The sequence below is a fragment of the Stenotrophomonas genospecies 5 genome (assembly GCF_054473825.1).
In genome coordinates this window covers 1,779,661-1,836,350 of sequence record NZ_JBTMUW010000001.1, presented here as the reverse complement: position 1 = coordinate 1,836,350, position 56,690 = coordinate 1,779,661, and the positions used below count along the sequence as shown (strand labels likewise).

General features: G+C 66.7%; 51 protein-coding genes (2 of these 51 only partly in view). 20 read left to right on the top strand and 31 right to left on the bottom strand.

Annotated features, from left to right (window positions below):
* The 4 genes from ACX9OW_RS08520 to ACX9OW_RS08505 form a co-directional block, all read left to right on the top strand.
* Positions 1-670, top strand: partial view of a TonB-dependent receptor family protein gene (locus ACX9OW_RS08520; protein ID WP_459062177.1) — the end only. The gene continues 1,574 nt to the left of window position 1, outside the view; only the last 670 of its 2,244 coding nucleotides appear in the window; its start codon lies beyond the left edge, outside the window; it ends in the stop codon at positions 668-670.
* Positions 670-2,259, top strand: a complete 1,590-nt coding sequence (locus tag ACX9OW_RS08515) for an alkaline phosphatase D family protein (RefSeq protein WP_459062176.1) — start codon at positions 670-672, stop codon at positions 2,257-2,259. The genes ACX9OW_RS08520 and ACX9OW_RS08515 overlap by 1 nt, the downstream gene beginning before the upstream one ends.
* 118 nt (positions 2,260-2,377) lie before the next feature.
* Complete coding sequence (locus ACX9OW_RS08510; protein WP_053515365.1) at positions 2,378-2,596, top strand: hypothetical protein; 219 nt, start codon at positions 2,378-2,380, stop codon at positions 2,594-2,596.
* Positions 2,596-2,853 (top strand): hypothetical protein, encoded by a 258-nt coding sequence (locus tag ACX9OW_RS08505; RefSeq protein WP_065175461.1) that lies wholly within the window; start codon positions 2,596-2,598, stop codon positions 2,851-2,853. The genes ACX9OW_RS08510 and ACX9OW_RS08505 overlap by 1 nt, the downstream gene beginning before the upstream one ends.
* A gap of 87 nt (positions 2,854-2,940) precedes the next feature.
* Here ACX9OW_RS08505 and lpdA read toward each other — a convergent pair whose 3' ends face one another.
* The 6 genes from lpdA to purB all read right to left on the bottom strand — a co-directional run bounded on the left by lpdA (position 2,941) and on the right by purB (position 13,051).
* Positions 2,941-4,377 (bottom strand): dihydrolipoyl dehydrogenase, encoded by a 1,437-nt coding sequence (gene lpdA / locus ACX9OW_RS08500; RefSeq protein ID WP_053515369.1) that lies wholly within the window; start codon positions 4,375-4,377, stop codon positions 2,941-2,943.
* Positions 4,378-4,442: 65 nt separating this feature from the next.
* On the bottom strand, positions 4,443-5,648 hold the full coding sequence (gene sucB, locus ACX9OW_RS08495) for a dihydrolipoyllysine-residue succinyltransferase (protein ID WP_065175459.1): 1,206 nt from the start codon (positions 5,646-5,648) through the stop codon (positions 4,443-4,445).
* A gap of 43 nt (positions 5,649-5,691) precedes the next feature.
* Positions 5,692-8,523, bottom strand: coding sequence for a 2-oxoglutarate dehydrogenase E1 component (locus ACX9OW_RS08490; RefSeq protein ID WP_053515372.1), 2,832 nt, complete (start codon positions 8,521-8,523; stop codon positions 5,692-5,694).
* 186 nt (positions 8,524-8,709) lie between these two features.
* Positions 8,710-9,612, bottom strand: a complete 903-nt coding sequence (locus ACX9OW_RS08485; protein WP_459062175.1) for a GNAT family N-acetyltransferase — start codon at positions 9,610-9,612, stop codon at positions 8,710-8,712.
* Between the two features lie 3 nt (positions 9,613-9,615).
* A complete protein-coding gene (locus ACX9OW_RS08480; RefSeq protein WP_180875574.1) occupies positions 9,616-11,025 on the bottom strand; it encodes a ribosomal protein uL16 3-hydroxylase in 1,410 nt (469 codons plus the stop codon).
* 658 nt (positions 11,026-11,683) lie between these two features.
* The gene (purB, locus tag ACX9OW_RS08475) at positions 11,684-13,051 is read right to left on the bottom strand and encodes an adenylosuccinate lyase (protein ID WP_459062174.1); all 1,368 of its coding nucleotides are present in this window, start codon (positions 13,049-13,051) and stop codon (positions 11,684-11,686) included.
* Positions 13,052-13,341: 290 nt separating this feature from the next.
* On the opposite strand from purB, the gene ACX9OW_RS08470 reads away from it, so the two are divergent.
* Positions 13,342-14,778: a class II fumarate hydratase gene (locus tag ACX9OW_RS08470; RefSeq protein ID WP_065182914.1), complete on the top strand. Its 1,437-nt coding sequence runs from the start codon at positions 13,342-13,344 to the stop codon at positions 14,776-14,778.
* A gap of 58 nt (positions 14,779-14,836) precedes the next feature.
* Here the strand turns inward: ACX9OW_RS08470 and ACX9OW_RS08465 are convergent, their stop codons facing one another.
* From ACX9OW_RS08465 to ACX9OW_RS08435, 7 genes are all read right to left on the bottom strand, one after another.
* Complete coding sequence (locus tag ACX9OW_RS08465) at positions 14,837-15,262, bottom strand: hypothetical protein (RefSeq protein WP_053515382.1); 426 nt, start codon at positions 15,260-15,262, stop codon at positions 14,837-14,839.
* Between the two features lie 89 nt (positions 15,263-15,351).
* The gene (locus ACX9OW_RS08460) at positions 15,352-15,963 is read right to left on the bottom strand and encodes a YggN family protein (RefSeq protein ID WP_053515384.1); all 612 of its coding nucleotides are present in this window, start codon (positions 15,961-15,963) and stop codon (positions 15,352-15,354) included.
* A 30-nt stretch (positions 15,964-15,993) separates the two neighbouring features.
* Positions 15,994-16,878 (bottom strand): DUF4097 family beta strand repeat-containing protein, encoded by an 885-nt coding sequence (locus ACX9OW_RS08455; RefSeq protein WP_193396647.1) that lies wholly within the window; start codon positions 16,876-16,878, stop codon positions 15,994-15,996.
* A 22-nt stretch (positions 16,879-16,900) separates the two neighbouring features.
* Positions 16,901-17,926 carry a hypothetical protein gene (locus ACX9OW_RS08450; protein WP_193396648.1) on the bottom strand — a complete coding sequence of 342 codons (1,026 nt, stop codon included), beginning with the start codon at positions 17,924-17,926 and terminating at the stop codon, positions 16,901-16,903.
* Complete coding sequence (locus ACX9OW_RS08445) at positions 17,923-18,813, bottom strand: ABC transporter ATP-binding protein (protein ID WP_065176059.1); 891 nt, start codon at positions 18,811-18,813, stop codon at positions 17,923-17,925. Before ACX9OW_RS08445 ends, ACX9OW_RS08450 begins: the two co-directional genes overlap by 4 nt.
* Entirely contained in the window at positions 18,813-19,172 is a 360-nt protein-coding gene (locus ACX9OW_RS08440) for a GntR family transcriptional regulator (protein WP_053515392.1), read from the bottom strand. The genes ACX9OW_RS08445 and ACX9OW_RS08440 overlap by 1 nt, the downstream gene beginning before the upstream one ends.
* Before the next feature lie 2 nt (positions 19,173-19,174).
* The gene (locus ACX9OW_RS08435) at positions 19,175-19,420 is read right to left on the bottom strand and encodes a hypothetical protein (RefSeq protein WP_065176058.1); all 246 of its coding nucleotides are present in this window, start codon (positions 19,418-19,420) and stop codon (positions 19,175-19,177) included.
* A gap of 365 nt (positions 19,421-19,785) precedes the next feature.
* On the opposite strand from ACX9OW_RS08435, the gene ACX9OW_RS08430 reads away from it, so the two are divergent.
* The 5 genes from ACX9OW_RS08430 to ACX9OW_RS08410 all read left to right on the top strand — a co-directional run bounded on the left by ACX9OW_RS08430 (position 19,786) and on the right by ACX9OW_RS08410 (position 23,736).
* Positions 19,786-20,373, top strand: coding sequence for a glutathione peroxidase (locus ACX9OW_RS08430; protein WP_053515396.1), 588 nt, complete (start codon positions 19,786-19,788; stop codon positions 20,371-20,373).
* Positions 20,374-20,469: 96 nt separating this feature from the next.
* On the top strand, positions 20,470-21,447 hold the full coding sequence (locus tag ACX9OW_RS08425) for an FKBP-type peptidyl-prolyl cis-trans isomerase N-terminal domain-containing protein (RefSeq protein WP_065176057.1): 978 nt from the start codon (positions 20,470-20,472) through the stop codon (positions 21,445-21,447).
* Between the two features lie 23 nt (positions 21,448-21,470).
* Positions 21,471-22,820 carry a UDP-glucose dehydrogenase family protein gene (locus tag ACX9OW_RS08420; RefSeq protein ID WP_053515400.1) on the top strand — a complete coding sequence of 450 codons (1,350 nt, stop codon included), beginning with the start codon at positions 21,471-21,473 and terminating at the stop codon, positions 22,818-22,820.
* Positions 22,813-23,052 carry a SlyX family protein gene (locus ACX9OW_RS08415; RefSeq protein WP_053515402.1) on the top strand — a complete coding sequence of 80 codons (240 nt, stop codon included), beginning with the start codon at positions 22,813-22,815 and terminating at the stop codon, positions 23,050-23,052. The genes ACX9OW_RS08420 and ACX9OW_RS08415 overlap by 8 nt, the downstream gene beginning before the upstream one ends.
* 15 nt (positions 23,053-23,067) lie before the next feature.
* Positions 23,068-23,736 carry a DUF2058 domain-containing protein gene (locus ACX9OW_RS08410; protein ID WP_053515404.1) on the top strand — a complete coding sequence of 223 codons (669 nt, stop codon included), beginning with the start codon at positions 23,068-23,070 and terminating at the stop codon, positions 23,734-23,736.
* A gap of 60 nt (positions 23,737-23,796) precedes the next feature.
* Here ACX9OW_RS08410 and metH read toward each other — a convergent pair whose 3' ends face one another.
* From metH to ACX9OW_RS08395, 3 genes are read right to left on the bottom strand one after another with little or no spacing between them, the layout of a single operon-like run.
* On the bottom strand, positions 23,797-26,481 hold the full coding sequence (metH, locus tag ACX9OW_RS08405; RefSeq protein WP_065182908.1) for a methionine synthase: 2,685 nt from the start codon (positions 26,479-26,481) through the stop codon (positions 23,797-23,799).
* A 57-nt stretch (positions 26,482-26,538) separates the two neighbouring features.
* Positions 26,539-27,630 (bottom strand): homocysteine S-methyltransferase family protein, encoded by a 1,092-nt coding sequence (locus ACX9OW_RS08400; protein WP_445394317.1) that lies wholly within the window; start codon positions 27,628-27,630, stop codon positions 26,539-26,541.
* Between the two features lie 13 nt (positions 27,631-27,643).
* The gene (locus tag ACX9OW_RS08395) at positions 27,644-28,573 is read right to left on the bottom strand and encodes an ArsR/SmtB family transcription factor (RefSeq protein WP_053515410.1); all 930 of its coding nucleotides are present in this window, start codon (positions 28,571-28,573) and stop codon (positions 27,644-27,646) included.
* Positions 28,574-28,725: 152 nt separating this feature from the next.
* Here ACX9OW_RS08395 and ACX9OW_RS08390 point away from each other — a divergent pair, with 152 nt between their 5' ends.
* A complete protein-coding gene (locus ACX9OW_RS08390; protein WP_053515412.1) occupies positions 28,726-29,874 on the top strand; it encodes an acyl-CoA dehydrogenase family protein in 1,149 nt (382 codons plus the stop codon).
* A 126-nt stretch (positions 29,875-30,000) separates the two neighbouring features.
* Positions 30,001-30,288: a hypothetical protein gene (locus tag ACX9OW_RS08385; RefSeq protein ID WP_253120396.1), complete on the top strand. Its 288-nt coding sequence runs from the start codon at positions 30,001-30,003 to the stop codon at positions 30,286-30,288.
* 79 nt (positions 30,289-30,367) lie between these two features.
* Here ACX9OW_RS08385 and ACX9OW_RS08380 read toward each other — a convergent pair whose 3' ends face one another.
* The 3 genes from ACX9OW_RS08380 to ACX9OW_RS08370 are packed head-to-tail and all read right to left on the bottom strand — an operon-like array spanning position 30,368 to position 35,472.
* Complete coding sequence (locus ACX9OW_RS08380) at positions 30,368-33,541, bottom strand: multidrug efflux RND transporter permease subunit (RefSeq protein ID WP_459062173.1); 3,174 nt, start codon at positions 33,539-33,541, stop codon at positions 30,368-30,370.
* Positions 33,542-33,556: 15 nt separating this feature from the next.
* Positions 33,557-34,816, bottom strand: coding sequence for an efflux RND transporter periplasmic adaptor subunit (locus ACX9OW_RS08375; protein WP_053515418.1), 1,260 nt, complete (start codon positions 34,814-34,816; stop codon positions 33,557-33,559).
* Positions 34,816-35,472 carry a TetR/AcrR family transcriptional regulator gene (locus ACX9OW_RS08370; protein ID WP_053515419.1) on the bottom strand — a complete coding sequence of 219 codons (657 nt, stop codon included), beginning with the start codon at positions 35,470-35,472 and terminating at the stop codon, positions 34,816-34,818. The genes ACX9OW_RS08375 and ACX9OW_RS08370 overlap by 1 nt, the downstream gene beginning before the upstream one ends.
* 251 nt (positions 35,473-35,723) lie before the next feature.
* Here ACX9OW_RS08370 and ACX9OW_RS08365 point away from each other — a divergent pair, with 251 nt between their 5' ends.
* The 3 genes from ACX9OW_RS08365 to ACX9OW_RS08355 all read left to right on the top strand — a co-directional run bounded on the left by ACX9OW_RS08365 (position 35,724) and on the right by ACX9OW_RS08355 (position 42,671).
* A complete protein-coding gene (locus ACX9OW_RS08365) occupies positions 35,724-40,700 on the top strand; it encodes an NAD-glutamate dehydrogenase (protein WP_065182907.1) in 4,977 nt (1,658 codons plus the stop codon).
* A gap of 205 nt (positions 40,701-40,905) precedes the next feature.
* A complete protein-coding gene (locus ACX9OW_RS08360) occupies positions 40,906-41,679 on the top strand; it encodes an NAD kinase (RefSeq protein ID WP_459062172.1) in 774 nt (257 codons plus the stop codon).
* Between the two features lie 47 nt (positions 41,680-41,726).
* Positions 41,727-42,671, top strand: coding sequence for a 5'-nucleotidase (locus ACX9OW_RS08355; RefSeq protein WP_053515425.1), 945 nt, complete (start codon positions 41,727-41,729; stop codon positions 42,669-42,671).
* A 34-nt stretch (positions 42,672-42,705) separates the two neighbouring features.
* Here ACX9OW_RS08355 and ACX9OW_RS08350 read toward each other — a convergent pair whose 3' ends face one another.
* The 12 genes from ACX9OW_RS08350 to asnS form a co-directional block, all read right to left on the bottom strand.
* Positions 42,706-43,257, bottom strand: a complete 552-nt coding sequence (locus ACX9OW_RS08350; protein WP_053515427.1) for a DUF2939 domain-containing protein — start codon at positions 43,255-43,257, stop codon at positions 42,706-42,708.
* A 41-nt stretch (positions 43,258-43,298) separates the two neighbouring features.
* On the bottom strand, positions 43,299-44,279 hold the full coding sequence (locus ACX9OW_RS08345; RefSeq protein WP_053515428.1) for an aldo/keto reductase: 981 nt from the start codon (positions 44,277-44,279) through the stop codon (positions 43,299-43,301).
* Entirely contained in the window at positions 44,279-44,965 is a 687-nt protein-coding gene (locus ACX9OW_RS08340; protein ID WP_053515430.1) for a DUF2461 domain-containing protein, read from the bottom strand. The genes ACX9OW_RS08345 and ACX9OW_RS08340 overlap by 1 nt, the downstream gene beginning before the upstream one ends.
* Positions 44,962-46,401: an exodeoxyribonuclease I gene (sbcB, locus tag ACX9OW_RS08335; RefSeq protein WP_065176050.1), complete on the bottom strand. Its 1,440-nt coding sequence runs from the start codon at positions 46,399-46,401 to the stop codon at positions 44,962-44,964. Before sbcB ends, ACX9OW_RS08340 begins: the two co-directional genes overlap by 4 nt.
* Positions 46,401-47,768, bottom strand: a complete 1,368-nt coding sequence (locus tag ACX9OW_RS08330) for an FAD-dependent oxidoreductase (protein WP_197601041.1) — start codon at positions 47,766-47,768, stop codon at positions 46,401-46,403. The genes sbcB and ACX9OW_RS08330 overlap by 1 nt, the downstream gene beginning before the upstream one ends.
* Before the next feature lie 31 nt (positions 47,769-47,799).
* Positions 47,800-49,074, bottom strand: coding sequence for a kynureninase (gene kynU, locus ACX9OW_RS08325; protein WP_053515435.1), 1,275 nt, complete (start codon positions 49,072-49,074; stop codon positions 47,800-47,802).
* Positions 49,075-49,290: 216 nt separating this feature from the next.
* Positions 49,291-49,812 carry a 3-hydroxyanthranilate 3,4-dioxygenase gene (locus ACX9OW_RS08320; protein WP_128987771.1) on the bottom strand — a complete coding sequence of 174 codons (522 nt, stop codon included), beginning with the start codon at positions 49,810-49,812 and terminating at the stop codon, positions 49,291-49,293.
* 19 nt (positions 49,813-49,831) lie between these two features.
* A complete protein-coding gene (gene can / locus ACX9OW_RS08315) occupies positions 49,832-50,494 on the bottom strand; it encodes a carbonate dehydratase (protein ID WP_053515439.1) in 663 nt (220 codons plus the stop codon).
* A gap of 70 nt (positions 50,495-50,564) precedes the next feature.
* The gene (locus ACX9OW_RS08310) at positions 50,565-51,203 is read right to left on the bottom strand and encodes an FMN-binding negative transcriptional regulator (protein ID WP_053515441.1); all 639 of its coding nucleotides are present in this window, start codon (positions 51,201-51,203) and stop codon (positions 50,565-50,567) included.
* A 10-nt stretch (positions 51,204-51,213) separates the two neighbouring features.
* Positions 51,214-51,528, bottom strand: coding sequence for a hypothetical protein (locus tag ACX9OW_RS08305; RefSeq protein ID WP_053515443.1), 315 nt, complete (start codon positions 51,526-51,528; stop codon positions 51,214-51,216).
* A 7-nt stretch (positions 51,529-51,535) separates the two neighbouring features.
* Entirely contained in the window at positions 51,536-51,835 is a 300-nt protein-coding gene (locus ACX9OW_RS08300; protein ID WP_053515445.1) for a hypothetical protein, read from the bottom strand.
* A gap of 32 nt (positions 51,836-51,867) precedes the next feature.
* Positions 51,868-53,262, bottom strand: a complete 1,395-nt coding sequence (gene asnS / locus ACX9OW_RS08295; RefSeq protein ID WP_074899267.1) for an asparagine--tRNA ligase — start codon at positions 53,260-53,262, stop codon at positions 51,868-51,870.
* Positions 53,263-53,390: 128 nt separating this feature from the next.
* On the opposite strand from asnS, the gene ACX9OW_RS08290 reads away from it, so the two are divergent.
* From ACX9OW_RS08290 to smc, 5 genes are all read left to right on the top strand, one after another.
* The gene (locus ACX9OW_RS08290; protein ID WP_053515449.1) at positions 53,391-53,729 is read left to right on the top strand and encodes a HesB/IscA family protein; all 339 of its coding nucleotides are present in this window, start codon (positions 53,391-53,393) and stop codon (positions 53,727-53,729) included.
* A 202-nt stretch (positions 53,730-53,931) separates the two neighbouring features.
* Complete coding sequence (rpsF, locus tag ACX9OW_RS08285; RefSeq protein ID WP_053515451.1) at positions 53,932-54,369, top strand: 30S ribosomal protein S6; 438 nt, start codon at positions 53,932-53,934, stop codon at positions 54,367-54,369.
* A gap of 11 nt (positions 54,370-54,380) precedes the next feature.
* The gene (rpsR, locus tag ACX9OW_RS08280; protein ID WP_002804494.1) at positions 54,381-54,611 is read left to right on the top strand and encodes a 30S ribosomal protein S18; all 231 of its coding nucleotides are present in this window, start codon (positions 54,381-54,383) and stop codon (positions 54,609-54,611) included.
* Positions 54,612-54,715: 104 nt separating this feature from the next.
* Positions 54,716-55,165, top strand: a complete 450-nt coding sequence (rplI, locus tag ACX9OW_RS08275; RefSeq protein WP_053515452.1) for a 50S ribosomal protein L9 — start codon at positions 54,716-54,718, stop codon at positions 55,163-55,165.
* Positions 55,166-55,400: 235 nt separating this feature from the next.
* Positions 55,401-56,690, top strand: partial view of a chromosome segregation protein SMC gene (smc, locus tag ACX9OW_RS08270; RefSeq protein ID WP_459062171.1) — the 5' portion only. The gene runs 2,214 nt beyond the window's last position; the window shows 1,290 of its 3,504 coding nt (coding positions 1-1,290); the start codon lies at positions 55,401-55,403; the stop codon falls past the right edge of the window.

The window sequence follows — 56,690 nt, the reverse complement described above, 5'->3', positions numbered from 1 at the left end:
TGCACGCAACCTCAAGCCGGAGCAGTCGCGCACGATCGAACTGGGCTGGCGCGGCTACGGGCAGGGGTATGAGGCGTCGGTCGCGGTGTACGACGTGAAGTTCGACAACCGCCTGCTTGCCATCGCCCAGTGCGTGGGCATCCTCGGCTGCCCTGCGTTGTTCTCCAACGTCGGTTCGGTGACCAGCCGCGGTGCCGAGGCGACCCTGCAGCTGAAGCCGGTGCAGAACGTGACCTGGTCCAACGCGCTGTCGTGGAACGACAGCACCTACGACGACGACTACGTCAACAACGAGGTGGTACCGACCCGCGGCAGGAAGACCGTGGATACGCCGGAATGGATGTTCGCCAGCACCCTGGCCTGGACGCCGGGCCCGTGGGACATGCGCCTGTCCGCCAACCATGTCGGCAAGCGTTACGTGACCTATACCAATGACCTGTCGGTTCCCAGTTACTGGCTGGTCAACGCCTCGGTGGCTTACGATTTCGGCTCCCTGGGGCCCGCGCAGAACCTGACAGTGGCAGTGAACCTGACCAACCTGGCGGACAAGCGTTACCTGTCTTCGATCAACACCAACGGCACCTATGCCGCAGATCCCACGCGCAGCCTGGCGACCATGCAGGTGGGTGCGCCGCGGCAGGTGATGGCGACGGCGACCGTGCGCTTCTGATGCAGCGGCCCTTGGATCCGGAGCACCGTCGCCGCCTGCTGCGCATGGCGTGGCAGGGCACGGGGGCGGCGATCGCACTGGCGGCGATGCCGGGGCTGGCCACGGCAGGCCCACGGCCACGTCTGGGCCGCGATCCGTTCACCCTCGGCGTCGCCGCCGGCGATCCGGATCCGCAGGGGGCGGTGCTGTGGACACGGCTCGCCCCCGATCCGCTCAACGGCGGTGGCATGCCGCCGCGGGCGGTGCCGGTGCGCTGGTTCGTGGCTGAAGATCCCGGCATGCGCCGTCCGGTGCAGCGTGGCGTCGCCGCAGCGGTGCCCGAGCTGGCGCATTCGGTGCACGTGGAGATCAATGGCCTTCGTCCCGGCCGTGACTATTACTACCGTTTTGCCTGCGACGGTGATGAGGAAAGCACGGTCGGCCACTTCCGCACCGCGCCGCTGCCGGACGCGCAGCTGAAGCAGCTGCGCCTGGCCCTGTGCACCTGCCAGGCCTGGAACAGCGGCTACTACCCGGTACTGCGTGATATCGCGCGGAGCGATGTCGACCTGGTGCTGCATGCCGGCGACTATCTGTACGAGTACAGTCCACTGCAGAACGCACGCGGCCGCACACTGGATGCGGAGCGATTCAGCGGCGAGACCGTCAGTCTGCAGCGTTATCGCGACCAGTACGCGCTGTACAAGCTCGATCCGGACCTGCAGGCAGCGCACGCCGCGCACGCCTTTGCGGTGATCTGGGATGACCATGAGGTGCAGAACGACTATTCCGGCGTCCATCCTGAAAAGGACAGCGTGCCGGTGGAGGACTTCATCGTCCGGCGGGCCGCTGCCTATCGCGCCTTCTACGAGCACCTGCCCATGCGCAGCGCTCCGGCCGGCAATGGTGGCCTGCGGGTGCACCGGCGCCTGCGCTACGGCGACCTCGCGCAGCTGAGCCTGCTCGATTGCCGCCAGTTCCGTCCGGCCAACCCCTGCGGCGTGGGCGAGTCACCGCGCTGCGAGGCGGCACTGGACCCGCGCATGAGCATGCTCGGGTCCGGCCAGGAGGCGTGGTTCGCGCAGTCGATGGCGGCCGCGCGGGGCACGCGCTGGAATGTGGTGGTGCAGCAGCTGCTGATGGCGCAGCTGCGGCTGGACGGCGGCACCCCGCGCGAGCGGTTCTGGAACGATGCCTGGGATGGGTATCCTGCCGCGCGCAACCGGTTGCTGCAGGCGCTGCAGGCAGGCGGGCAGGGCAATGCGATCGTGCTGGGAGGCGACTGGCATTCCACGTTCGTCAACGATCTGAAGCTGGACTTCGATGCGGCCGATGCTCCCGTGGTGGCCACCGAGTTCATCGCCCCCGCCATCAGCAGTGGCGGAGACGACACACCGTATGGCCCTTACTACGGACCGTCGATTCCCCTGAATCCGCACATCCGCTATTTCGACGGCGACCGCCGTGGCTGGTGGAGGCTGCAGCTCAACCGGCAGGCCGTGGATGCGGAACTGCGCTTGGCCGACAGCGTGCTGCGTACCGATGCCGCGGTGCGGACCGCCGCGCGTTTCCAGGTCGCCCACGGCCGCCCGGGGGCGGTGCAGGTATAGCGGCTGCGTTCCGGGTTTCGTCGCGCCCTGCCGGGTTTCGTCGCAAACCGTTTGCTCCCTCCGGGGCAGGGCGGCACTGTGGTCGCAGGCGGCAAGGGGCCGCTGCAAGGAGACCGTGATGAAGACCCTGTTCGCGCTGGGCGTGTGGTGCCTGCTGTTCGTGCTGTGCTGGCCGTTGGCGATCCTTGCCCTGATCGCCTGGCCGTTCGTGTGGCTGCTGAGCCTGCCGTTCCGCCTGGTCGGCATCACGTTCTCGGCGCTGTTCGCGTTCCTGCGCGCGCTGTTCATGCTGCCGGCACGCCTGCTGGGTGGCGGCCGCGGTCCGGTGGCTGCGTGATGACGCCGGCCATCGCGGTACTGGTATTGGCGCTCGCGGCGCCGGCCCCTGCCACGCCCGCGACACCACCGTCCGCCTGGCTGGAACGCCAGCAGACCGCCGCTGCCGACGAAGCGGATGCTGCGGCGGCCAAGCTCGCCAAGCCTGACAGGCCCAAGGAACGCTGCAGGGTGGTGAAGGAATGGAAGGTGGGTGAAACCGTGGTGCAGCATCGCATCTGTGACGATGCACCGGAGCCGCCTGCTGGAAAGGTGTAGCGCCGGGCCCATGCTCGGCTCCACATCAGAAGGCCAAACAAAAAAACCCCGCCGAGGCGGGGTTTTCCTGTCATGCCACCGGGCCGATCAATTGGCCTTGTGGATGGCGCGCTTGCTGACCGCCATCGCCGCGTCGTGGACCACTTCCGACAGCGACGGGTGGGCGTGGCAGATACGGGCCAGATCATCGGCCGAACCACTGAACTCCATGGTCAGCACGCCTTCGTGCACCAGCTCGGACACGTTGGCGCCGACCAGGTGCATGCCGAGGATGCGATCGGTCTCGGCATGCGCCAGGATCTTCACGAAACCTGCCGGCTCGATCATTGCCACGGCACGGCCGTTGGCGGCGAACGGGAAGCTGCCGGCCTTGTACGGGATGCCTTCGGCCTTCAGCTGTGCTTCGGTCTTGCCCACCCAGGCCAGTTCCGGCTCGGTGTAGATGACCCACGGAATCGTGTCGAAGTTGACGTGGCCCGGCAGGCCGGCGATCAGTTCGGCCACGGCGATGCCTTCCTCGAAGCCCTTGTGCGCCAGCATCGGGCCGCGCACGCAGTCGCCCACCGCCCAGACGCCATCGACGCCGGTGTGGCAATGCGCATCAACTTCGATCTGGCCACGCTCGTTGACCTTCACGCCGGTGCCTTCGGCCAGCAGGCCCTTGGTGGCAGCGCGACGGCCGACGGCCACCAGCAGCTTGTCCACGGTCAGGGTCTTCTCGCCTTCGCTGTCGGTGTAGGTGACAACGACTTCCTTCTTCTTGCCCTTGCCAGTGATCTCGGTCTTGGAGACCTTGGCGCCCAGGCGGATGTCCAGGCCCTGCTTCTTGAATTCCTTGGCCGCGGTCTTGGCGACTTCGGCGTCGGCGACGGCCAGGAACTCCGGCAGCGCCTCGAGGATGGTGACTTCAGCGCCCAGGCGCTTCCACACGCTGCCCAGCTCCAGACCGATCACGCCGGCGCCGATCACCGCCAGGCGGTTCGGCACTTCGGTGAAGTCCAGGCCGCCGACGTTGTCGACGATGGTCTCGCCGTCGAACTTGGCGAACGGCAGTTCGATCGAATCCGAACCGGCGGCGATGATGACGTTGGTGCCCTTCAGCTCGACTTCCGAGCCGTCGTGCTGCTTCACCTTGACCACGTTGCCCGGCTGCAGTTCGCCGAAGCCGTAGTAGGTGGCGACCTTGTTGGCCTTGAACAGCATGGCGATGCCGCCGGTGAACTGCTTGACGATCTTGTCCTTGCGGCCAACCATCGCCTCGACGTCCATCTTGGCGTCCTTGAAGCTGATGCCGTGGTCGCCAAAGATGTGGCTCATGTTCCAGAACTGGCGCGAGGAATCCAGCAGCGCCTTGGACGGGATGCAGCCCACGCGCAGGCAGGTGCCGCCCAGCGCCGGCTTGCCATCCTTGCCCAGCGCTGCGTCGATGCAGGCGGTCTTCAGGCCCAGCTGGGCCGCGCGGATGGCAGCGTGGTAACCGGCCGGGCCCGCACCGATGACGACGACGTCGAATTGTTCAGCCATTGAATTAGTCCTTGATGCTTTACCGGAACCCCCTTCCGCGCGGGCGCGGAAGAGGGCGGGAGGTCTTACAGGCCGAACAGCATGCGGCCCGGGTTTTCCAGCTGGTTCTTGATGTCCACCAGGAACTGCACCGAGTCCTTGCCGTCGATGATGCGGTGGTCGTAGGACAGCGCCAGGTACATCATCGGCGCGATCACGACCTGGCCGTTCTGGGCGATCGGACGCTCCTTGATGGCGTGCATGCCCAGGATGGCGCTCTGCGGCGGGTTGATGATCGGCGTGGACAGCAGCGAGCCGAAGGTGCCGCCGTTGGTCACGGTGAAGGTGCCGCCCTGCAGTTCTTCCAGGCTCAGCTTGCCGTCACGGGCCTTCTTGGCGTAGTCGGCGATGGTCTTCTCGATGTCAGCGAACGACATGCGCTCGACGTTGCGCAGCACCGGGGTCACCAGGCCCTTCTCGGTCGACACGGCGATGGAGATGTCCGAGTAGCCGTGGTAGATGATGTCGTCACCATCGATCGACGCGTTGACCAGCGGGAAGCGCTGCAGCGCGTTGGCGGCGGCCTTCACGAAGAAGCTCATGAAGCCCAGCTTGATGCCGTGGGCCTTGACGAACTCGTCCTGCAGTTCCTTGCGCGCGGCCGACACCTTGGACAGGTCGACTTCGTTGAAGGTGGTCAGCATGGCGGTGGAGTTCTTGGACTCCATCAGGCGTTCGGCGATGCGCTTGCGGATGCGGGTCATCGGCACGCGTTCTTCCGGACGTGCGCCACCGGCCTTGCCGGCGCCGCCGTTGCGGGCGAAGTTGACGATGTCTTCCTTGGTCACCGCGCCGCGACGGCCGGTGCCGTCCACGTCGGCCGGGTTCACGCCCTCGGTGATGGCGGTGAAGCGGGCACCCGGCGGCAGCGCATCGGCGGCCGACTTGGCTGCCGGGGCCGGAGCCGCGGCGGGAGCCGGAGCAGCGGCTGCGGCCGGAGCCGGGGCATCGGCCTTCTTCTCTTCAGCGGCCGGAGCCGGGGCAGCCGCCACGGCGCCTTCCTCGATGATCGCCACGACCTGGCTGGAGGTCACGGTGGCGCCCACGTCGAACTTGATCTCCTTCAGCACGCCATCGACCGGCGACGGCACTTCCAGGACGACCTTGTCGGTTTCCAGGTCAAGCAGGTTTTCGTCGCGCTTGACGGCGTCGCCCACCTTCTTGTGCCAGGTGGCGATGGTGCCGTCGGCGACGGATTCGGGCAGTACCGGGGCTTTGACTTCGGTGGCCATGCGGGAGCTTCCTGGTTTGTCTTCTAAATAAGGGGGAGGAGAGTTATTCAGCGACCTGGTCGTTGAACGGGTTGACCAGTGCGTCGGCAATCAGCTGCTGCTGCTCGCGGACATGGTCAGCCATGTGACCGGCAGCCGGCGACGCCGAACGTGCGCGACCGGCGTAATGCAGGTTCTGGCCCTCGGCCAGGCAGAACTGCAGGTGGTGGCGGATCTGGTACCACGCGCCCTGGTTCTGCGGTTCTTCCTGCGTCCACACCACGTCGGTGGCCTTGCCATACTTCTTCAGTTCGGCAGCCAGCAGCGCACGCGGGAACGGATACAGCTGCTCCACGCGGATGATCGCCACGTCGTCCTGGCCACGCTTGGTCTGGTCTTCCAGCAGGTCGTAGTAGACCTTGCCCGAGCACAGCACCACGCGCTTGACCTTCTTGGCGTCGGCATTGGCATCGCCGATCAGGTGCTGGAACTCGCCGTTGGCCAGCTCATCCAGGGTCGACACCGCCAGCTTGTGGCGCAGCAGCGACTTCGGCGACATCACCACCAGCGGCTTGCGGGTGGTCATGTGCAGCTGGCGACGCAGCATGTGGAAGGCCTGGGCAGGGGTCGACGGCACGACCACCAGCATGTTCTCCAGCGCGCACAGCTGCAGGAAGCGCTCCAGGCGCGCCGAGCTGTGTTCCGGGCCTTGCCCTTCATAGCCATGCGGCAGCAGCAGGGTCAGGCCGGAAATGCGGCCCCACTTGGCTTCACCGGCGGCGATGAACTGATCGATCACCACCTGGGCGCCGTTGGCGAAGTCGCCGAACTGGCCTTCCCAGATGCACAGCGTGTTCGGATCGGTGGTGGAGAAGCCGTACTCGTAGGCCATCACCGCTTCTTCGCTCAGCAGCGAATCGATGACGGTGGCCTTCTCCGGCGAATCCACCAGCTGCCGCAGCGGCATGTAGTAGTTGTCGGTCTTCTGATCGTGCAGGATCGCGTGGCGGTGCGTGAACGTACCGCGGCCGACGTCCTGGCCGACCAGGCGCAGTGCATGGCCTTCGTCCAGCAGGGTGGCGTAGGCCAGGTTTTCGGCAAAGCCCCAGTCGCCCGGAATCTCGCCAGCGGCCATCTTGCGGCGGTCGTCGTAGACCTTGGCCACGCGCGAGTGCAGCTGCACTTCGTCCGGGATGGTGTTGATCAGCTTGGCCAGCTCGACCAGCTTGTTCTTCTCGACCTTGGTCGAGACCGGGTCGGACAGCTTGCCTTCCAGCAGCTTCGGCCAATCAACGAACAGCGGGCTGCTCGGCGGAGTCTTCTCGACCTTGGCCAGTTCGGTGGTCACTTCGCCGGCGTCCAGCTTCTCGCGGTAGGCATCGACCATCGCCTTGCCGGCGCCGGCGGCGATCACGCCCGCCTTTTCCAACTGCTCGGCATACATCTCGCGGGTGGTCGGGTGCTTGCGGATCACCTGGTACATCAGCGGCTGGGTGATCGCCGGCTCGTCGGCCTCGTTGTGGCCCCAACGGCGGTAGCACATCAGGTCGATGACCACGTCCTTGGCGAACTTCTGGCGGAATTCGAAGGCCAGCTGCGCGGCGAACACGACCGCTTCCGGATCATCGCCGTTCACGTGCAGCACCGGTGCGGCAATCATCTTCGCCACGTCGGTGGCATAGCGCGTGGAGCGCGTATCCAGCGGATTGGAGGTGGTGAAGCCGACCTGGTTGTTGACCACGATGTGCACGGTGCCGCCGACGGCGAAGCCGCGGGCCTGCGACATCTGGAACAGTTCCATGACCACGCCCTGGCCGGAGAAGGCCGCGTCGCCGTGGATCAGGATCGGCATGACCTGCTTGCGGGCGGTGTCCTTGCGGCGCTCCTGGCGCGAACGCACGGAACCGGCCACGACCGGGTCGGCGATTTCAAGGTGCGACGGGTTGAACGCCAGCGCCAGGTGGACCGGGCCACCCTCGGTGGCCACGTCGGCGGAGAAGCCCATGTGGTACTTCACGTCGCCGGCCGAGGCGTGCTCGTCGTGCTCGAACTTGCCTTCGAACTCGTCGAACAGCTTGCGCGGGTTCTTGCCCAGGGTGTTGACCAGCACGTTCAGGCGGCCGCGGTGGGCCATGCCGATCACCACGTCCTTGACGCCGTCCTTGCCGGCGCTGCGGATGATGGTGTCCATCATCGGGATCAGCGCATCGCCGCCTTCCAGCGAGAAGCGCTTCTGGCCGACGTACTTGGTGTGCAGGTAGCGCTCCAGGCCTTCGGCCGCGGTCAGGCGCTCCAGGGTGCGGCGCTGGGTGTCAGCGTCCAGCTGGTAGTTGCCGCCGGCCAGTTCCAGCTTCTTGTAGATCCACTGGCGCTGCTCGACCTCGGCGATGTGCATGAACTCCGCACCGATCGAACCGGTGTAGGTCGCCTTAAGGCGCGCCAGCAGATCGCGCAGCTTCATGCGCGGCTGGCCGCCGACGCCACCGGTGCTGAACTCGCTGTTGAGGTCGGCATCGGACAGGCTGTGGAACGGCAGGCCCAGGTCCGGCGTATTGACCGGCGCAGCCAGGCCCAGCGGGTCCAGGCGGGCGTCCAGGTGGCCGCGCGAGCGGTAGGCGGTGATCAGACGACCGACATTGCGCTCACGCTCGTCGCCCGCACCTGCGCCGGTGCCGGCCTTCAGCGCATCCTTGGCCGCGTCCGCGATGTGGGAAATGACGGCCGAGTGCGGAATGTCACCTGCTTCGCGGCCCTTGAAGCCGTCGAAGTAGGTCTTCCATTTGGGATCGACACTGTCCGGGGAGACGAGGTACTGCTCGTACAGGTCCTCGACATAGGAGGCGTTGCCGCCGGCGAGTTGCGAAGATTGCGCAAACTGCTTCAGTAGATTGTCCACGATGGAGGGTGTTGATTCGCTTTGTGGGGTATGGCTTAAGAAGGACCCGGCAGGAAGATGAATAGCCCTGCGCAGGCGCGTTCAAACAGCCAAATTGTACCCCCATCCGGACACGAAGGGGCATCGCGGAGGCCATCGTGCGTCCCCCGGTGCCGCTTCCAGACAGGTTGAACCCGACCGTCGCGCTCAGAGGCCAAGCGCGCGGAGTTCGCTGCAATCGCGCGAACGGTCCCAGACGCGCTGCAATTGCTGCTCGAACTGCCGCGAACGTGCCGGCAGCGCGATGCCGGCCTCGCCGTCGAGGCGATGGCCGATCAGACGAAAGTAGAAGTCGCCCCTGTCATTGATCAGGCAGGCGGACGCCAGTGCCCGGTCGACCGGATCGGCCACCTCGCGGAACAGGATCACGCTGGGCAGCCGCTGTGCCATCGCCAGCAGCGGCGCGCCGGCACGGCCAATGGCTGCCGCGTCATGCACGATCACCCGCAGCTGCTTGTCGTGGCGGGCACTGGCGAAGCGGCGCAGGGCGGCCTGTACCGGGCCGGCATCGAGCAGGCCCGGGTCCAGCAGGTGGCTGTGCAGCCATACCTGGCGACGGGCACGGTGGAGGAGGGCGGTGGTGGCGGCCACGGCCTCGGCGTGGCTGTTGATCGCGCTGGCCGCGTCCAGCCGGCGGCGCATCTGCTGGTGCCCCAGGCCGGCCTCCTCGAAGACCTCGCCCTCAGGCAGGAAGCCCTGCCGCGCGTAGAAGTCGCGGGCGGGCAGCTGTGCGTGCAGATGCAGCTCGGCCAGGCCGAGGCCATGGCCGGCCTCGACCAGGGCCTCGAGCAGGGCTTCACCGATGCCCTGGCTGCGGTGGCTCGCCAGCACCGCCATGCGGCCGACGCGGCCATCAGGTGTGAGCCGGCCAGTGCCGACCGGCGTGCCGTCGGCATCCAGCGCCAGTACGTGGGCACTGACCGGGTCCATCGCGTCGCGCTCCAGGTCGCTGGCAATGCCCTGTTCCCGCACGAACACCTGCTGGCGCACAGCGTGGATGGCGCCATGCGCATCGGCATGACCTACCTGATGGACGCGGATCGAGGGCATGACTCAGGCGCGACCGGCGTCGCTGTCGTCTTCTTCGTCGTCTTCGAAGTTGACGATGACCTCGATGCCATCGTCATGCACGGTCACCACGTGGACATCGTCGGACACGGCGTCGTCATCGATCACCTCCACCTGGTCGCGGCCTTCGACCACCTCACCGAGGACGCCTTCATCCTCGCCCTCGTCGTCGGCGCCATACAGCTCGCTGGGGTCGATCAGCTGGAACACGCCGCCGACCAGCAGCTGCTGGACCACCGCGCGGCCCTTGTCCGACAGTCCGCGATAGGCGGCCGCGTCGAGCTGCTCGGCACCGGCCAGGCGCTGCGCATCCTTCACCGGCAGCGCGAAGTCCTGGCCGCTGACGTACAGGCTGGCGCCCCGCTTGGCCCGGCGCCAGGCCAGGCGGGCCCAGGGGTGGCGTTGCAGCAGAAGGCCGGACTGCAGGGCGGCGACCACCTCTTCCTGTTCCGGCGCGGCCTGGTGGGCCATCACTTCGCCGGCGGCGCGGTAGGTGGTGATGAAGCGGCCGAACCAGTCGCCCAGCTTGTCCGGGTCGTTCATGCGGATGGCGTTGAGGGCGGTGATCACCCGTGCCATCGCCACCGTGTCGATCTCGTTCGGATCGGCCGGCAGCTTCAGGTCGGGGTCCTGGTAGCGGATGTTCTCGTCGGCATCGGCGATCAGGGTGTCCAGGTAGTCACTGATGAGTTCGGCCGAGGACGGCGCGCGCATGCCGAAGGAGAACGTCAGGCAGGGGTCTTCGGCGACGCCATGGTGCGGTACGTTCGGCGGCAGGTACAGCATGTCGCCCGGCGCCAGCACCCAGTCGTGGGTGGGCTTGAACACCTCCAGCAGCTTCAGTTCCACGTCCGGACGGAACCCCAGCGGCGGGCGCCGGCCCTTGATCGACTCGCTGGCGTCGATCTGCCAGCGACGATGGCCCTGGGCCTGCAGCAGGAACACGTCGTACTGGTCGACGTGGGCACCGACCGAGCCGCCGGTGGCGGCGAAGCTGATCATGACGTCGTCCATGCGCCAGCGCGGGAGGAAGCGGAAGTGCTCGATCAGCGCGCGCACGTCCGGGTCCCACTTGTCCACGTCCTGCACCAGCAGGGTCCAGTCGTGGTCGGGCAGGGCGGGGAATACGTCTTCCTGGAACGGGCCGGTACGTACGCGCCAGCCGTCCTGGCGCTTGTCGTGCTCGATCAGGCGTGCCAGCACGCCTTCTTCGCAGGCCAGCCCGGCCAGGTCTTCCGGCTGCACCGGAGACTGGAAATCAGCGAAGGCGTTGCGGATCAGCAGCGGACGCTTCTGCCAGAAATCGCGCAGGAACACGGCCGGGGACATGCCCAGCGGCTGGCCGGGACGGGCGGTGACTTCGATGAGCGGGGCGGAGGACTTGCGGGCGGCCATGGGGGAATCCTTGCAGCGGAAAGCGGGAGGGCGGCGCGGCGTGCCGCCAAGGCGTCCATTGTCCGACGTTCGTTGGGATTGCGCACGTGCGGTGGTTTGTCGCGGGGTGTCCGGCCAACGGCGGAGCCCCTCGTGGCGGGTGCTTGGTCGCGTGAAGGCAGAAAGCCGTGCCTGGCCGGGCGGGTGGGCTGCGCGGGGGACGCTGCAAGTACGTCCCTGTAAGCTTGGCCGCCGCATCCATGCGGCGGACACCCCCGCGCAGCCCACCCGCCCGGCCCCTGACAGTTTCCTGCGGGGTCCGCCACGGAATGGAAGAAGAAAATCAAGGGCAACAGCGGGTCGCGCGCTGCGCTTGCCCGGCCCTGCAGAATCCCAAAAACAAAGAGGGACGCGGCAAAGCCGCGTCCCTCCTTCACATTCCGTCCCGACAACAAATGCTCTTCGATCCGTCACCGGGAAGCTGTCAGAGGTGGGGCGGGTTGGGTTCGCGGGGGTGTCCGCGGCATGGATGCCGCGGCCAAGCCCCCAGGGATGGGTTCACGGCGTCCCCCGCGAACCCAATCCGCCCCGCCAAACACGGCAGAAACCCAGAGCCGCCTTTGACGTTGCCGTTGCCTGCCGCAGGCAGCGCCGCGGCCGCCGCCGCAGAGAAAACCCCTCAGATCTTCTTCGCCAGCGCCTCGGCCAGACCGGTATAGCTGCCCGGGGTCATCTCCAGCAGCCGCTGCTTCGCATCCGCCGGCAGCTCCAGCCCCTGTACGAACGCCCGCATCGACTCGGCGGTGATGCCCTGGCCGCGGGTCAGTGCCTTCAGTTGCTCGTACGGGTTCGGCAGGCCGTGACGGCGCATCACCGTCTGCACCGCTTCGGCCAGCACTTCCCACGCCGCATCCAGGTCGGCATCCAGGCGCTGCGGATTCACCTCCAGCTTGCCCAGTCCCTTGGCCAGCGAGTCCAGCGCCACCTGGCTGTGGCCGAAGGCGGTACCCAGCGCCCGCAACACGGTGGAGTCGGTCAGGTCGCGCTGCCAGCGGCTGATCGGCAGCTTCGCGCTGAAATGCTCGAACAGCGCGTTGGCGATGCCGAAGTTGCCTTCGGCATTTTCGAAATCGATCGGGTTGACCTTGTGCGGCATGGTCGACGAGCCGACTTCGCCTTCCTTCAGGCGCTGCTTGAAGTAGCCCAGCGAGATGTAGCCCCAGATGTCGCGGGCCAGGTCGATCAGGATGATGTTGGCGCGGCGGGCGGCATCGCCGATTTCGGCGACGTTGTCGTGCGGCTCGATCTGCGTGGTGTACGGGTTGAACACCAGGCCAAGCCCGGTCACGAAGCGTTCGGCGAAGGTCGGCCAGTCCACGTCCGGGTAGCTGGCGACGTGCGCGTTGTAGTTGCCGACCGCACCGTTGATCTTGCCGGTCAGCTCGACCGCGGCGATCTGGCGGCGCTGACGCTCCAGGCGCGCCACCACGTTCGCCAGCTCCTTGCCCAGGGTGGTCGGCGAAGCGGTCTGGCCGTGCGTACGCGACAGCATCGGCTGCGCGGCCTGGGCGTGGGCCAGGACACGCAGGGTGGCGGCGATGCCGTCGAGCGTCGGCAGCAGCACCTCGCGGCGCGCCTGCTCGAGCATCAGGCCGTAGCTGAGGTTGTTGATGTCCTCGCTGGTGCAGGCGAAATGCACGAACTCCAGTGCCGGCGCCAGCTCGGCGTCGTCCTTCAGCTGCTCCTTGATGAAGTACTCCACCGCCTTGACGTCATGGTTGGTGGTGCGCTCGATCTCCTTCACCCGGGCGGCATGGGCGGGGCTGAAACCGCTGGCCAGTGCGCGCAGACGGGCGGTGGCGGCTTCGGAGAACGCTGCAAGCTCGACGATGCCCGGCTCGGCGGCCAACGCCAGCAGCCACTCCACCTCGACCGTGACGCGGGCCTTGATCAGACCGTACTCGGAGAAGATCGGGCGCAGGGCATCGACCTTGCCGGCGTAGCGGCCATCGAGCGGGGACAGGGCGAGCAGGGCGGAATCGGACATGTCGGCAGGGCGGGAGCGAGCGGCGGGGCCGATATTCTACGACGCGTGGCCTTCGCATGCTTGGCAGCACCGGGCCACGCCGGGCGCAGGGAGGCTGCGCGCTGTCCTCGCCCGGCCGGGCCCGCCGCTCCCGATGGGCAACGGTGCCGCAGATGAAACGATCCGGCCCGCTTCCGTCATGCCATGCAACGGGCAAGAGAGTATCGTGATTACCGCCGCCAGCCCGGGAAGCGACACCCTGCCAGCCGCCGCTTCCCTTTCCCCAACTGAAGTAGTGCGGAGTCGATGCAATGAGCAAAGCTGCAAGCAAGGGTGCCTCCCGGGCGTTCCGGATCGAACACGACAGCATGGGCGAGCTGCAGGTGCCTGCCGACGCCCTGTGGGGCGCGCAGACCCAGCGCGCCGTGCAGAATTTCCCGGTGTCCGGCCAGCGCATGCCGCGCGGGTTCATCCGTGCGCTGGGTCTGGTCAAGGGCGCCGCTGCCGGCGTCAACGCCGAACTGGGCCACCTGCCCAGGAACGTGGCCAAGGCGATCCAGGCCGCCGCCGCGGAAGTGGCGGCGGGCGACTGGGACGCGCATTTCCCCATCGATGTCTACCAGACCGGTTCGGGTACGTCCTCGAACATGAATGCCAACGAGGTCATCGCGACCCTGGCCAACCGCGCCGGCAAGGCCGGCAAGACCACGGTCCATCCCAACGACCACGTCAACCAGGGGCAGAGCTCCAATGACGTGATCCCGACCGCGCTGCGCGTCTCGGCGGTGCTGGCGGCGCACGAACAGCTGCTGCCCGCGCTGGCGCATCTGCGCAGGACCATCGACAGGAAGGGCCGCAGCCTGCGCAAGGTGGTCAAGACCGGCCGTACCCACCTGATGGACGCCATGCCGCTGACCTTCGAGCAGGAGTTCGGTGCCTGGTCGGCACAGCTGGCATCGGCACAGGCGCGCATCGAGGACAGCCTCAAGCGCGTCCGCCGGCTGCCGCTGGGCGGCACCGCCATCGGTACCGGCATCAATGCCGATCCGCGTTTCGGCGCTCAGGTGGCCAAGGCCCTCAAGCAGCACTCGGGTTTCAAGTTCGACAGTGCCGACAACAAGTTTGAAGGCCTGGCCGCGCAGGACGATGCGGTGGAGCTGTCCGGCCAGCTCAATGCGCTGGCGGTGGCGCTGATCAAGATCGCCAACGATCTGCGCTGGATGAATGCCGGGCCGCTGGCGGGGCTGGGCGAGATCGAACTGCCGGCCCTGCAGCCGGGCAGCTCGATCATGCCGGGCAAGGTCAATCCGGTGATTCCGGAGGCGACGGTGATGGCCTGCGCGCAGGTGATCGGTCACCACACGGCGATCACGGTGGCCGGGCAGACCGGCAATTTCCAGCTCAATGTGACCCTGCCGCTGATCGCGGTGAACCTGCTCGAAGGCATCGGCCTGCTGGCCAACGTGTCGACGCTGCTGGCCGACAGCGCCATCGCAGGCCTGAAGGTGCGCGAGGATCGCGTGGCGGAGGCGCTGGCGCGCAACCCGATCCTGGTCACTGCGCTGAACCCGATCATCGGCTATGAGAAGGCCGCGGCAATCGCCAAGCGCGCCTACAAGGAACAGCGGCCGGTGCTGGAGGTGGCGCTGGAGGACAGCGGCCTGGGCGAAGCGGAACTGCGGCGCCTGCTGGATCCGACGGCGCTGACCGCTGGCGGCATCCATGCGGGAGGCGGTGGCGGCGGTTGATCTGCCGAGCAGGCTTGCCGGGCCAATGAGAAACGCCGCCCTCGGGCGGCGTTTGCGTTCAGCGACGGTCGGCGACGATGTTGCCGAAGGTCTCGGTGTAGTCCTTGAACTCGGGGATGCGCTGGATCAGGTCGCCTGGAATGACGTCCATGCCCTCCGGCGGCTGGATCTTCACCGGCTGCATGTTCGGATCGGCCGGGGCGGCCACCAGCGTGTTCTGGCGCAGTACCTGCAGCTTGCCGAACATCGTCTGCAGCATCTGTTTCTGCGCATCGTCCAGCGGAATCTGGATCTCGTCCATCTTCATCGTGCCGTCGGCCAGGATGATGATGTTCGGTGCCGGTGGACGGCGCACGGTCACCATGCCTTCGCTGACGGAGATCTTGGGCTTGCCACGCTCTGCGCGGTGGTTGCGGTAATCCTGGTCGCAGCCGGCCAGGCCCAGGCAGAACAGGGCAGCCAGCAGCAGAAACAGCTTCTTCATGACGATTCGATCGGGGGCATCCGGGGTGCCCATTGTAAGCCCGGTGGCGGCAGCGGGGACCCGCTGCCGGCCGGCTGCGCTGAAGTGTCTCAGTTGGAGAAGGTGACCGAGCTGTCCTTCCCGCAGTCGTCGACGTCGCTCTGGTCCATGCTGGCGTAGGGCTTGAAGGCCGGCAGTTCGCGGGCAAGCGCCTGCTGGCTGGCCAGCATCGCCGGCAGGCGGTCGCAGATGCGCTTGGCCTGCGCTTCGATCTTGGCGGCCTCGGCGTTGATCCGCTTCTCCACGCCTTCGCTGTCACCGCTGAAGATACCCTTGAGCGCTTCACCGGCAGCGCTGGCACCGAGCTTGGCACCGGCCAGGCCGACATTCATCCCGTCCGTCGCGATGGCGACCACGTGACCGCGGTACTCCAGCAGCTGGCGGCGCTGCGCGTCGTTGGTCGGCACATCCTTGCCGCCGATCAGCAGATGTCCATCCGGCGTGATCTCCGCGCGCGGCTGATTGTCGGCGGAGATCTTGATGTTGCCCTCAGTGATCTCCCTGCGGGCCTCATCCATGGCTTCCTGGACTTTTCTGCCAACGCCGCTGGAGGTTTCGGCGACGCTCTTGCCGACACTGGTGTCGGGCGCGGAAGACGTGCCACCGCAGGCGATCAGCGGCAGGCACAGCAGGGTGGCAGGCAGCAGGCGCATCAGGTTCATGGCATTCCCCTCGAATCGGTGGGTTGGGATTTACTTGTTGCGGGGCAGGGTGACCCTGCCGCTGACGTTGCGGTGCACGACGTCGCCGCTGCCGCTGTGATCGACGGTCAGGTTGCCGCGCACGCCATCGACGTCGATGTCGCCGGAGCCATGGCTGCGCACGTGCACATCGCCGCCGATGTCACCCAAGTCGATGCCCCCCGAGCCCACCACGCCGATCTGGACGCTGCCCTGCACGCGCTTGAAGTCGACGTCGCCCGATCCGACCGTGTCCAGGCGTGCGTTGCCACGCACGTCGCTGATCGTGAGGTCGCCGGAGCCGACCGTGCCGACGATCGCGTCGCCCCCGATGTTGCGCGCCTTGACGTCACCCGAGCCGAGCGACAGCAGGTTCAGTGCGCTGCCACCGTCGATCTCCAGGTCGCCGGAGCCGACGGAGGCATGGATGGTGCCGCGGGTGCCGCGCGCAACGGCGTCGCCGGAGCCGACATCCACGCTCAGTGACTGCGCGTTGTCGATGCTGGCATCGCCGGAGCCGACCTTGAACTGCAGCGGCAGGTTGTCCGGCACGCTGCCGCGGATGTCCAGCCAGGCGTAGAAGTTGCCCAGGTTCAGGCCGGCACGGCTTGCGCGGCGCAGGCTGACCACCAGCTTGTCGCCTTCCCGGCGCTGGTCCAGCACCAGCTGGTCCAGCAGATCCTGGCTGGACGCGCAGGCACGGCCGTCGAGCTGACCGCCTCCACTGCGGGCGGTCACCTTCAGATCGAACTGGTTCACCTCGAACACCACCGCCTTGGCACCGGCCGCGTCCAGCTTCAACGTGCGTGCAGCGGTGAACTTGCAGTTGGGTGCATCGGCGGCCAGGGCCGACAGCGGCATCAGCAACAACGCGGTACAGGCGAGCAGGGAACGCATGGGTGGTGGCTCCGGTAAGGGGTCAGATTTCGCCGGCGCGGCGGCGCAGGCGGATGGCAAGGAAGATGAAAAGCGCGCCGAACGCAGCGCCGATCCACAGTCCCGGCATCGCCAGCGACTTCAGCTGCGCGACCGGGCCCATCAGCGCGGTGACCGATTCCAGGTCCGCACGCGAGTCCTGCAGGCCGGTGCGGTAGATCAGGTCCATGCCGGGCACGCCACTGAGCAGCAGGCGACCGACGACGTTCTGCCAGAACCAGCCGCTGGTGAGCCCGAACAGGGTCATGACCTTGGTGGTGGAGACGATGATCCCGGCGAACAGCGGCAGCATCACCGCCCACAGGAACGGCTTGGACTTGGCCCAGGCCGAGCACAGCAGCAGCCAGCCGGCGGTCGGCAGTGCCCACAGGACGTAGACCGGAATCCAGGACAGGTGGCCGGCGGCCAGGGTCAGCGGGCTGGCCGGTCCCCAGATCAGGTTCATCGGGCTGCCACCGTGCAGCGCGGCCACCAGGCTGATGATGGCGAGGAAGCCGAACATGGTCAGGATGCCGGCGACCACTGCGATCAGCGGGGCGATCACCAGCGCGCTGATCGCCTTGGAAAGCACGGTCTGGGTATCGGACAGTGGCAGTGATTTCCAGAACAGGATGCTGCGGTCGCGGCGGTCGTCATACAGCGCGCCAAGGCAGTAGAAGAACATCACGAACGCCAGCACCAGGAATGGCCAGGCCGAACTGAGCACCAGGGTCAGGTCGAGGCCGTTGCCCAGGTCGGCCATGTCCTTGGCACTGATGTTGCGGGTCAGCAGCGCCAGATCCAGGCCGTTGATGTTCACGTCCTCGCCATCGATGTGCAGATTGCCGTCACGCGCAGCCCGATGCAGGGCGAACAGGCCGAAGGCGATGCCCACACCGCTCATCAGCAGCGAGACCACGCCGGCAATCAGCGGCGCATAGAGGAACCCGCCACGGTTCTCCCAGTATTCACGCTTGAGCAGCCAGCGCAGCGTGCCGGCGGGGCCGACGGGATGATTGACGGCGTTCATGCGTAGGTCCCCTTCATGACAGCGACGAACAGATCAGCCAGGCCCGGGCTGCGGGTCTCGCCGAGGGAGGTGAGCTGGTCACGCGGCACGCCGTCATACAGCAGCACGGTCTTGCCGAAGGCCAGGGCGCGCTCGTCGATCGGCTTGAGCGCACGCGCGGTATCGAGCTGCTCGGCGTTGACCAGCAGCTCGGTGTAGCGTTGGCCGACATCGTCCATCTCTGCGTCGAGCACGATGCGGCCGTCGCGGATGAACATGACGTCGCTGAGGATGTGCTCGATCTCTTCGACCTGGTGGGTGGTGACGATGATCGTCTTCTGCTCGTCGAAGTAGTCCTCCAGCAGGCGCTGGTAGAACTCCTTGCGGTACAGGATGTCCAGGCCCAGGGTCGGCTCGTCGAGCACCAGCACGCGGGCGTCGATGGCCATCACCAGGGCCAGGTGCAGCTGCACGATCATGCCTTTGGACAGTTCGCGCACGCGCTGCTTCGGCTGCAGCTTGGTGTTGGCCAGGAAGCGCTCGCAGCGGGCGCGATCGAAGCGCGGATGCACGCCGGCGACGAAGTCGATGGCCTCGCGCACCTTCAGCCAGCGGGGCAGCACCGCGACGTCGGCGATGAAGCAGATGTCCTTCATCAGCTCATCCCGATGCAGGCGCGGGTCGCGGCCGAGCACGCTGAGGTCGCCTTCCACCGTGGTCAGGCCGAGGATGGCCTTCAACGCGGTGGTCTTGCCGGCACCGTTGGGTCCGATCAGGCCGATGATCCGGCCCGCCGGAATGGTGAAGCTGGCATTGTCGAGCGCGACCGTGCTCTTGTAGGCCTTGCGCAGGCCGCGGGCGGTGATGACCGCGTCGCTTGCAGCGGTACTGGTGAGGCTGGCATTCATCAGACTTTCCCCTGGGTCAGCAATTCGTCGAGGCTCAGCCCCAGGCGCTGGATGCGCTCCAGGACGGCCGGCCATTCTTCATTGAGGAAGCGCTCGCGCTCGCTGCTGCGCAGCTGCGTGGCCGCCTGCTCGGTCATGAACATGCCCAGGCCCCGGCGCTTCTCGACCAGGCCTTCGTCAGCCAGTTCCTGGTAGGCGCGCGAAACGGTGATGGGGTTGAGCTGGTAGTCGGCGGCCACCTGGCGCACCGAAGGCAGGGCATCGCCCGGCTTGAGGATTCCGTCGAGCATCATGGCGATCACGCGCTCCTTCAGCTGGCGGTAGATGGGAGCGCCGTCGCTCCACTGGATGTCGCTCATGGTCAGCTCCGTGGGGTCAGCGGCTGTGCGAACGAGAAATACGGCATGGACAGGGAGCTGTGCAGCCGACGCGGGGGGGAGGGTGAAGCTTCCGGCGTCCCGGCCGTGGGAGTGGGCGCGTCCTGCGGGGTATCGGACAGAGAGGGGGCGGTGGGCGCGCGTGGCGAGGCCAGCCACGCCATCACCAGCAGGGTCGAAACGGCGGTGATCGCGGGAGCGGTGACGTTGCGATGCATCCGGGTGTTCATGGCATACCCCCTGTTTCAGGTGACTGGTGTTGTATGCAACTATAACACCGGCACGCCGACGTGCAACCCCCGACATGACCCAACTGATGGCAGGGGGTGTCATGGCATAGATGCAATTCTGCAAGCCATTGATTTGAATGCGGAATGATGCCCGGCGGGCGCAGGCCGTCGCCTCGCTTCCATTCAGCTGCGTCCATGCTATGTCAAGCACCGGCCAGCCTCTGGCCCCGGCTGCGTTGCCGCCAATCCGCGCAAAGCGCCGGGGCGGTCGCGCGGCCGGGTGCCCCCGGGGCCGGTGCTATAGTTCGGCCGATTCCCGGCCGCTCCCGGCCGGGCCCTGTGAATGGCCACCGCGGACCGCTCCGATGCCCCTGCCGACCGTCTTCCCGCGCCGCCTGCGCGGTCTTTCCCTGCTGACCCTGCTGGCTGGGCTGGCCCTTCCCGGCCTCACCCTGGCCGCCGATCTGCTGGATGTGGACTACCGGCCCCTGGCCGGCAAGCAGCAGGTCAACCTGCAGCAGCGCTATCACGGCCAGGTGCTGCTGGTGGTCAATACCGCCAGCAAGTGCGGGTACACGCCGCAGTACGAAGGCCTGGAAGCGCTGCAGCAGCGCTATGCACGCCGCGGGTTCGCGGTCCTCGGCTTCCCGTCCAACGATTTCAAGGGCCAGGAACCCGGTGACGAAGCGCAGATCCAGGAATTCTGCACGCTGACCTATGGCGTGAAGTTCCCGATGTTCGAGAAGGTCCACGTGGTCGGCGCGCAGGCCACCCCGCTGTACCAGCGCCTGACCGCGGCAACCGGCGTGGCGCCGGGCTGGAACTTCCACAAGTACCTGGTCGGCCGCGACGGCAGGGTCATCGCCCAGTTCGCCAGCAAGGTCACGCCGGATGATCCGCAGCTGATCGCGGCCATCGACAAGGCACTGGCCGCGCCCGCCGCCACGCGTTGATATCCGGCACGGATGCCTCGACATCGACGGCATGCGTGCGACAATGCTTCTTTTCGCGCCGACGTCGGCGCCCAGTCACTTCCAGGAATGCAGCGAATGAAGATGGGAATGCGCGGCGCAGCGGCGTCGGTTCTGATTCTGGCGATGGGCACTTCGGGTGTCGCTCTGTCGCAACAACCGGCGGCCCCCGCAGCCGCCAAGGAGACCGCAACCTTGAATTCCCCCAAGCAGAAGCTCGGTTACGCCATCGGCCTGGATGTCGCCAAGTCGTTCACCCCGATCGCCGATGAAATCGACGTCGCTGCCCTGCGCACGGCCGTGGAGCGTTCGTTCGAAGGCCTGCAGCCGCAGATCACCCAGGAGCAGGCCAAGGCCACCGATGCCGCCCTGCGCCAGGTCGTGATGGCCCGCAGCGGCCAGCAGGTGCCGGGCGTTGCGCCGGGCTCGCAGCCGCCGAAGGTCGATCGGGTGAAGGTCGCACAGATGATCGGTTCCTACTCGGTGGGTCCGTCGCTGGCACAGCTGAAGGACGACATTGACGTTGCGTCGCTGTTTGACGCAATCAGCACTGGTCTGAGCAAGGGCCAGCCGAAGATGACCGAGGCTGACGCCACGGCCACCATCCAGGCGTTCATGGGCGCCAAGCAGGCCGAAATGCAGGCCAAGGCTGCCCAGGCTGCACAGACCAACCGTCAGGAAGGCAACGCATTCCTGGCCAAGAACAAGACCCAGCCGGGCGTGGTGACCACGGCCTCGGGGCTGCAGTACCAGGTGATCCGCCCGGGCAGCGGCGAGCGTCCGCTGCCGACCAGCAAGGTGCGCGTGAACTACGAAGGCAAGCTGCTCGACGGCACCGTCTTTGACAGCTCCGCCAGCCGTGGCCCGGCCGAGTTCGGCCTGGACCAGGTGATCAAGGGCTGGACCGAAGGCGTCGCGCTGATGCCGGTCGGCTCCAAGTACCGCTTCTGGATCCCGGGCGAGCTGGCCTACGGTGAGAACGGCACCCCGGGCGGCCCGATCGGTCCGAACGCCACGCTGACCTTCGACGTCGAACTGCTGGGCGTCCTGCCGTAAGCCACCACGGAGCCTGCACGGACATGCGCGTTGCGATTTTCGGTACCGGTTACGTCGGCCTGGTGACGGGCACCTGCCTGGCCGATGTCGGCCACCAGGTGATCTGCGTCGATATCGACCAGGGCAAGGTCGATGGCCTGAACCAGGGCATCATCCCGATCTATGAGCCGGGCCTGGAGCCGATGGTGAAGGCCAACCACGCTGCGGCGCGGCTGGCGTTCACCACTGATGCGGCCGCGGCGATCGCGCATGGCCAGGTGGTGTTCATCGCCGTGGGCACACCGCCGGACGAGGATGGCAGCGCCGACCTGCAGTACGTGCTGGCCGTGGCCCGCACCATCGGCCGGCACATGAGCGTGCCGACCGTGGTGGTCAACAAGTCGACGGTGCCGGTCGGCACCGCCGACAAGGTCCGTGCAGCCATCACCGACGAACTCGCGGCGCGCGGCGCCGACATCGCCTTCGATGTGGTCTCCAACCCGGAGTTCCTGAAGGAAGGCGACGCGGTCGCCGACTGCATGCGACCGGACCGCATCATCATCGGTGCCACCAGCGACGAGTCGGTGGCGGTGATGCGTCGCCTGTATGCACCGTTCAACCGCAACCACGACCGCGTGGTGGAGATGGACGTACGCTCGGCCGAGCTGACCAAGTACGCCGCCAACGCGATGCTGGCGACCAAGATTTCGTTCATGAACGAGATCGCCAACATCGCCGAGCGTGTCGGCGCCGACGTCGAGCAGGTCCGCCAGGGGATCGGCTCGGACCCGCGCATCGGCTGGCATTTCATCTATCCGGGCGCCGGTTACGGTGGCTCGTGTTTCCCCAAGGATGTGCAGGCGCTGGCCCGCACCGCCCAGCAGAGCGGCCTGGAGCCGAAGCTGCTGAACGCGGTGGAAGCGGTCAACGATGCGCAGAAGGGCCACCTGTTCGCCCTGGTCCAGCGCCACTACGACAAGGGCGAGGACGAAGGCGTGCGCGGCAGGACGTTCGCCGTGTGGGGGCTGGCCTTCAAGCCGAATACCGACGACATGCGCGAGGCCTCCAGCCGCCGCCTGCTGGCGCAGCTGTGGGAGGGTGGGGCGACCGTACGTGCGTTCGACCCCGAAGCCATGCACGAAGCGCAGCGCATCTTCGGTGAGCGCGATGATCTGGTGTTCTGTGACAGCGCCGATGACGCGCTGCAGGGCGCCGATGCGTTGATCGTGGTGACCGAATGGAAGCAGTTCCGCAGCCCTGATTTTTCGATGCTGCGCGAACGGCTGAAGGACGCGGTCGTGTTCGACGGCCGCAACCTGTACGACCCCGCCGAGGTCGAAGCGGCGGGCCTGGCGTACTACGGCATCGGCCGGGGGCGTTCACTGCATGTCTGAGCTGCCGACCGAACGCGAGCAGGCGCTGGAAGCGCGCCTGGTCGAGCTGGAGATGCGTGTGTCCTTCCAGGAACACGCGCTGGCCGAACTGAGCGACGCACTGGCCGATGCCCGGATGCAGGGCACCCGCAACGCCGATGTGCTGCGCGTGCTGCTGGAAGACCTGGGCAAGGTCCGCAACGCACTGAATTCCTCCGATCCGGCGAGCGAACCGCCGCCGCCGCACTACTGATCCATACCCTTATCTATGAGCGATACCCTCCGCGACCAGTTGCTGGGCCTGGGCTTCAAGCCCGCGCCCAAGCCCGAGCGCAAGAATGATGGCCCCCGCCGTGATGGCCGCCCGCAGGGCAAGGGCGGCAACGGCAATGGAAAGCCACAGGGCGCAGGCAAGGGCGAGCACACGCCCGGTGAGCGTCGCGGTCCCGGTGGTGCGCCGGGCAAGCCGGGGCAGCACCGTGGACAGGGCCCGCGCAGGCCGCGCAGTGCCGAGGAGATGGATCTGGCCAAGGCCTATGCCATCCGTGCCCAGAAGGAGAAGGAAGAGCGCATCGAAGCCGAGCGCCTGAAGCAGGAGGAAGCGCGCCAGCGCCGCGAGGCGAAGGCGAAGCTGGAAGAACTGCTGAAGGACAAGGGCCTGAATGACGAGGCGGCCGACATCGCGCGGCACTTCCCGTATGGCGGCAAGATCAAGCGGATCTATGTCACCGCGGCACAGCTGACCGCGCTCAATGCCGGCGAGCTGGGAGTGGTGCAGCTCAATGGCCGCTATCTGCTGGTCACCGCCGAGGTGCTGAACCAGGCCGAAGCCGTGTTCGCGGCCTCGGTGGCCTTGAAGGTCGATCCGGATGCCCCGGCCGAAGACGATCCCTACGCTGATCCGCAGTACCAGGTGCCGGACGACCTGGTCTGGTAAGCCTGCGCCGCAGTGATCGGCAACGCCGGGCAATGCCCGGCGTTGCTGTTTCTGCGCGGTCTATTCGGGATCGTAGTCGAGGTTGGATGCGAGCCAGCGCTCGGCCTGGGCGCGATCCACGCCCTTGCGCCGCGCGTAGTCGCCCACCTGTTCGCGGCTGAGGCGGCCGACCACGAAGTACTGGCTCTGTGGATGGCTGAAGTAGTAGCCGGAGACGGCCGCGGTGGGCAGCATCGCGAAGCTCTCGGTCAGCGTCATGCCCGCGTTGGCTTCCGCCTGCAGCAGATCGAACAGGCGGCGCTTCTCGCTGTGCTCCGGGCACGCTGGATAGCCGGGGGCGGGCCGGATGCCGCGATACTTCTCGTCGATCAGCGCATCGTTGTCCAGCGCTTCGGTGCGGTCATAGCCCCAGAACTCGGTGCGCACCCGCTGGTGCAGGCGTTCGGCCAGTGCTTCGGCGAAGCGGTCGGCCAGGGCCTTGAGCAGGATCGCGTTGTAATCGTCGTGCTCGGCTTCAAAGCGCGCGACATGGGCATCGATGCCGATACCGGCGGTGACCGCGAACGCACCGATCCAGTCCTGTCGCCCGCTGTCGGCCGGTGCGATGAAATCGGCCAGGCAGAAGTCGGGGCGCTCGGCCGGCTTGTCGACCTGCTGGCGAAGGAAGTGCAGGGTGGTCTCGCCCTGTGGATGCTGCACGCGGACATCGTCACCGACACTGTTGGCCGGCCACAGGCCGAACACCGCCTTGGCGGTCAGCCACTTCTCCGCGACGATGCACGCCAGCATCGCCCGGGCGTCGCGGTACAGCTCGCTGGCCTGGGTGCCGACGATCTCGTCAGTGAGGATGGCCGGAAACTTGCCAGCCAGTTCCCAGGCCTGGAAGAACGGCGTCCAGTCGATGTAATCGACCAGTTCCGACAGGGGATAGTCTTCGAACACATGCAGGCCGGGCTGGTTCGGAACCGGGGGCACATAACTGTCCCAGCCGCCCTGGAATTTCTGGCCGCGCGCGTGCTCCAGCGAGACCAGCCGCTTGGCATCGCCACGGTTGCGGTGACGGGCGCGGATCTCGGCGTAGTCGGCTTCATTGGCAGCAACGAAGCCCGCGCGCAGGTCGCGCGAGATCAGCGACTGGGCCACGCCCACCGCGCGCGAGGCATCCTTCACCCACACCGTAGGGGCATGGTAGTGCGGGTCGATCTTCAACGCCGTGTGCGCGCGCGAGGTGGTGGCGCCGCCGATCAGCAATGGCAGGTCGAATCCCTGGCGCTGCATCTCGCGGGCGACATGGCTCATTTCCTCCAGTGACGGCGTGATCAGCCCGGACAGGCCGATCAGGTCGGCCTTGTGCTCGCGGGCCGCATCGAGAATCTTCTGCGCCGGCACCATCACGCCCAGATCGACCACCTCGAAGTTGTTGCAGGCAAGGACCACGCCGACGATGTTCTTGCCGATGTCGTGCACATCGCCTTTCACGGTGGCCATGATGATGCGGCCGTTGCTCTTGGCGGTGTCACCGCTGCGGGCCTTCTCCGCCTCGATATAGGGCAGCAGGTAGGCCACCGCCTTTTTCATCACGCGGGCCGACTTCACCACCTGCGGCAGGAACATCTTGCCGGCACCGAACAGGTCGCCGACGACGTTCATGCCATCCATCAACGGCCCTTCGATCACGTCCAGTGGACGGCTGGAGGCCTGCCGTGCCAGCTCGGTGTCCTCTTCCACGAACGCATCCAGCCCGTGCACCAGGGCGTGGGCCAGGCGCTGCTCGACCGGCTTGGCGCGCCAGGCCATGTCTTCGCTCTTCACCTTGCCCTTGCTGCCCTTGTAGCGTTCGGCAATCTCCAGCAGGCGCTCGGTGGCGTCAGGGCGGCGGTTGAGGATCACGTCCTCCACGCGCTCGCGCAGGTCCGGCTCCAGTTCGTCATAGATCGGCATGGCACCGGCGTTGACGATGCCCATGTCCATGCCGGCGGCGATGGCGTGGTACAGGAAGACCGAATGGATCGCCTGGCGCACCGTTTCGTTGCCACGGAACGAGAACGACACGTTGGAGACGCCGCCGGAGACGTGGCAGTGCGGCAGGGTCTGCTTGATGATGCGCGTGGCTTCGATGAAGTCCACTGCGTAGTTGTCGTGCTCCTCGATGCCGGTGGCGACAGCGAAGATGTTCGGGTCGAAGATGATGTCCTGTGGCGGGAAGCCGATCTCATCGACCAGAATGCGGTAGGCGCGCGTACAGATCTCGACCTTGCGCGCACAGGTGTCGGCCTGGCCGCTTTCGTCGAACGCCATCACCACCGCTGCCGCGCCGTAACGCAGCACCTTGCGCGCGTGTTCGCGGAACAGGGCCTCGCCTTCCTTCAGCGAGATCGAATTGACCACGCTCTTGCCCTGCAGGCATTTCAGGCCGGCTTCGATCACGCTCCATTTGGACGAGTCGACCATCACCGGAATGCGGGCGATGTCGGGCTCGGACATGATCAGGTTGAGGTAGCGGGTCATCGCCGCCTCGGAGTCGATCAGGCCCTCGTCCATGTTGACGTCGAGGATCTGCGCGCCACTGGCCACTTGTTGCCGGGCCACGTCCACGGCCTCCTCGTAGCGGCCTTCCTTGATCAGCTTGCGGAACTGCGCGCTGCCGGTGACGTTGGTGCGCTCGCCGACGTTGACGAACAGCAGGTCCGGGGTGATGACCAGCGGTTCCAGGCCGGACAGGCGGGTGGGGCGGACAGGCGTCATGGCAGGCAGTGGCTCAGCAACGGCAGGGCGGGAAGTGCGGAACGGTGGCGGCGACGTTCATGCCGCCTGGTCCTGGCGGTCCGGCAGGACACGCGGTGGCAGTCCGGCCACCGCCTGGGCGATGGCATGGATGTGGTCGGGGGTGGATCCGCAGCAGCCGCCGACCAGGTTGAGCAGGCCATCGCGGGCGAAACCGCGCAGGGTCGCCGCCATTTCTTCGGGGGTCTCGTCATACTCGCCGAAGGCATTGGGCAGGCCGGCATTGGGATGCGCGCTGACATGGCAGTCGGCAACCTGCGACAGCGTTTCGACATGCGGGCGCATCGCATCGGCACCCAGCGCGCAGTTCAGGCCGATCGACAGGGGCCGCGCGTGTGCCAGCGAGGCGTGGAAGGCTTCGGCGGTCTGGCCGGACAGGGTGCGGCCGGAGGCATCGGTGATCGTGCCGGAGATCATCACCGGCAGGCGCGCACCGCGCGCATCGAAGGCTTCCTCCACCGCATACAGCGCCGCCTTGGCGTTGAGCGTGTCGAAGATGGTTTCGACCATGAGGGTGTCCGCGCCGCCGTCGATCAGGCCATCGATGGCTTCGCGGTAGGTGTCGCGCAGCTCATCGAAACTGGTGTTGCGGAAGCCCGGATCGTTGACGTCGGGACTGATCGATGCGGTGCGGCTGGTGGGGCCAAGCACGCCGATCACGAAGCGCGGCTTGCCGGGCGTGGTGGCTTCAACGGCATCGCAGCAGGCGCGGGCCACGGCGGCGCCGGCCTTGTTCAGTTCGTACACCAGATGCTCGAGGTGGTAGTCGGCCTGGCTGACCGAGGTGGCGTTGAAGGTATTGGTTTCCACCAGGTCCGCGCCGGCTTCCAGGTAGGCGGTGTGGATGTCGGCGATGACCTGCGGCCGGGTGAGCAGCAACAGGTCGTTGTTGCCCTTCAGATCGTGGCCCTGCGGCGCGGCGTGGTCGCAGCCCGGCCCGTGCAGGTGATCGTAGCCATCGGCGAAACGCTCACCGCGGTAGTCGCCTTCCTGCAGGCCATGGCGCTGGATCATCGTGCCCATCGCTCCGTCGATGATCAGGATCCGCTCGCGCAGCGCGCCCAGCAGGGCATTGGCACGTTCGGGGTGCAACCAGGGCAGGACGGGCATGATGATTCCGGACTCAGGGCTTGTTGGCGATCAGCGAGATCACTTCGAAGTGCGGCGGCCGCTTCTCGCGGGTGACCGTCTCCAGGCTGGAAACCTGCAGGCCGGCCTTGTCGACGAACTTCTTCAGTTCCTTGTCGCTGAAGCCCAGGTTGACGTGACCATAGGCTTCCACCGCTGCCTTGTGTTCGTGGCGCGCCAGGCTGCACAGCAGCAGGCGGCCGCCCGGGCGCAGCACGCGCGCGGCTTCGGTGACGGCCTGCGCCGGCTTGCTGGCGTAGGTCAGTGCGTGCATCAGCACCACCAGGTCGAAGCTGCGGTCCTTGAAGGGCAGGGCATGCATGTCACCCTCGCGCACTTCCACATTGGGCAGGCGGCGCAGGCGTTCACTGGCAGCGGCCACCACGCGCGCGCTGGTGTCGATGCAGATGTAGCGCTTGGCATGCGGTGCCACCAGTTCGGCCAGCACGCCGTCGCCGGACGCGATATCGAGCACGTCGCCGGTTTCCAGCAGGGGCAGGGCGGTACGCGCCAGCGCCTCCCAGGTGCGGCCCGGAGAATAGTGACGTTCCATGTCGCCGGCCACGCTGTCGGCCCAGTTCTGGTCCGCGGCGCGGCTGGCCAGCACGGCGGCGACCCGTTCAGCGTCCTGTCGCAGCAGTGGATCGTCGCTTCCGTTGCTCAAGGCATGCCACAATGCGCGCTGCGCCGGATCCAGCTGCGCTTCGTCGAAGCGGTAGTAGGCCGACACGCCGGCGCGGCGGTCGCGGACCAGGCCCGCTTCCTTCAGGCGCGCCAGGTGAGTGGACACGCGCGGCTGGGCCAGCCGGGTGATCGCCGAAAGCTCGGCCACGGTCAGCTCTTCCTGCTCCAGCAGCGCCAGCAGGCGCACCCGCGTCGCATCGGCGAACACCTTCAGGCGGGTTGACCAGTCTTCCAGATCCATGAATATCTACCTATCGCGATATAGAGATATATTCGCTGGATCGGCCGCCGTGGTCAAGTCGGTGGCGTATGGAAACTCCCCGGGCCCCGGTACAATCGGCGCACCTGGGCGCGCGCTGCGCGCCCATAACCTCATGTACCCGGGAGGGTGTTGTGGATTTCAGCTTTACTGAAGAGCAGTTGATGCTGCAGGACGTGGCGCGGCGCATCGCGCAGGAGAAGATCGCCCCGAGCGCGGAGCATCATGACCGTACCGGCGAGTTCCCGCTGGAGAACATCCGCCTGCTGGGCGAGAACGGCCTGATGGGCATCGAGGTACCGACCGAATACGGCGGCGCTGGCATGGATCCGATCGCGTATGTGCTGGCGATGGTGGAGGTCGCCGCTGGCGACGCGGCCCATTCGACCATCATGTCGGTCAACAATTCGCTGTTCTGCAACGGCATCCTGACCCACGGCAGCGAGGAGCAGAAGCAGAAGTACGTGCGCGCCATCGCGGAGGGCGAGGCCATCGGTGCATTCGCCCTGACCGAGCCGCAGTCCGGTTCGGATGCGACCGCCATGCGTTGCCGCGCGGTCAAGCAGGCCGACGGCACCTACGTCATCAACGGCAAGAAGAGCTGGATCACCTCCGGCCCGGTGGCCCGGTACATCGTGTTGTTCGCGATGAGCGAGCCGGACAAGGGCGCGCGTGGCATCACGGCTTTCCTGGTCGACACCGAAAAGGCCGGCTTCGGCCGTGGCAAGACCGAGCCGAAGCTGGGCATCCGTGCCTCGGCGACCTGCGAGATCGAATTCAACGATTACGTCGCCCAGCCGGAAGACGTGCTGGGCCAGGAGGGCGAGGGCTTCAAGATCGCCATGGGCGTGCTCGATGCCGGGCGCATCGGCATCGCATCGCAGGCCATCGGCATCGCCCGTGCCGCTTATGAAGCGACGCTGGAGTATGTGAAGGAGCGCAAGGCGTTTGGCGCGCCGATCGGTACTTTCCAGATGACCCAGGCCAAGATCGCCGACATGAAGTGCAAGCTGGACGCAGCCCTGCTGCTGACGCTGCGCGCGGCATGGGTGAAGGGCCAGGGCAAGCGTTTCAGCAATGAAGCGGCCATCGCCAAGCTGACGGCGTCGGAAGCGGCGATGTGGATCACCCACCAGGCCGTGCAGATCCATGGTGGCATGGGCTACTCCAAGGAAATGCCGCTGGAGCGCTACTTCCGCGATGCCAAGATCACCGAGATCTACGAGGGCACCTCGGAGATCCAGCGCCTGGTGATCGCCCGCAACGAGACCGGGCTGCGCTGAGTCGAAACGGCTGCGCCGCTGCAACAGCGGCGCAGCCGGTAGATCCATGCCCTGCATGCACGGGCCTGTTGGTCGGGCGATGCCAATCTGTTCCAATGCAGGGCCTTTTTTACAGGTTCTGCAGAGATGATCTATCGAGGTTGGGGAATCCTGACACTGGTGACGCCGATCGCAGCGATCCTGCTGCTGGCTTACCTCTTCCCGCACGATGGCCCCCGGGGCAACATCCCGCTGCCCCAGGTGCTGCTGGGGGCAGGCATTGGTGCAACCGTGAACGTGCTGCTGGGCTTGTGGCTCAACCGTACTCCCCGGCAGAAAGGGGAAGCTGCGCCCCACCACTTCTTCTTCGTACCCATGCAATGGGCCGCGCTGGTTCTGCTGGCGGTGTGCGTGGCGGTCGCGCTGCTGCGCTGATCTGCTCTGGCATCCCCCCGCGATAAACAAAAAAGGCCCCGGATCGCTCCGGGGCCTTTTCGTTGCAGCGCAGGGTGGATCAGCGATCCGGACGATGCGCTGCTTCGCCCTCACGCTGGCGGCTGAGGAATTCCTTCGACGGCTCGTCCAGCTTGTCGCCGAGCATGCGCCGCACGACCACGAAGAAGACCGGGATCATCAGCAGGCCGAGCAGGGTGGCGAACAGCATGCCGCCGATCACGCCGGTACCGATGGCGTGACGGGAGTTGGCGCCGGCGCCGCTGGAGATCGCCATCGGGATCACGCCCATGATGAACGCGAAGGACGTCATCAGGATCGGGCGGAAGCGCAGGCGTGCCGCCTCGATGGTGGCATCGCGCAGGTTCTTGCCCGCTGCACGCTGCTCCACCGCGAACTCCACGATCAGGATCGCATTCTTCGCCGCCAGGCCGATAACGGTGATGAGGCCGATCTTGAAGAACAGGTCGTTCGGCAGGCCACGCATCATCGACAGGCCGATGGCACCGAGCACGCCCAGTGGCACCACCAGCAGCACCGCTACCGGGATCGACCAGCTTTCATACAGCGCCGCCAGGCACAGGAACACCACCACGATGGACAGCACCAGCAGCAGCGTCGCTGCGTTGCCGGCCAGGATTTCCTGGTAGGACATGCCCGACCAGTCGTAGCCGAAGCCGGCCGGCAGGTCGTTGTTGACGATGCTCTCCATGGTCTGCATCGCCTCACCCGAGCTGGTGCCCGGCGCCTGCGAGCCGACGATGTTGATCGCCGAATAGCCGTTGTAGCGGCTCAGTGACGGCGATGCGGACACCCATTCGGACTTGACCACGGTGCTCAGCGGGATCATCGCGTTGGTGCCGTCGGCGTTGGTGGTCAGGCTGGAGGGGCTGTAGAAGCTCTTCAGCGACTCCTGGCCGGTGCGGTACGGGCCATCGGCCTGCATGGTCACGCGCTTGATGCGGCCTTCGTAGAAGAAGTCGTTGACGTACACCGGCGCCAGCATCAGCTGGATGGTGCTGTACACGTCCGACACCGACATGCCCATCGACTGCGCCTGCACGCGATCCACGTGCAGCTGCAGCTGCGGAGCGTTCTCCAGGCCGTTCGGACGCACGCCAACCAGTGCTTCAGGCTTCTGCGCCGCCTGGCCAAGCAGGATGTTGCGGGCCTGCGTCAGCTGCTCGTAGCCGGCACCACTGCGGTCCTGCAGCCACATGTCGAAGCCACCGAACTGGCCCAGGCCCTGCACTGTCGGCAGGTTGACCACGAAGATCTGCGCTTCCTTGATGCCGTAGAACGCGCCGTTCATGTTCTGGATGAACTCCGGCGCGGTGAACTCGCGTTCTTCCCACGGCTTCAGGCGGATGAAGCCCATGCCCACGTTCTCGCCGGAACCGACGAAGCTGAAGCCGGCCACCTGCAGCATGCCTTCAAAGCCAACCTGCTTTTCCAGAATGCCGCGCATCTGCGCGAACACCTCGTTGGTCTGGCCCTTGGTCGAGCCCGGGGGCAGCTGCACGATCGCCAGCGCATAGCCCTGGTCTTCTTCCGGCAGGAAGCTGCCCGGCATGCGCGTGAACAGGAAGCCGCACAGCGCGGTCAGTACCACGAACAGGATCATCCAGCGCGGGGCATGGCGCACCGCCGAGGTGATGTGGCCCACGTAGGTGTGGCTGATCTTGTCGTAGTACTTGTTGAAGGTGCGGTAGACGATGTTCGGGTTGTCGTTGTGCGTCGGCTTCAGGAAGGTCGCGCACAGCGCCGGGGTGAAGCCCAGCGCGAGGAAGGCCGAGAACGCCATCGAGATGGCGATGGTCAGCGCGAACTGCTTGTAGATTTCGCCGGCGGCACCGCCCTGCAGTGCGGACGGGATGAACACCGCTGCCAGCACGACGGTGATCGCCACCACCGCGCCGGTGATCTGGGTCATCGCCTTCTGCGTGGCCGGCTTCGGCGCCAGGCCTTCCTCGCTCATGATGCGTTCGACGTTCTCGATCACCACGATGGCGTCGTCGACCACGATGCCGATCGCCAGCACCATCGCGAACAGGGTCAGCTGGTTGATCGTGAATCCGATCATCCACATGCCCAGGAAGGTACCCAGCAGGGCGACCGGGATGACCAGGGTCGGGATCAGGGTGGCGCGGAAGTTCTGCAGGAAGATCAGCATCACCAGGAACACCAGCAGCACCGCTTCGAACAGCGTCTTGACCACTTCCTGGATCGAGATCTTGACGAAGGTCGTGCTGTCGTACGGCGAGAACCAGGTCACGCCGGCCGGGAAGCTGGGCTGCAGTTCGTCCATCTTGGCGCGCACCGCATCGGCCACGTTCAGGGCGTTGGCGCCCGGCAGCAGCTGGATGGCGAAGGCACCGGTCGGCTTGCCGTTGTACTGGGTGTCGAAGCCGTAGTTGTTGGCACCGAAGGCGACGCGGGCGATGTCCTTGAGCAGCACACGCGAGCCATCGGCATTGGCGCGCAGGATGATGTTCTCGAACTCCTGCGGCGAGCTGAAACGTCCCTCAGCCGACACGGTGGCGGTGAAGTGCTGGCCTTCCGGCGACGGGTCCGAGCCCAGCGCACCGGCGGCGAACTGCACGTTCTGCGCACGCACGGCAGCCAGGACCTGGCTGGCCGAGAGACCATAACCCTGCATCTTCTCCGGGTTCAGCCAGATGTTCATGGCGTACTCGGAACCGAACTGCTGGGTGCTGCCGACGCCGGGAATGCGCGAGACCTGGTCGAGCACGCGCGAACCGACGATGTCGTTCAGCGCGTCACGGTTGATCGCCGCCGTATCCGACTGCAGGGCCACGACCATCAGGAAGCCGGCATTGGCCTTGGCCACCACCACGCCCTGCTGGGTCACCTCCGACGGCAGTCGTGGCGTCGCCAGCGACACCTTGTTCTGCACCTGCACCTGGGCGATGTCCGGATCGGTACCGGTCTCGAAGGTGAGGGTGATCTGCGCGCGGCCATTGGACGAGGACGAAGAGCTGAAGTACAGCAGGTGATCGATACCGGTCAGCTGCTGCTCGATCACCTGGGTGACCGATTTTTCGGTGGTGTCCGCGCTGGCGCCCGGATAGGTGGCCGAGACGGTCACCTGTGGCGGAGCGATGTTGGGATAGGACTCCACGCCCAGGTTGAGGATCGCGATCACGCCGCTGAGCGAGATCAGGATCGCTACCACCCAGGCGAAGACTGGATGTTCGATGAAAAATTTAGGCATGACGGAAGGTTCCCGTTACTGCTTGTTCGAGTCGGTGGCGGCCGGCGCGGCCTTGTCGGCTGCGTCGGTCTGGGCCGGAGCCTTGTCGGCGGCAGCGGCGGGTGCGGCCGGGCCGGCACCGCCGGCCGCGGGCTTGCCGGCGGCGTCCTGCCCCGGGGTCCAGGGCTTGGCGACGGCCGGGCTGCCTTCCTTGACCTTCTGCACGCCGGCCACGATCACCTTGTCGCCGGCGGCCAGGCCATCGCTGACCAGCCAGTTGCCGCCCTGTGCGCCTTCGGTCTTGACGTTCTTGCGCGCCACCTTGCCATCGGCACCGACCACCATCACGTAGCCGCCCGTGGTGTCGCGCAGCAGCGCCTGCTGCGGCACCAGGTAGGCATTGTTGCGCTCGCCGAGGTTGGCCTGGAAGCTGACGAAGGCTCCCGGCAGCAGGATCTGCTGCGGATTGGGCAGCAGCGCACGCAGCGACACCGCGCCGGTGGCCGGGTCGACCGTAGTCGAGGAGAAGTCGAGGGTTCCCGGCTCGCTGTAGGTGCTGCCATCGGCCAGCTTCACGTTGACGGTGGCCTTGCCGTCGCCGGCCAGGGCCAGGGCGCCCTTGGCCTGCTGCGCGCGCAGCTGGGTCAGCTCGTCCACGCTGAGCGAGAAGTTGACGTACAGCGGATCGAGCTGGTCAACGGTGGTCAGCAGGGTCACGTCGCCCTGGCCGACCAGTGCGCCCTCGGTCACCTGCTGCTTGTTGGCCACGCCGCTGATCGGCGCGGTCACTTCGGCGTAGCCCAGGTTGATCCGCGAGGAGGTCACCGCCGCTTCGGCCTGCTTGACCGCGGCCAGCGCAGTGCGCTCGGCCGATTCGGCGTTGTCCAGGTCGGACTTGGAGACGAACTGCTGCGGTGCCAGCGAGCGGGCACGATCGGCCGCCACCTTGGCGTTGGCGTAGGTGGCGCGCGCCGACGCCAGCTGGGCCTCGGACGCGTTCAGCGAGGCGCGCAGCGGTGCCGGGTCGATCAGGAACAGGGTCTGCCCCTGCTTGACCTGGGAGCCTTCCTGGTAGACGCGCTTGAGCAGCACGCCCGGCACGCGTGCGCGGACATCGGCACTGCGGAACGGCGACAGGCGGCCGACCAGCTCGCGCTGCAGCGGCAGGGTCTGCGGCTTCGCATCGATCACGCCCACCTCCGGCGGCGGGGGTGTCTGCTGTTCCGGTTTCTTGCAGGCAGCCAGCGCGACAGCAACGGCGCACGTCAAGGCAAGGGTGCGGAGTGGGGCGGTCATCAGGAGGAACTCCGGGGTTGGTTTGTAGACGGGGCCGGCGACGGTTGCGGCGCAAACGCGCGCAGGAAGCTGTCGACGGAGAACTCTGCCCAGCGCCGACGCAGGAGCGCGTCATCACGATGGGGGGTATGGAAGCGCTGTTTGTCGAAATCCTGACCGGCGATCATGCTCAGCAGCAGTTCGGCCATGAAGTGCGGGTCGTCATGCCGGAGCAGGCCACGCCTGCAAACGGTTTCAATCCATTCAGAAAGATGAAGTGTCAGCGCGCCAGCACCATGCCGGTACAGCGCCCGGGCCTCTTCGGGGAACTGGGCGGCATCTGCAGCGATCAGCCGGCAGGCCTGGCCGACATGCGGTTGGTTGAAATGCTCCAGGAAGTCGATGGCGAACTGCAACAGGCTGGCACGCAGGTCGTCACTGCGGAGTGCACGCAGCATTGCCCCCGTCGCGTGTCCCACATGCCGCTGCATCACCCGCCGCAGCAGTTCCTGCTTGCTGCCATAGCGCGAGTACAGGGTCTGCTTGGAGCAGCCGGCCTGCTGGGCCACCGCATCCATGCTCATCTGCATGCCCTGCCGGGCCAGCAGTTCGCGCACGGCATCGAACACGCGCTCATCGCGCGCATCGAGGGCAACGGGGAAGTAGGCCGGGTTCACGCGGTGGACTATACCGTCCAGTTCAGGATTGTGGAATCGAAACGACGTTCCCGCGTGTGTCTTCCGGTAACACGCTTTGCCGATCCTGTCGGCAAGGCGGCCGCCCCCCGCTCGCTCCGTACCTGGGCGAACTGAATAGGCGTCTAAACCGCAGCAAACCCGAATCTGCTTATTCCGTCCTGCAGCAAGGCCTTTTCGCGCGGGAGGGCTACAATTTCATTTTCCCAACTGAGCAAGCGCATCGCTCTGCCATGAAACCGCAAAAAACCGCAGCCAAGACCGTGAAAAACAAGACCAAACCAGCTGAGTCGGAGGTCGCAGTGACCGCTGGTTTCTCCCTGGAGCCGGTATACACGGCCTTGCGCAAGCGTTACCCGGCGGCCGCCCAGGCCGAAGCAGTGGCGTTTGCCGCTGACTTCTACAAGCGCATGGAGGCGGACGAGTTCCCGCACCACAGCGCTGAAGAGTGGGCCGCGCTCGCGGCCGAGACGCTGGAGTTCGCCCGTGCCCGCAAGGCCGGCAAGGCCAACGTGCGCGTGTTCAATCCGACGGTGAAGGCGAACGGTTGGGAATCGCCGCACACCGTGCTGCAGATCATCAACGACGACATGCCGTTCCTGGTCGATACCGTGACCATGTCACTGGCCGAACAGGGCGTGGGCGTGCACGTGCTCGGCCACCCGGTGCTGCGCTTCACCCGCGACAAGGCCGGCAAGCTGGTCAAGGTCGGCGAGGGCGAGGCCGAATCGGTGATGCTGCTGGAGATCGACCGCCAGCCGGCCGATGCCATGGCCGCCATCGAGCAGGCCATCGGCAAGGCGCTGGACGAAGTGCGGGCGATCGTGCGCGATTGGCAGCCGATGAAGGACAAGGCACTGGCACTGGCCGACGATCTGGGCAGCCGTGCGCTGCCGGTCGACGATGCCTCGCGCAGGGAAGCGCAGGAGTTCCTGCGCTGGGCCGCCGACAACCACTTCACCTTCTTCGGCTACCGCGAGTACCGCGTCGAGAAGCAGGGCAAGGAAGACGTGCTGGCGCCGCTGAACGAGACCGGCCTGGGCCTGATGCGCGGCAAGGACAAGTCCGCCGCACGCCCGGTCAAGACGCTCGCCGCCCAGGGCCTCAACGCCACGTCGGGGCTGAAGGACGCGCTGATCCTGACCAAGACCAATGCGCGCTCCCGCGTGCACCGCGCCGGCTACATGGACTACATCGGCGTGCTGGAATTCGACGCCAAGGGCAGGATCATCGGCGAGCAGCGCTTCCTCGGCCTGTTCACCTCCAGTGCCTACAACCGCCGCCCGTGGGAAATCCCGCTGGTGCGCCAGCGCCACGAATACGTGATGAAGCAGTCCGGCCTGGCCGCGTCCAGCCACAGCGGCAAGGCACTGCGCCACATCCTGGAAACCCTGCCGCGCGAAGAACTGTTCCAGTCCAGCGAGGACGAACTGTTCCGCACCGCGATGGGCGTGCTGGGCCTGCAGGAGCGCGTGCGCAGCCGCCTGTTCCTGCGCCGTGACAAGTACAGCCGCTTCATCTCCGCGCTGGTCTACCTGCCGCGCGAGCGCTTCAACACCGACGTGCGCCTGCGCATCGAGGCGATGCTGAAGGAAGCGCTGCATGGCGAGTACGTCGACAGCTCGGTGGTGCTGGGTGAATCGCCGCTGGCGCAGGTGCATCTGATCGTGCGCCCGAAGCCGGGCGAGATGCTTGACGTGGATACCGCCGAACTGGAGCGCAAGCTCGCCCAGGTGCTGCGCAACTGGCAGGACGACCTGCGCGAAGCGCTGGTGGCCCGTCATGGCGAAAGCGAAGGCCTGCGCATCGCGGCCCGCATCGGCAAGGCACTGCCGGCCGGCTACATCGAAGACAACAGCACCGCAGTTGCCGCCAACGACGTCAGCCAGCTCGACGCGCTGACCGGTCCGGACGATCTGCGCCTGAGCCTGCAGGCGGTGCCGCGCGAAAGCGGCGATGGCCTGCGCCTGAAGCTGTACCGCCAGCTGGACGACATTCCGCTGTCCGACGCGCTGCCGATGATGGAGAACATGGGCCTGCGCGTGATCGCCGAGCGCCCGTACCGCCTGTCGGTCGACAACGCTCCGGTATACGTGCAGGACTTCGAGGTCGAATCGACGGCCGGTGCGATCGATGCCGCCAGCGTCGACGAAGCATTCGGCGAAACCTTTGCCCGCGTCTGGCACGGTGATGCCGAGAACGATGGCTTCAACCGCCTGGTGCTGGCCGCCGGCCTGCATTGGCGCCAGGTCGCCATGCTGCGCGGCTACTGCAAATATCTGCTGCAGACCGGCGTGCCGTTCTCGCAGGCGTACGTGGAAGGCACGTTCGCCCGCTATCCGCTGCTGGCGCGCCTGCTGGTCGAACTGTTCGAAGCGCGCTTCGATCCGGCCACCGGCCACGAGAGCAAGGACGACATCGCGGCCGGCCAGGCCCAGCTGAAGGCCCACTTCGATGTGCTGGCCGCCGGCGACGAGGCCACCCTGAAGGTGCTCAAGACCGTGGTCGATGCCCGCAAGGGTGACCGCGACGCGCAGATGCAGGCCGCGCGCGATGCGCTGCTGAAGCTGATGGACCGCGTGTCGAGCCTGGACGAAGACCGCATCCTGCGTTCGTTCATGGGCGTGATCGATGCCACCTTGCGTACCAGCTACTACCAGACCGACGCCAATGGCCAGCACGGCCATGTGATCAGCTTCAAGTTCGACTCGGCGCTGGTGCCGGATCTGCCGAAGCCGCGTCCGTACCGCGAGATCTTCGTCTACGGTCCGCGCGTGGAAGGTACCCACCTGCGCTTCGGCGCGGTAGCCCGTGGCGGCCTGCGCTGGTCGGACCGTCGCGAAGACTTCCGTACCGAAGTGCTGGGTCTGGTCAAGGCGCAGATGGTCAAGAACACCGTCATCGTGCCGGTCGGTGCGAAGGGCGGCTTCTTCGCCAAGACCCCGCCGGTGAACGGCGACCGCGACGCGATCTTCGCCAACGGCGTGGCCTGCTACAAGCTGTTCATCCAGGGCCTGCTGGACATCACCGACAACATCGTCAACAACAAGATCGTGCCGCCGGTGGATGTCGTGCGGCACGACATGGACGATCCGTACTTGGTGGTGGCCGCCGACAAGGGCACGGCGACCTTCTCCGATATCGCCAACGGCCTGGCCATCGCGCACGGCTTCTGGATGGGCGATGCGTTCGCCTCCGGTGGTTCGGTGGGGTACGACCACAAGGGCATGGGCATCACCGCGCGCGGTGCATGGGAGTCGGTCAAGCGCCACTTCCGTGCGCTCGGCCGTGACAGCCAGAGCCAGGACTTCACCGCGGTCGGCGTCGGCGACATGTCCGGCGATGTGTTCGGCAACGGCATGCTGCTGTCGCGCCACATCCGCCTCGTCGCGGCATTCGACCACCGCCATATCTTCCTTGACCCGAACCCGGACGCGGCGACCTCGTTCGTCGAGCGCGAGCGCATGTTCACCGTGCCGCGTTCAAGCTGGGCAGACTACGACGCCAAGCTGATCAGCAAGGGCGGCGGCGTGTACCCGCGCAGCCTGAAGTCGATCGAGATCACCCCCCAGGTGCGTGAAGCGCTGGGCCTGGACGAGAACGTCAAGGCGCTGTCGCCGAACGACCTGATGAGCGCGATCCTGAAGGCACCGGTGGACCTGCTGTGGAACGGCGGCATCGGCACCTACGTCAAGGCCGCCAGCGAGCAGCACAGCGATGTCGGCGACCGTGCCAACAACGCACTGCGCGTGAACGGTGGCGAGCTGCGCTGCAAGGTGGTGGGCGAGGGCGGCAACCTCGGCATGACCCAGCTGGGCCGTATCGAGGCCGCGCAGGCCGGCGTGCTGCTCAACACGGACTTCATCGACAACTCGGCCGGCGTGGATACGTCGGACCACGAAGTCAACATCAAGATCCTGCTCAATGATGTGGTGCGGGCGAAGAAGCTGACGGTCGACCAGCGCAACAAGCTGCTGGCCTCGATGACCGATGAAGTCGCCGACCTGGTGCTCAACGACAACTATCGCCAGAACCAGGCGCTGAGCCTCATGGAGCGGATGGCGGTCAAGCGCCTGGGTTCCAAGCAGCACTTCATCCGCACCCTGGAACAGCAGGGGCTGCTGGATCGGCAGATCGAGTTCCTGCCGTCCGATGCCGAGCTGTCCCAGCGCAAGGCGCGCGGCCAGGGCCTGACCCGTCCGGAGCTGTCGGTGCTGCTGTCCTACTCCAAGCTGGTGGCGTTCAACCAGCTGCTGGAGTCGGATATTCCGGAAGATCCGTACCTCTCCAAGGAGCTGCTGCGCTACTTCCCCACGCCGCTGCAGAAGAAGTACGCCGATGCGATGGAGCGTCACCGCCTGAAGCGCGAGATCATCGCCACGGCGGTGACCAACCAGACCATCAACCGCATGGGCGCAACGTTCCTGATGCGCATGCAGGAAGACACCGGCCGCTCCATCGCCGAGGTCGCCAAGGCCTACACCATCAGCCGCGAGACGCTGGATGCGCGCGCGCTGTGGGCGCAGATCGACGCCCTCGACGGCAAGGTGCCGGAGTCGGTGCAGATCGACGCGCTGGAGGTGATCTGGAAGCTGCAGCGTTCGTTCGTGCGCTGGCTGCTGTCGCGTCCGGGTGCGATGCCGGGCATCACTGAAGCGGTCAACCGCTATCAGGGCCCGTTCAACGACATCCGTGTCGCGTCGGGTGTGCTGCCGGACTCGCAGCGTCCGACCTACGAGGCGCTGGTGGCCGAGTGGAAGGAGAAGGGCCTGCCGTCCGCGCTGGCACAGCAGCTGTCCGAGCTGCACTTCCTGGAACCGGCGTTCGACATCATCGAACTGGCCCGTACCCGCAAGCTGAAGCCGGTGGACGTGTCCAAGGTGCACTTCCGCCTGGGCGATGCCCTGCAGTTGCCGTGGCTGTTCGAGCAGGTCGATGCACTGGAAGTCAACGGCCGTTGGCATGCGGTGGCACGCGGCGTGCTGCGCGACGAGCTGGCCGCCAACCATCGCAACCTGGCCGGTCAGGTGCTCGCCACCAAGGGCGGCAGTGCCGAGGCCAAGGTGGCTGCATGGATGGGCCGCGATGACAACAGCCTGCGCTTCACCCTGGCAATGCTGGCGGAACTGGCCGAGCAGAAGACCCTGGACTACCCGACCGTCTCGGTCGCGGTCCAGCGCCTGGGCCAGCTGGCCGCACACGGTGCGTGACTGATGTAGTGCCGGGCCACGCCCGGTCTGCGTGAAACGGAGCGGCCCCGCGAAAGCGGGGCCGTTCTGTTTCTGGCCATTGGCGATTCGCCGGGCATGGCCCGGCGCTACCGGGGGCGCGGAACTGGGTAGCGCCGGGCCATGCCCGGCGAGCGTAGCGGCGCTCGGTTATGCTCTCCCTCACGCCTTCCCCCCGGATCCACCGATGAGCGACACCCCCCGCATCGCTTTCCTGGCAAGCACCACCGAAGCTGCGCAGATGGCCCGCGCGGCCATGGTCGCGCGCTTTGGCGACCATGCCCCCGAGCAGGCCGACGTGCTCTGCCCGCTGGGCGGTGATGGCTTCATGCTGCAGACGCTGCATCGTCACGGCCGCCTGGGAAAACCGGTGTTCGGCATGAAGCTGGGCACCGTAGGTTTCCTGATGAACCAGTACCGGGGCGACGACGACGTCAATGCACGCATCGCCCGCGCGGAACCTGCCAACCTGCGTCCGCTGGAGATGGTGGCGCTGACCGAATCGGGCACCAGCACCGGTTCGCTGGCGTACAACGACGTGTCCCTGCTGCGGCAGACCCGCCAGGCTGCGCACATCGGCATCGACCTCAATGGGCAGGAGCGGGTGGCCGAACTGATCGGCGACGGCGTGCTGGTTGCCACGCCCGCAGGCAGCACCGCCTACAACTATTCGGCCCACGGACCCGTGCTGCCCTTGGGCTCGCACACCATCGCGCTGACGCCATTGGCACCGTATCGCCCGCGACGCTGGCGTGGTGCCATTCTCAAGGCGGATACGGAGGTGCGCTTCCGCGTGCTGGACCCCTACAAGCGACCGGTCAGCGTGACCGCCGATTCGCACGAGACGCGCGACGTGGTCGAGGTGACCATCCGCGAGTCGCGCGACCGCCGGGTGACATTGCTGTTCGACCCGGAACACAATCTGGAAGACCGGATCCTGAGCGAACAGTTCGTTTTTTGAGGACAATAGGTTGCCGGTCGCGTCGACCGCCAGAAGGACCCCCACCGATGGGTGACAACTCCCCCCGTTTGCTGACCGTCGCGGTGACCTCGCGCGCCCTGTTCGATCTCGAGGAAAGCCACGCGCTGTTCGAGACCGATGGCGTGGCGGCCTATGCGGAGTACCAGCGCCAGCACGAGGACGACATCCTCGGTCCCGGCGTGGCCTTCCCGGTGGTGCGCAAACTGTTGGCGCTGAACCAGGGCGCCAGCCCGGAGAACCCGCGCGTCGAGGTGATCCTGCTGTCGCGCAATTCGGCCGATACCGGCCTGCGCATCTTCAATTCGATCCAGCACTACGGCCTGGGCATCATCCGTGCCACCTTCACCGCCGGTGAGCCGACCTGGCCCTACGTGAAACCGTTCGGCACCGATCTGTTCCTGTCGGCCAATCCGGAGTCGGTCCGCAGTGCGCTGCGCCACGGAATCGCCGCTGCGACGATCCTGCCCAAGCCACCCGGCGAGACCGCCGCGGCCGCCGCGGACCAGATCGACACCGGCCGACCGTCCGGCCAGCTGCGCATTGCCTTTGACGGTGATGCGGTGATCTTCGGTGATGAAAGCGAGCGCATCTCGCGCGAACAGGGGGTCGAGGCATTCGGCCGCCACGAGCGCGAACGTGCGCGCGAACCGCTCAGCGGTGGCCCGTTCCGCGGCTTCCTGTCCGCGCTGCACACGCTGCAGGAGGTGTTCCCGGCCGGTGACAGTGCGCCGATCCGCACGGCGCTGGTCACCGCCCGCTCTGCGCCCGCGCACGAGCGGGTGATCCGCACGCTGCGCGAATGGGGCGTGCGCCTGGACGAGGCGCTGTTCCTGGGCGGCCGCCACAAGGGGCCGTTCCTGCAGGCCTTCGGTGCCGACATCTTCTTCGATGATTCGCAGCACAACATCGACAGTGCCCGCGAACACGTTGCCGCGGGCCATGTGCCGCACGGTGTCGCCAACGAGGGATGACGCGGCAGCGCCGGGCCACGCCCGGCGTTCTGCATCATGGGGTGCCGGCCATTCCCAACTGCACGTCAACCACTTTCCAGCGCAGCCCCTGCGGTTCCAGCACGACCTTCAACGGTGGTTGGCCCGGGCCGCGATCAACGTCGACGACGAAGCGGTCGAACGCTTCGAAACGGTGGCGGGCGTTCTTCAAAGGCCGTGCCGGTTCGGTCGCCGCGAAGGCATCTCCGCCCTGCAGCTCGTTGCGCCCACGCTTCCACAGCACATGGCCCTGCAGCATCGCACCGATGCCGGTCGGGGTCATCAGGGTGTCCACCGCTGCGCCCCCAAGCTGGTCGCCCAGGCCGTAGAGCAGGGCGCCGAACGGACTGCTGGCCACATCGGGGCCGGCCTGGCGCACGAGGTAATCATTGAGTTGCGCACGCAGGCTGACGCGCACGCGCGGAAAGTCGACGTAGCGTTCCAGTGCGGCGGTATCGCGCTGTTCGATGGCCTTGGACAGACCGTGTATGGTCAGGTAGGGGCCGCCGAACCACACGCCGGCCAGGGCAATCACCAACAGGACCACGATCGCAGTGAGCTTCTTCATGCCGCCAGACTGCCGCAAGTGCGGCCGGGCGGGGTGAAGACTCAATGACTGGGCGAACCGCTGCCGTCGCCATAGGCCGCGACCAGGCGTTGCCGGTCGGCGGGGCGCAGTGCTTCGGGTCGCGTGGCCAGCACCTCCTCCAGACTGCCGACGCGGGTAGTGCCCAGGATGCCGGCGGCCACGCCGGGGTGGCCCAGAACGTAGGCAAACGCAGTCTGGGCCGGACGCTGGCTGTCGATCGCCGCAATGGCCCGGCGCATCGCACGTGCGCTGCGCATCAGACGGCGGCTGCTGGGCTTGAGCCACGCGCGCGCCAGGTACCAGGCATCGGCCAATCTCGGCCGGCGAGGCTGGCTGGGCAGCAGGTGGCCCTGTGCGAGCACGGTGCCTGCCAGTACGCCGATTCCGGCCGCATGCAGCTGGTCGATCAGCGGCGCACGATCCTGCTGCAGCGCGTTGTAGTCCAGCAGGACCACGTCGAATGCCTGTGGATGCGCAAGCATCCAGTGCAGCGTCGAGGCTGAGTGGGTGTTGATGCCGGTGGCGCGGATCAGGCCACGTTCGCGCAGGCGCTGCAGCGCATCGAGCAGATCGTCGTTGATGTCGTGCGCGGTGGCGCCATGCAGCTGGTAGATGTCCAGGTAATCCAGGCCAAGGTTGCGCAGTGAGGCTTCGCAGCTGGCGGTGATGGCCGCAGGCGAGAAATCGCGCTGTTCTGCGCCACTGATGCCGGCCTGTCCGGTCAGTGTGCCGCCCTTGCTGGAGATGACCAGTGACTCACGCGGGTAGCGGGCCAGCAGCGGCCGCAGGATGCGGCCCAGGCGCGGTTCGGCATGGAAGCCGGAGTAGTTGTGGCCGGTGTCGAACAGGTTCACGCCCTGGGCCAGCGCGTGCTCGACGATCGCTGCGGCGGCATGCTCGGCAAAGCGGCGATGGCCCCAGAAGCCCGAGCAGCCCAGCCCGACCGGCGATACGGACAGGCCGGTGCGGCCGAGCGGGCGGCGTTGCCGGGCCAGCGGCATCAGAACTCCAGATCCAGTGCTGCGCACAGATAGTCGACGAAGGGGCCGAGCGCGGCCAGGTCCTTGCCGAGCGTGGACAGCAGGCGCGGCCCGGTCATCGTCTCATCGTCCAGCGAGCGCCACATCACCCAGTTGCGATGCTTGAGATCGTCGATGAACTCGAAATCGGCGGGGAAGCCACGCGGCGGCCTGACCAGCTTCTCGCTCTGCTCGAAATCGAAACGCCGGCGGAGGGCGGGTGCATGCGCTGCGGCCTTCCAGCTGCCGGGGTTGTCCAGGATGAAATGGCGCACGCGGCGCTGGGTGTCCGGTTCGGGGTGCCACAGGCCGGCACCGACGAAGCTCTCGCCCGGCTGCAGATGCACGTAGAACGACGGAGCGGCCACTTCGCGGCGGCGTTCATGGAACAGGCGTGCGCCCTGCCAGGTCTTGTACGGCGATTTGTCGTTTGAAAAGCGCGCATCGCGATGGATGCGGAATAGCGAACCACCGACGCCACGGGTATCGGCACGGAAATGCGCGCTGACCTCGGCCAGCGCGGGCTGCAGGTCGCCCAGCAGGCGCAGGAACGGCTGCCGTACATGGTCTTCGTACTGCTGGCGATGGTCGTTGAACCAGGCCTTTTCATTGTGCCGCGCAAGGCTGCGCAGGAACCTGAAACTGGCGTCGCTGAAATAGGTGCTCACAAGCTCTCCTGCAGATGCTGGCCCCAGTCGCGCAGCGATTGCAGCAGGGCCAGGCGGCGATCGTCGTCCGGCGCCTCGGCGGCCAGTGCATCGAGCTGCTGCTGGTACTGGGGCAGGTTGAGTTCGCCCAGGCGGCCGTCACCGAGCAGGCGCTGGCGGCGGTAGTCCTGCCAGCGCTGGCGCTCGGCCGGTGCCAGGGTGTCGGGATGGTTGCGGGCGCGATAGCGGAACAGCAGTTCGGGCAGGCGCGGATCGCGGAAGCGGCCTTCCAGCGCAGCCAGCTCTGCGGGCGGCGTGGTCCGCGCCAGGGCCAGCAGTGGCTTGTCGCCATTGCCGAGGAAGCCGTCGTACAGCGAAGCATCGACGTCGGCCACGACGGCGTCCCGTGGTTGGTTGTACACCTGCCGTGCCTTCTCGGCCAGTTGCGGCGCGAATGCACGCAGCCGCTCGACCTTGGCTTCGATGGCGGCGACATCCAGGCCCAGGCGGGCGTGATCGTCGGGCCGCAGGTGGTTCCAGGCGACCAGCGCCGGGACCTTGTTCAGATGTACTTCCTTCAGCGGCACCCGGGCGACGCCTTCGGGCAGTTCGCTGGCGCGCAGGTAGAGCCGCTCGGCGATCGTCTCGGCTGGCAGCTGCAGCAGGTCGTCGATGTCACCTTCCAGATCGAACACGATCACCCGGTTGTTGATCGTCGGGTGCACCGCCAGCGGCAGCACCGGAGCCGCGCACAGCCGGCTGGCCGGGTATCGCATGGAAATGTGCAGCACCGGCTTCAGCGCGCCCACGTCCAGCAGGCTGCCGACGAAACGCTTGTCGCGCAGTTTCAACGCGTACTCCCACAACCGCGGCTGCGACTGCTTGAACAGGCGTGCCATGCCGATCGTGGCGCGCACGTCCGACAGCGCCTCGTGCGCATCGCCATCGCGCACATTGTTGGCTTCGGCCAGGTGCTCGAGCTTGAACGACGTGGCGCCGTCCTCGCGCAGTGGCCAGTGGATGCCTTCGGGACGCAGGGCGCGCATCAGCCGCAGCATGTCCAGCAGGTCCCAGCGCGAGTTGCCGTTGCGCCACTCGCGCTCGTAGGGGTCATGGAAGTTGCGGAACAGACCGTAGCGGATGAACTCGTCGTCGAAGCGCAGGGTGTTGTAGCCCAGGGCACAGGTACCCGGGCGCGACAGCTGTTCGTTGATGCGGTCGAACGCTTCGGCTTCGCTGATGCCTTCAGCCAGTGCCCGCTGCGGCGTGATGCCGGTGACCAGGGTGGCCATCGGCGAGGGCAGCAGATCGTCGGCGGGGCGCACGAAGAAACTCACCGGCGTGTCGATCTCGTTCAGATCGGCATCGGTGCGGATCGCCGCGAACTGCGAGATGCGCGTTCGCCGTGGGTCCTGGCCGAAGGTTTCCAGGTCGTAGAACAGGAAGCTGTCAGCCATCAGTGTGCGCCCTCCAGAACCGGCAGCCGGGCATGGATCTGTGCCTCCAGAGCTGCCCAGTCGATGTTCTCCAGCGACGTATGGCCGATCGTGGCGGCCACCAGCATGTCGCGCTGGATGTCGGTCCGGCGCAGTGCCTCGGCGTAGGGCGTGTGCAGGAACGTGACCATGGTGTAGTGCGGTACGAAGCGGGTCGGCCAGCGATGCTGAAGCGCCTGCTCCAGCTCGCGCTGCAGCAGGAAGGCCGGGTCGGCGACGCGATCACGCATCTCCAGGTAGTTCTCCAGGGCCATCTGCTGGATCGCATGCGCGTTCGGCTTGCGTTCTTCCTCGAAGGCGGCGAACGCGCTCTGCAGGTCGTCGGCTTCCATCAGATGGCGGGCCAGTGCCACGCAGTCCTCGAACGCGCAGTTCATGCCCTGCCCGTGGAAGGGCACCATTGCATGCGCGGCATCACCGATCAGCACGGCCTGGCCCTGCTGGTGCCAGCGCTCCAGCGTCAGCGTGCCGAGCAGGCCGGGCGGATGCTGCTCCCAGTCCGTGCGCAGGTCGGGGATCAGCGGCAACGCATCGGCGAACTCGCGCGCGAACAGGGCTTCGGCCTGGGCGCCGGTATTGACGGTGGCGAAGCTGGGCTCGCCCTGGTTGGGCAGGAACAGGGTGACCGTGAACGTGCCTTCGTGATTGGGCAGGGCGATGCACATGAAGTGGCCCCGTGGCCAGATGTGCAATGCGTTGCGTTCGATGCGGAAGCCGCCATCACGGTCCGGTGGAATCTCCAGTTCCTTGTAGGAGTGATCGAGGAAGGCGATGTCCTCGCCCAGCGGCGCGCGCCGGTTCATCGCCGCGCGCAGCGCCGAGCCGGCGCCGTCAGCGCCGATCAGGCTGTCGAAGTGGATGTCGTGCGGGCTGTCGTCGCGATCGTCGATGAAGCGCGCATGGCCGGCATCGAAATCGACGGTATGCAGTCGGCGGTGGAAATGTACGGTGGCACCTGCCTGCTCGGCCAGTGTCAGCAGCGTGGTGTTCAGGTCCCTGCGATGGATCGACCAGATCACTTCGCTGTCGTCGCGGCCATAGCGCTGCAGCTGCGCGGCGCCTTCGCGCGGATGCACCATGCGTCCACGCATCATCACCGCGCGGGCCATCACCTCGTCCTCCACGCCGGCCTGCCGCAGCGCGTTGCGCCCGCGCTCGGCCAGCGCCAGGTTGATCGAGCGGCCGCTTTCGTAGTCGGCCACGCGTGGGTCGCCACGGCGTTCGTACAGGGTGATCCGCCAGCCCTGCCGCGACAGCAGGATGGCGAGCAGGGATCCGGCCAGGCCGGCACCAATGATGCTCAACGAGCGGGAGGCATGTGCGATCAACGAACTGTCCAGCAGGAGGGGAGGTGCCGGCTCAGAGGCCGGCCCAGGCTTCCACTTCCTCGACGAAATGGTGGACGTCCAGGTAGCGGTTGTAGAGCGGGGTGGGGGAGATGCGGATCACATCCGGCTCGCGCCAGTCGCCGAGCACGCCGACCGAGCGCAGGTGCTCGAACAGGGCGCGGCCACGCTCACGGCCGGCGATCACCCGCAGCGAGAGCTGGCAGCCGCGCCGGTCCGGCTCGGCCGGGGTGACGATGTCGAGCACGTTGGCCAGGCGCGCGCGCACCAGGGCTTCGAGCATGCCGGTCAGTGCCAGCGACTTGCTGCGCAGGGCGTCCATGCCGGCCCGTTCGAACAGGTCCAGTGAAGCGCGCAGCGGCGCCAGGCCGAGGATCGGCGGATTGCTCAGCTGCCAGCCTTCGGCGCCGGTGGCGGGCGTGAACTGCGGGGACATCTGGAAGCGGGTGGCTTCGTCATGGCCCCACCAGCCGGCGAAGCGTGGCAGGGTGCTGTCACGGTGGTGACGCTCGTGCACGAACGCCCCGGCGACGGCCCCCGGGCCGCTGTTGAGGTACTTGTAATGGCACCACACGGCAAAGTCCGGCGCCACATCGTGCAGGCGCAGGGGCAGGTTGCCGACCGAATGCGCCAGGTCGAAGCCGATGCGCGCGCCCTGCAGGCGTGCGGCGCGGGTGATCGCATCGAGGTCGAAGGCCTGGCCGGTGCGGTACTGCACGCCTGGCCACAGCACCAGAGCCAGGCGAGGGCCATGCGTGGCGATCGCGCGTTCGATCGCGGTCATCGAGATCGTGCCGCTGGCTTCGTCCGGCTGCACCTCCACCAGGCAGTCGGCCGGGTCGAAGCCATGGAAACGGATCTGCGCTTCCACCGCGTGACGGTCCGTCGGGAAGGCGCCGGCTTCCATCAGGATCACCGGTCGTTCCCGGGTCGGCCGGTAGAAGCTGACCATCATCAGGTGCAGGTTCACGCTGAGTGTGTTCATCGCCACCACTTCGCTGGGCAGCGCACCGACCACCCGCGCCAGCTGCGTGCTGACCAGGCGGTGGTAGGACAGCCATTGGGTGGGGCCGGTGAAGTGGCCTTCCACTGCCAGTTCAGCCCACTGCTTCATCACTTCCTGCACCGCCGCCTGTGCGCCGCGCGGCTGCAGTCCCAGCGAGTTGCCCACGAAGTAGGTCTGCTCGCCACCGCCGTGGCGCGGAATCAGGAATTCACTGCGCAGCGGCCGCAACGGATCCGCGGCGTCGAGAGCGATGGCATGGGTGCGGTTCAGCAGGTCGGACATGGTCGGGCAACAGGCTGCAACGGGGCTGCCAGTGTAGCGCCTGGGGCCTGCGTGATGCCGCGCGTTGCGCTCGCCGGGCATGGCCCGGCGCTACCCGGAGATCACGCGCATCGGCCATGCGGGGCCATGCCCGGCGGGTGCATCAGCAATCGCAACACCGGTAGCGCCGGGCCATGCCCGGCGGATGCATCAGCAATCGCCATGCCCGGCGATCGATCAGTCCGCCGCCGGTGCCGGCAATGGGTCGATGTGGCCGCATTTGCCGCAGGTACGCAGTTCCAGGCTGGCGTGGTAACGCGCGAAGACCTTGGGCAGGTCGGTTTCGATGTTCTGCAGCGCGAAGAACTCCTCATGCAGCTTGTGGTTGCAGCGCTCGCAATGCCAGATCACACCGTCCATCTCGTGCGGCAGCCGCCTGCGCTCCACGACCAGCCCGACGCCGCCCGGTGGCCGGCGCGGCGAGTGCGGCACCTTCGCCGGCAGCAGGAAGATCTCGCCGGCACGGATCGGGATGTCGCGGACCGCGCCATCCTCCTGGACCTTCAGCACCATCTCGCCTTCGAGCTGGTAGAACCACTCGGGGCCTTCGTCGTAGTGATAATCGGTCCGCGAGTTCGGCCCGCCGACCACCATGACGATGAAGTCGCCGTTGTCGATCATCTTGTTGCCCACCGGCGGTTTCAGCAGGTGACGATGTTCTTCGATCCAGGCGTGCAGGTTGATCGGTGAGGCGAGCATGGTCGGGCTCCGTGGGGGATCAGTCGCGCTTGCCCTTGCGGGGGACATAGGAAAGCGCTTTCTCGTAAGCCGGCTGCAGATCTTCCGGCGAGCCGACATCGATGCCCATTTCGCGCACGCGGCCATCCTTCAGGCTGTAGACCCAGCCATGCACCATCAGCTTCTGGCCGCGTGCCCAGGCGTCCTGCACGATGGTCGAGCGGCACAGGTTGGCGACCTGCTCGATGACATTCAGCTCGCACAGGCGGGCATGACGCAGCTCGTCGGTCTCCAGCGCATCGATGATCGCCGCGTGCTTCTGCATCACGTCGCCGACGTGGCGCAGCCAGTTGTCCGCCAGGCCGACGCGGGTGTTGTGCAGGCAGGCATGCACGCCGCCGCAACCGTAGTGGCCCACGATGAGGATGTGCTTCACCTTCAGCTGGTCTACCGCGTACTGCACCACGCTCAGGCAGTTCAGGTCGGTGTGGGCGACCACGTTGGCGACGTTGCGATGCACGAACACTTCGCCCGGTGCCATGCCGATGATCTGGTTGGCCGGCACGCGCGAATCGGAGCAGCCGATCCACAGGTATTCCGGGTGCTGCTGCTTGGCCAGCTGATGGAAGAACTCGGGATCTTCCTTCTCGATGCGGTCGGCCCAGTCGCGGTTGTTCTGCAGCAGCTTGTGGATGTCTTTCATGTTCGGGTCCCTGACCTCGGTGGGGGCAAGTCGCGGCTGTCCGGCCGCGTCGTCGCGGGAGTCGGTGCGTTCAGCCGCTGCTGGCGGCCTCATCGCGGAACCAGCGCATCCACTGCGCCAGTTCGGTGGAAGGTGGGGCGTGCAGGCGATCCAACGCGTCGATCACCGCCTGCTGGTTGGCATCGGGATGGTTCTGGCTGAGCTTCAGTTTCAGCTGTACCTGTTCGACGTGGAAGTGAAACCCGACGATGGCGCGCAGCTCCGGGCCGTGCTCGGGACGATCAGCCTCGAACCGCCACTGCTGGCCGACGCTGGCTTCAAAGCGGTCGCTGATGTCGCCGACCAGCTGGGCCAGCGCATCGGTGCCGTCGAACGGCTGCAGCTGTCCGCGCAGCTCGGCAGCGGCATAGTTCCAGGTCGGAACGCGTGCCGCCGGTTCCTTGTCCGGATACCAGCTGGCCGAGACGTAGCCATGGGGGCCATCGACCAGCACCTTGGCGGTGCCTTCGCGACGCGACTGCGGGTTGGCCCGCGCCCAGTGGCCGCGCAGTTCGATGCGCTGGCCATCACGCCGGTACAGCACCGGCACGCGGGTCAGCTCGGGCAGGCCGTCGTCACCGGTGGTGAGCACGGTGACGAACGGATCGCGCGCCAGCAGGCGGTCCAGCCAGATCAGATCGGTCTCGGCGAAGGCGCGCGGAGTGAACATCGGCCTGGGCTCAGGCGCGCCCGCCCAGCGATTGCACCATGCGCCCACGCAGGCCCTCGTCGCTGTCGGCGTGCGGTGGCTGCACCTCATGCAGGCTGAAGCCGCGCACCAGCGCATCTTCTTCGTCCAGGCCGTCGAATTCGACGAAATCGGCGTCGAACAGCTGCGCGCGGGCAGTGTCCTCGCTGTCGTAGCTGAGGGTGTTGCCATCACTGTCGAGCACTTCGGCCGTGCCGGCCGGGCGCACGCGCAGGCGGGCCCAGATCAGGGTGTTGCCGAGGCTGGCCAGCCACCAGCTGTCGTGCGGGGCGGAGAGATCGTTCATGTAGGCGTTACCAGAGCGAAGCCAGCCAGAGCAGGGCGGCCATGCCCAGTCCGGCCAGCAGGGTCAGCAGCGAAACCCAGGCCGGCGTGGCCAAACCGGACAGCGAGCGATCCGGCTGCTGCCGGTAGTCGCGGCGCAGCAGCCAGGCCAGGGCATCGGGCTTGAGGAAGGCGCCGCTGCCGAAGCGCTGTGCCAGCGCCGGATGGCGGTCACGCACGTGCACCAGGGTCAGCGGCCAGAAGATCACGAAGGCACTGAACCCGGCCACTGCGACGCCGACAAAGCAGAGGGCGAAGAACAGGGTCATGGGGGCAGTACCTCCGTGGTCGGTGGTGGGGCTTAGAAGTCCGCGCTGCCGGGAGCGCGCGGGTAAGGAATCGCATCGCGGATGTTGGACAGGCCGCAGACGTACACCACCAGGCGCTCGAAGCCCAGGCCGAAGCCGGCGTGCGGCACCGAGCCGTAGCGACGGAAATCGCGGTACCAGCTGTAATGCTCACGGTCCAGGCCGAACTGGGCCATGCGCGCGTCCAGCACGTCCAGGCGCTCTTCGCGCTGGCTGCCACCGATGATCTCGCCGATGCCCGGCGCCAGCACGTCCATCGCGGCGACGGTCCTGCCGTCGTCGTTCAGGCGCATGTAGAACGCCTTGATGTGCTCGGGGTAGTTGGTCACCACCACCGGGCGGCCGACGTGCTCCTCGGTCAGCCAGCGCTCGTGTTCGGTCTGCAGGTCCAGGCCCCATTCGACCGGGAAGTCGAACTTCCGGCCAGACTTCTGCAGCAGGCTGACCGCATCGGTGTAGTCGATGCGCTCGAACGGCGCGTTGATGAAGTCTTCCAGTTTGGTGATCGCGTTCTTGTCCACGCGCTCGGCGATGAAGGCCAGATCATCGCTGCGCTCGTTCAGCACCGCGCGGAACAGGTACTTGAGGAACTCCTCGGCCAGGCGCGCATCTTCGGCCAGGTCGGCGAAGGCGATCTCCGGCTCGATCATCCAGAACTCCGCCAGATGGCGGGTGGTGTGGCTGTTCTCGGCGCGGAAGGTCGGGCCGAAGGTATACACCTTGCTCAGGGCCAGGCAGTAGGCCTCGACGTTCAGCTGGCCGGACACGGTCAGGAACGTCTCCTTGCCGAAGAAGTCGCGGCTGAAATCGATCGCGCCCTTCTCATCGCGCGGCAGGTTCACCATGTCCAGCGTGGACACGCGGAACATCTGGCCGGCGCCTTCGGCGTCGGAGGTGGTGATGATCGGGGTGCTGATCCAGTTGAAGCCGTTCTCGTGGAAGAAGCGGTGCACGGCCTGGGCCAGGCAGTTGCGGATGCGGGTGACCGCGCCGAACAGGTTGGTGCGGGGGCGCAGGTGCGCCACTTCACGCAGGAACTCCGGCGTCATCGGCTTGGGCTGGATCGGGTAGGTGAGCGGGTCTTCGACCCAGCCGACCACCTCGACCGCACTGGCCTGGATCTCGAACGACTGGCCCTTGCCCTGCGATTTCACCAGGATGCCGGTGGCCACCAGCGAGCAGCCGGTGGTGAGGCGCTTGACCTCGTCGAAATTGGCCAGGGTGTCGTTGGCTACGACCTGGATCGGGGCGAAGCAGGAGCCGTCGGTCACATTCACGAAGGCCAGATTCGCTGAACCGCGCACCGTGCGCACCCATCCGCGTACCGTGACTTCGCCGCCTTCCGGGATCTTCCCGGCAAGCGCATGTTCAACGCTGACCACCGTCATGACTTGAATCCTCTGCTGATCGACTCGATCTGTGAACACGGGAGTTTACCGGTTGCGGCGTTCTGCTTGCGAGGCATTTCTGCGGCCCAAGCCTCCCTATAATGTCCCTGTTCCTCTGGAGTAGTCCCATGGCTGTCAGCCTGACCCCCATTGCCTTCGAGCGCGTGCAGCGCTTCGTCGCCCAGACCCCGGGCGCGCTGGGCCTGCGCTTCGGCGTGACCAAGACCGGCTGCTCCGGCTGGGGCCACGTGACCGACCTGGCCCGTGACGAGCGCGAGGGCGATACGGTGTTCGACCAGGACGGCGTGAAGATCTACGTCGATGCACAGAGCCTGGCCCTGGTCGACGGCACCGTGATCGACTTCGGCAAGCACGGCCTGAGCGAGACCTTCACGTTCAGCAACCCGAACGCGACCGCCGAGTGCGGCTGCGGCGAGAGCTTCACCACCGACGCCGACAAGGCCTGAGCGCCGCTTCCCGGGTCTGCCGGCCGGTCCTCGGACAAATTCCGGTGCTGCCGGGTTCAGGTTCGGCCACGGTTGCCCGGCCGCCCCATCTGCGCCATAATGCGCGGCTTCCTGCCTTCCTGGCGGGAACCCTTGCCCCACCGCGGTCTCAACGGCGGGGGGCTGTCCGGCCGCAAGGCCACATCCGAAAGGTAGAAAAAACATGAGTCGTCATTACGAAATCGTGTTCATGGTCCACCCGGACCAGAGCGAGCAGGTCCCGGCCATGATCGAGCGCTACAAGTCGCTGGTCGAGAACGGCAACGGCACCATCCACCGTCTGGAAGACTGGGGCCGCCGCCAGCTGGCATACCCGATCCAGAACCTGGTGAAGGCGCACTACGTGCTGCTGAACATCGAAGCCGACCAGGCCGTGCTGAACGAGCTGACCGAGAGCTTCCGCTTCAACGACGCCGTGCTGCGCAACCTGGTCATCAAGCGTGACGAGGCTGACACCGAGCAGTCGCTGATCATGAAGAGCAAGGACGAGAAGGGTGACAAGCCGGAGCGCGGTGAGCGCCGTCGTCGTGACGACGAAGAAGGCGAGTCCACCACCACCGCTGACAACGAAGCCGGCGAAGACGCCGCTTCCGCCGCCTAAGGAGCCTTCCCATGTCCAAGTTCTTCCGTCGCCGCAAGTTCTGCAAGTTCACGGCTGAAGGTGTCAAGGAGATCGACTACAAGGATCTCAACACCCTGCGCCAGTACCTGACCGAGAACGGCAAGATCGTGCCGAGCCGCGTCACCGGTACCAAGTCGAAGTACCAGCGTCAGCTGGCGACCGCCGTCAAGCGCGCTCGCTTCCTGGCCCTGATTCCGTACACCGACAACCACGACGTCTGATGCCCGGCGGGGTGGCCGCGTGCCGCCCCGTTGTGCCAGCTATTCGGACAGCCTTTGTTGCGGGGCATCGCCTCGCTAACGAATAACTTATCTGGAGTAAAACCATGCAGCTGATCCTCCTGCAGAAGGTCACCAACCTCGGCAACCTGGGTGACCTGGTCACCGTCAAGCCGGGCTACGGCCGCAACTTCCTCGTGCCGCAGGGCAAGGCCGTGCCGGCCACCGAGAGCAACAAGGCAGAGTTCGAAGCCAAGCGCGCCGAGTACGAAGCCAAGGCCCAGTCCATCCACGCCGAGGCTGAAGCCCGCAAGGCGAAGCTGGAAGGCGCGAGCGTCACCATCGCCGCCAATGCTTCGACCGAAGGCAAGCTGTACGGCTCGGTCGGCCCGCGCGACATCGCCGAGGCCTTCACCGCCGCCGGCCTGCCGCTGGAAAAGAGCGAAGTCATCCTGGGCGAAGGCGCGTTCCGCAACATCGGCGAGTACGACGTGCTGATCCACCTGCACGCCGACGTCGAGACCACCGTCAAGGTCGTCGTCGAAGCCGAAGCCTGATCCCACGCCGCAAGGCCTGGCATCACCGCAGAACGGGCGCCCGCGAGGGTGCCCGTTTTGTTTTGTCGGCCCGCCCGGCGGGCGCGCGGGCCCCGATGTTCCACGCCCATTCGTAGAACACGGCCACATCGGTATACTCAGGGCGTCACACCCGTTCCACGGTCGGCGATCCCAGCAGGATCAATGACTTGGAGGGTAAACGCAGGCCGCTTGCCGGCCCCAGTCCGGAACCCCTATGCGTCTTTCCACGATCAAGCTGTCCGGCTTCAAGTCTTTCGTCGATCCGACCACCCTGCATCTGCCGACCAACATGACCGGCGTGGTGGGGCCCAATGGCTGCGGCAAGTCGAACATCATCGACGCCGTGCGCTGGGTCATGGGCGAAAGTTCGGCCAGCCGCCTGCGCGGCGACTCGCTGACCGACGTGATCTTCTCCGGTTCCAACGCCCGCAAGCCCGTCTCGCAGGCCACGGTCGAGCTGATCTTCGACAACTCCGACCACACCATCTCCGGCGAGTACGCCTCGTTCAACGAGATCTCGGTCAAGCGCACGGTCAGCCGCGACGGCACCAGCAACTACTACCTCAACGGCACCAAGTGCCGCCGCCGCGACATCACTGATCTTTTCCTGGGGACCGGCCTGGGCCCGCGCAGCTACTCGATCATCGAACAGGGCATGATCAGCCAGATCATCGAGGCGCGTCCCGAGGATCTGCGCGTCTACCTGGAAGAGGCGGCCGGAATCTCCAAGTACAAGGAGCGGCGCAAGGAAACCGAAACCCGCATCCGCCACACCCGCGAGAACCTTGATCGCCTGGGCGACCTGCGTGAGGAGATCAGCAAGCAGCTCGAGCACCTCAAGCGCCAGGCCCGGCAGGCGGAGCAGTACCAGGCGTTGCAGGAAGAGCGCAGGGTCAAGGATGCCGAGTGGAAGGCGCTGGAATTCCGAGGCCTCGATGGGCGCCTGTCGAAGCTTCGCGAGGGCCTGTCGCAGGAAGAAACCCGGCTTCAGCAGCTGATCGCGGACCAGCGCGACGCCGAGGCCCGCATCGAGACCTCGCGCATGCGCCGCGAGGAAGCGGCCGACGCACTCAATACCGCGCAGGCCGCGGTCTACCAGGTCGGTAGTACCTTGGCCCGACTGGAGCAGCAGATCCAGCACCAGCGCGAGCTGTCGCAGCGCCTGCACAAGGCCCGCGACGAGACGCGGCAGGCATTGGCCGAGCTGGGCCAGCACATCAGTGGCGACGAGGCCAAGCTGATGGTGCTGCGCGAGGCGGTGGACGCCGCGACCCCGCAGCTGGAGGCGCTGCAGGAAGAGAACGAGATCAAGCAGGAAAGCCTGCGCGAGGCCGAAGCCCGCCTGGCCGACTGGCAGCACCGCTGGGAACAGCACACCTCACAGAGTTCCGAGGCCTCGCGCGCCGGCGATGTCGAGCGCACCCGCGTGGACTACCTGGACCGGCAGATCCTCGACGCCGACCGGCGTCGCGAGGCGCTGGCCGCCGAGCGTGCCGGGCTGGAC

Coding starts and splice junctions, on each gene's coding strand:
- can (WP_053515439.1), bottom strand. CDS start 50,494: ATGAAAGACATCCACAAGCTGCTGCAGAACAACCGCGACTGGGCCGAC.
- ACX9OW_RS08455 (WP_193396647.1), bottom strand. CDS start 16,878: ATGCGTTCCCTGCTCGCCTGTACCGCGTTGTTGCTGATGCCGCTGTCG.
- ACX9OW_RS08350 (WP_053515427.1), bottom strand. CDS start 43,257: ATGAAGAAGCTCACTGCGATCGTGGTCCTGTTGGTGATTGCCCTGGCC.
- rpsF (WP_053515451.1), top strand. CDS start 53,932: ATGAGTCGTCATTACGAAATCGTGTTCATGGTCCACCCGGACCAGAGC.
- ACX9OW_RS08290 (WP_053515449.1), top strand. CDS start 53,391: ATGGCTGTCAGCCTGACCCCCATTGCCTTCGAGCGCGTGCAGCGCTTC.
- ACX9OW_RS08435 (WP_065176058.1), bottom strand. CDS start 19,420: ATGAACACCCGGATGCATCGCAACGTCACCGCTCCCGCGATCACCGCC.
- ACX9OW_RS08375 (WP_053515418.1), bottom strand. CDS start 34,816: ATGACCGCCCCACTCCGCACCCTTGCCTTGACGTGCGCCGTTGCTGTC.
- rplI (WP_053515452.1), top strand. CDS start 54,716: ATGCAGCTGATCCTCCTGCAGAAGGTCACCAACCTCGGCAACCTGGGT.
- ACX9OW_RS08425 (WP_065176057.1), top strand. CDS start 20,470: ATGAAGATGGGAATGCGCGGCGCAGCGGCGTCGGTTCTGATTCTGGCG.
- sbcB (WP_065176050.1), bottom strand. CDS start 46,401: ATGGCTGACAGCTTCCTGTTCTACGACCTGGAAACCTTCGGCCAGGAC.
- kynU (WP_053515435.1), bottom strand. CDS start 49,074: ATGTCCGACCTGCTGAACCGCACCCATGCCATCGCTCTCGACGCCGCG.
- metH (WP_065182908.1), bottom strand. CDS start 26,481: ATGACGCCTGTCCGCCCCACCCGCCTGTCCGGCCTGGAACCGCTGGTC.
- ACX9OW_RS08320 (WP_128987771.1), bottom strand. CDS start 49,812: ATGCTCGCCTCACCGATCAACCTGCACGCCTGGATCGAAGAACATCGT.
- ACX9OW_RS08510 (WP_053515365.1), top strand. CDS start 2,378: ATGAAGACCCTGTTCGCGCTGGGCGTGTGGTGCCTGCTGTTCGTGCTG.
- ACX9OW_RS08460 (WP_053515384.1), bottom strand. CDS start 15,963: ATGAACCTGATGCGCCTGCTGCCTGCCACCCTGCTGTGCCTGCCGCTG.
- lpdA (WP_053515369.1), bottom strand. CDS start 4,377: ATGGCTGAACAATTCGACGTCGTCGTCATCGGTGCGGGCCCGGCCGGT.
- ACX9OW_RS08400 (WP_445394317.1), bottom strand. CDS start 27,630: ATGCCCGTCCTGCCCTGGTTGCACCCCGAACGTGCCAATGCCCTGCTG.
- ACX9OW_RS08505 (WP_065175461.1), top strand. CDS start 2,596: ATGACGCCGGCCATCGCGGTACTGGTATTGGCGCTCGCGGCGCCGGCC.
- sucB (WP_065175459.1), bottom strand. CDS start 5,648: ATGGCCACCGAAGTCAAAGCCCCGGTACTGCCCGAATCCGTCGCCGAC.
- ACX9OW_RS08345 (WP_053515428.1), bottom strand. CDS start 44,279: ATGCCGCTGGCCCGGCAACGCCGCCCGCTCGGCCGCACCGGCCTGTCC.
- ACX9OW_RS08465 (WP_053515382.1), bottom strand. CDS start 15,262: ATGAAGAAGCTGTTTCTGCTGCTGGCTGCCCTGTTCTGCCTGGGCCTG.
- ACX9OW_RS08395 (WP_053515410.1), bottom strand. CDS start 28,573: ATGGATCTGGAAGACTGGTCAACCCGCCTGAAGGTGTTCGCCGATGCG.
- ACX9OW_RS08470 (WP_065182914.1), top strand. CDS start 13,342: ATGAGCAAAGCTGCAAGCAAGGGTGCCTCCCGGGCGTTCCGGATCGAA.
- ACX9OW_RS08355 (WP_053515425.1), top strand. CDS start 41,727: ATGGGTGACAACTCCCCCCGTTTGCTGACCGTCGCGGTGACCTCGCGC.
- rpsR (WP_002804494.1), top strand. CDS start 54,381: ATGTCCAAGTTCTTCCGTCGCCGCAAGTTCTGCAAGTTCACGGCTGAA.
- ACX9OW_RS08480 (WP_180875574.1), bottom strand. CDS start 11,025: ATGGCCGCCCGCAAGTCCTCCGCCCCGCTCATCGAAGTCACCGCCCGT.
- ACX9OW_RS08300 (WP_053515445.1), bottom strand. CDS start 51,835: ATGACCCTGTTCTTCGCCCTCTGCTTTGTCGGCGTCGCAGTGGCCGGG.
- ACX9OW_RS08430 (WP_053515396.1), top strand. CDS start 19,786: ATGCCCCTGCCGACCGTCTTCCCGCGCCGCCTGCGCGGTCTTTCCCTG.
- ACX9OW_RS08360 (WP_459062172.1), top strand. CDS start 40,906: ATGAGCGACACCCCCCGCATCGCTTTCCTGGCAAGCACCACCGAAGCT.
- ACX9OW_RS08450 (WP_193396648.1), bottom strand. CDS start 17,926: ATGAACGCCGTCAATCATCCCGTCGGCCCCGCCGGCACGCTGCGCTGG.
- ACX9OW_RS08380 (WP_459062173.1), bottom strand. CDS start 33,541: ATGCCTAAATTTTTCATCGAACATCCAGTCTTCGCCTGGGTGGTAGCG.
- ACX9OW_RS08420 (WP_053515400.1), top strand. CDS start 21,471: ATGCGCGTTGCGATTTTCGGTACCGGTTACGTCGGCCTGGTGACGGGC.
- ACX9OW_RS08310 (WP_053515441.1), bottom strand. CDS start 51,203: ATGTTCACTCCGCGCGCCTTCGCCGAGACCGATCTGATCTGGCTGGAC.
- ACX9OW_RS08445 (WP_065176059.1), bottom strand. CDS start 18,813: ATGAATGCCAGCCTCACCAGTACCGCTGCAAGCGACGCGGTCATCACC.
- ACX9OW_RS08410 (WP_053515404.1), top strand. CDS start 23,068: ATGAGCGATACCCTCCGCGACCAGTTGCTGGGCCTGGGCTTCAAGCCC.
- ACX9OW_RS08485 (WP_459062175.1), bottom strand. CDS start 9,612: ATGCCCTCGATCCGCGTCCATCAGGTAGGTCATGCCGATGCGCATGGC.
- asnS (WP_074899267.1), bottom strand. CDS start 53,262: ATGACGGTGGTCAGCGTTGAACATGCGCTTGCCGGGAAGATCCCGGAA.
- ACX9OW_RS08305 (WP_053515443.1), bottom strand. CDS start 51,528: ATGAACGATCTCTCCGCCCCGCACGACAGCTGGTGGCTGGCCAGCCTC.
- purB (WP_459062174.1), bottom strand. CDS start 13,051: ATGTCCGATTCCGCCCTGCTCGCCCTGTCCCCGCTCGATGGCCGCTAC.
- ACX9OW_RS08440 (WP_053515392.1), bottom strand. CDS start 19,172: ATGAGCGACATCCAGTGGAGCGACGGCGCTCCCATCTACCGCCAGCTG.
- ACX9OW_RS08415 (WP_053515402.1), top strand. CDS start 22,813: ATGTCTGAGCTGCCGACCGAACGCGAGCAGGCGCTGGAAGCGCGCCTG.
- ACX9OW_RS08515 (WP_459062176.1), top strand. CDS start 670: ATGCAGCGGCCCTTGGATCCGGAGCACCGTCGCCGCCTGCTGCGCATG.
- ACX9OW_RS08385 (WP_253120396.1), top strand. CDS start 30,001: ATGATCTATCGAGGTTGGGGAATCCTGACACTGGTGACGCCGATCGCA.
- ACX9OW_RS08365 (WP_065182907.1), top strand. CDS start 35,724: ATGAAACCGCAAAAAACCGCAGCCAAGACCGTGAAAAACAAGACCAAA.